This is a genomic window from Xenorhabdus sp. BG5 (assembly GCF_015163665.1).
Taxonomy (GTDB): Bacteria; Pseudomonadota; Gammaproteobacteria; order Enterobacterales; family Enterobacteriaceae; genus Xenorhabdus.
Map to the genome: position 1 here is coordinate 1 of NZ_JADEUG010000021.1, position 57,671 is coordinate 57,671.

The 57,671-nt window shown below is 44.1% G+C and carries 54 protein-coding genes, 1 rRNA gene and 5 pseudogenes (1 of these 60 running past the window's edge); 28 read left to right on the forward strand and 32 right to left on the reverse strand.

Translation table 11 applies throughout. From position 1 onward, the window contains the following. From IQ209_RS11820 to btuB, 3 genes are all read right to left on the reverse strand, one after another. Positions 1 to 89, reverse strand: a 16S ribosomal RNA gene (locus IQ209_RS11820); the annotation flags it as partial. A 368-nt stretch (positions 90 to 457) separates the two neighbouring features. Continuing rightward, positions 458 to 1,321 (reverse strand): glutamate racemase, encoded by an 864-nt coding sequence (murI, locus tag IQ209_RS11825; RefSeq protein WP_193851492.1) that lies wholly within the window; start codon positions 1,319 to 1,321, stop codon positions 458 to 460. Beyond that, positions 1,266 to 3,104, reverse strand: a complete 1,839-nt coding sequence (btuB, locus tag IQ209_RS11830) for a TonB-dependent vitamin B12 receptor BtuB (RefSeq protein ID WP_193851493.1) — start codon at positions 3,102 to 3,104, stop codon at positions 1,266 to 1,268. The genes murI and btuB overlap by 56 nt, the downstream gene beginning before the upstream one ends. 203 nt (positions 3,105 to 3,307) lie before the next feature. Here btuB and trmA point away from each other — a divergent pair, with 203 nt between their 5' ends. Next, entirely contained in the window at positions 3,308 to 4,408 is a 1,101-nt protein-coding gene (gene trmA / locus IQ209_RS11835) for a tRNA (uridine(54)-C5)-methyltransferase TrmA (protein WP_193851494.1), read from the forward strand. Positions 4,409 to 4,482: 74 nt separating this feature from the next. Here trmA and IQ209_RS11840 read toward each other — a convergent pair whose 3' ends face one another. Together IQ209_RS11840 and fabR are read right to left on the reverse strand one after the other, a co-directional pair. Next, positions 4,483 to 4,860, reverse strand: a complete 378-nt coding sequence (locus IQ209_RS11840; protein ID WP_193851495.1) for a YijD family membrane protein — start codon at positions 4,858 to 4,860, stop codon at positions 4,483 to 4,485. A 21-nt stretch (positions 4,861 to 4,881) separates the two neighbouring features. Then, positions 4,882 to 5,544, reverse strand: coding sequence for an HTH-type transcriptional repressor FabR (gene fabR / locus IQ209_RS11845; protein ID WP_193851496.1), 663 nt, complete (start codon positions 5,542 to 5,544; stop codon positions 4,882 to 4,884). Between the two features lie 205 nt (positions 5,545 to 5,749). On the opposite strand from fabR, the gene sthA reads away from it, so the two are divergent. Next, positions 5,750 to 7,147: a Si-specific NAD(P)(+) transhydrogenase gene (gene sthA / locus IQ209_RS11850; protein WP_193851497.1), complete on the forward strand. Its 1,398-nt coding sequence runs from the start codon at positions 5,750 to 5,752 to the stop codon at positions 7,145 to 7,147. Here sthA and oxyR read toward each other — a convergent pair. From oxyR to argC, 5 genes are all read right to left on the reverse strand, one after another. Continuing rightward, positions 7,139 to 8,056: a DNA-binding transcriptional regulator OxyR gene (oxyR, locus tag IQ209_RS11855; protein WP_193851498.1), complete on the reverse strand. Its 918-nt coding sequence runs from the start codon at positions 8,054 to 8,056 to the stop codon at positions 7,139 to 7,141. The two genes, sthA and oxyR, sit on opposite strands and share 9 nt — an antisense overlap. Before the next feature lie 99 nt (positions 8,057 to 8,155). Further along, entirely contained in the window at positions 8,156 to 9,529 is a 1,374-nt protein-coding gene (gene argH / locus IQ209_RS11860) for an argininosuccinate lyase (protein ID WP_193851499.1), read from the reverse strand. A gap of 161 nt (positions 9,530 to 9,690) precedes the next feature. Beyond that, on the reverse strand, positions 9,691 to 10,902 hold the full coding sequence (locus tag IQ209_RS11865; protein WP_193851500.1) for an argininosuccinate synthase: 1,212 nt from the start codon (positions 10,900 to 10,902) through the stop codon (positions 9,691 to 9,693). A 55-nt stretch (positions 10,903 to 10,957) separates the two neighbouring features. Then, complete coding sequence (gene argB / locus IQ209_RS11870; protein WP_193851501.1) at positions 10,958 to 11,731, reverse strand: acetylglutamate kinase; 774 nt, start codon at positions 11,729 to 11,731, stop codon at positions 10,958 to 10,960. A gap of 70 nt (positions 11,732 to 11,801) precedes the next feature. After that, the gene (argC, locus tag IQ209_RS11875; RefSeq protein WP_193851502.1) at positions 11,802 to 12,806 is read right to left on the reverse strand and encodes an N-acetyl-gamma-glutamyl-phosphate reductase; all 1,005 of its coding nucleotides are present in this window, start codon (positions 12,804 to 12,806) and stop codon (positions 11,802 to 11,804) included. Positions 12,807 to 12,922: 116 nt separating this feature from the next. Between argC and argE the strand changes: the two genes are divergently transcribed. Together argE and metF are read left to right on the forward strand one after the other, a co-directional pair. Beyond that, positions 12,923 to 14,080 (forward strand): acetylornithine deacetylase, encoded by a 1,158-nt coding sequence (argE, locus tag IQ209_RS11880; RefSeq protein WP_193851503.1) that lies wholly within the window; start codon positions 12,923 to 12,925, stop codon positions 14,078 to 14,080. A 230-nt stretch (positions 14,081 to 14,310) separates the two neighbouring features. Further along, a complete protein-coding gene (gene metF, locus IQ209_RS11885) occupies positions 14,311 to 15,198 on the forward strand; it encodes a methylenetetrahydrofolate reductase (RefSeq protein ID WP_193851504.1) in 888 nt (295 codons plus the stop codon). A 56-nt stretch (positions 15,199 to 15,254) separates the two neighbouring features. Here metF and ppc read toward each other — a convergent pair whose 3' ends face one another. From ppc to metB, 3 genes are all read right to left on the reverse strand, one after another. Next, complete coding sequence (gene ppc, locus IQ209_RS11890; RefSeq protein WP_193851505.1) at positions 15,255 to 17,891, reverse strand: phosphoenolpyruvate carboxylase; 2,637 nt, start codon at positions 17,889 to 17,891, stop codon at positions 15,255 to 15,257. 201 nt (positions 17,892 to 18,092) lie between these two features. Further along, positions 18,093 to 20,528, reverse strand: coding sequence for a bifunctional aspartate kinase/homoserine dehydrogenase II (locus tag IQ209_RS11895; protein ID WP_193851506.1), 2,436 nt, complete (start codon positions 20,526 to 20,528; stop codon positions 18,093 to 18,095). A 2-nt stretch (positions 20,529 to 20,530) separates the two neighbouring features. Further along, the gene (gene metB, locus IQ209_RS11900; RefSeq protein ID WP_193851507.1) at positions 20,531 to 21,691 is read right to left on the reverse strand and encodes a cystathionine gamma-synthase; all 1,161 of its coding nucleotides are present in this window, start codon (positions 21,689 to 21,691) and stop codon (positions 20,531 to 20,533) included. Positions 21,692 to 21,983: 292 nt separating this feature from the next. Here metB and metJ point away from each other — a divergent pair, with 292 nt between their 5' ends. Further along, a complete protein-coding gene (gene metJ, locus IQ209_RS11905; protein WP_074019093.1) occupies positions 21,984 to 22,301 on the forward strand; it encodes a met regulon transcriptional regulator MetJ in 318 nt (105 codons plus the stop codon). A gap of 82 nt (positions 22,302 to 22,383) precedes the next feature. Here the strand turns inward: metJ and rpmE are convergent, their stop codons facing one another. Further along, positions 22,384 to 22,599 carry a 50S ribosomal protein L31 gene (rpmE, locus tag IQ209_RS11910; protein WP_099131885.1) on the reverse strand — a complete coding sequence of 72 codons (216 nt, stop codon included), beginning with the start codon at positions 22,597 to 22,599 and terminating at the stop codon, positions 22,384 to 22,386. A gap of 232 nt (positions 22,600 to 22,831) precedes the next feature. Here rpmE and priA point away from each other — a divergent pair, with 232 nt between their 5' ends. The 7 genes from priA (at position 22,832) to rraA (ending at position 30,839) form a co-directional block, all read left to right on the forward strand. Next, positions 22,832 to 25,030, forward strand: coding sequence for a primosomal protein N' (gene priA / locus IQ209_RS11915; RefSeq protein WP_193851508.1), 2,199 nt, complete (start codon positions 22,832 to 22,834; stop codon positions 25,028 to 25,030). A 220-nt stretch (positions 25,031 to 25,250) separates the two neighbouring features. After that, the gene (gene cytR / locus IQ209_RS11920; protein WP_193851509.1) at positions 25,251 to 26,276 is read left to right on the forward strand and encodes a DNA-binding transcriptional regulator CytR; all 1,026 of its coding nucleotides are present in this window, start codon (positions 25,251 to 25,253) and stop codon (positions 26,274 to 26,276) included. Between the two features lie 72 nt (positions 26,277 to 26,348). Beyond that, entirely contained in the window at positions 26,349 to 27,176 is an 828-nt protein-coding gene (gene ftsN, locus IQ209_RS11925) for a cell division protein FtsN (protein WP_193851510.1), read from the forward strand. A gap of 137 nt (positions 27,177 to 27,313) precedes the next feature. Next, complete coding sequence (hslV, locus tag IQ209_RS11930) at positions 27,314 to 27,844, forward strand: ATP-dependent protease subunit HslV (protein ID WP_193851511.1); 531 nt, start codon at positions 27,314 to 27,316, stop codon at positions 27,842 to 27,844. 12 nt (positions 27,845 to 27,856) lie between these two features. Further along, positions 27,857 to 29,188, forward strand: a complete 1,332-nt coding sequence (hslU, locus tag IQ209_RS11935; RefSeq protein ID WP_193851512.1) for an HslU--HslV peptidase ATPase subunit — start codon at positions 27,857 to 27,859, stop codon at positions 29,186 to 29,188. 136 nt (positions 29,189 to 29,324) lie between these two features. Next, positions 29,325 to 30,242, forward strand: a complete 918-nt coding sequence (locus IQ209_RS11940) for a 1,4-dihydroxy-2-naphthoate polyprenyltransferase (protein WP_193851513.1) — start codon at positions 29,325 to 29,327, stop codon at positions 30,240 to 30,242. 108 nt (positions 30,243 to 30,350) lie between these two features. Continuing rightward, positions 30,351 to 30,839, forward strand: a complete 489-nt coding sequence (rraA, locus tag IQ209_RS11945) for a ribonuclease E activity regulator RraA (protein WP_193851542.1) — start codon at positions 30,351 to 30,353, stop codon at positions 30,837 to 30,839. 35 nt (positions 30,840 to 30,874) lie between these two features. Here the strand turns inward: rraA and IQ209_RS11950 are convergent. Together IQ209_RS11950 and zapB are read right to left on the reverse strand one after the other, a co-directional pair. Continuing rightward, positions 30,875 to 31,027: pseudogene (locus IQ209_RS11950) on the reverse strand (IS4 family transposase); the annotation flags it as partial. Between the two features lie 145 nt (positions 31,028 to 31,172). Then, on the reverse strand, positions 31,173 to 31,415 hold the full coding sequence (zapB, locus tag IQ209_RS11955) for a cell division protein ZapB (RefSeq protein ID WP_099131891.1): 243 nt from the start codon (positions 31,413 to 31,415) through the stop codon (positions 31,173 to 31,175). Positions 31,416 to 31,743: 328 nt separating this feature from the next. Between zapB and IQ209_RS11960 the strand changes: the two genes are divergently transcribed. Beyond that, positions 31,744 to 32,541 (forward strand): MIP/aquaporin family protein, encoded by a 798-nt coding sequence (locus IQ209_RS11960; protein WP_193851515.1) that lies wholly within the window; start codon positions 31,744 to 31,746, stop codon positions 32,539 to 32,541. Positions 32,542 to 32,565: 24 nt separating this feature from the next. After that, the gene (glpK, locus tag IQ209_RS11965) at positions 32,566 to 34,089 is read left to right on the forward strand and encodes a glycerol kinase GlpK (RefSeq protein WP_193851516.1); all 1,524 of its coding nucleotides are present in this window, start codon (positions 32,566 to 32,568) and stop codon (positions 34,087 to 34,089) included. An 89-nt stretch (positions 34,090 to 34,178) separates the two neighbouring features. On the opposite strand, the gene emrD is transcribed toward glpK, so the two are convergent. Further along, the gene (gene emrD, locus IQ209_RS11970; protein ID WP_193851517.1) at positions 34,179 to 35,366 is read right to left on the reverse strand and encodes a multidrug efflux MFS transporter EmrD; all 1,188 of its coding nucleotides are present in this window, start codon (positions 35,364 to 35,366) and stop codon (positions 34,179 to 34,181) included. A gap of 315 nt (positions 35,367 to 35,681) precedes the next feature. Between emrD and fpr the strand changes: the two genes are divergently transcribed. Then, a complete protein-coding gene (gene fpr, locus IQ209_RS11975) occupies positions 35,682 to 36,428 on the forward strand; it encodes a ferredoxin--NADP(+) reductase (RefSeq protein ID WP_193851518.1) in 747 nt (248 codons plus the stop codon). Here the strand turns inward: fpr and IQ209_RS11980 are convergent, their stop codons facing one another. After that, entirely contained in the window at positions 36,429 to 36,863 is a 435-nt protein-coding gene (locus tag IQ209_RS11980) for a DUF805 domain-containing protein (RefSeq protein ID WP_193851519.1), read from the reverse strand. A 58-nt stretch (positions 36,864 to 36,921) separates the two neighbouring features. On the opposite strand from IQ209_RS11980, the gene IQ209_RS11985 reads away from it, so the two are divergent. Both IQ209_RS11985 and tpiA read left to right on the forward strand, forming a co-directional pair. Continuing rightward, entirely contained in the window at positions 36,922 to 37,542 is a 621-nt protein-coding gene (locus IQ209_RS11985) for a DUF1454 family protein (RefSeq protein ID WP_193851520.1), read from the forward strand. Positions 37,543 to 37,686: 144 nt separating this feature from the next. Then, a complete protein-coding gene (tpiA, locus tag IQ209_RS11990) occupies positions 37,687 to 38,454 on the forward strand; it encodes a triose-phosphate isomerase (protein WP_193851521.1) in 768 nt (255 codons plus the stop codon). Between the two features lie 71 nt (positions 38,455 to 38,525). Here tpiA and IQ209_RS11995 read toward each other — a convergent pair whose 3' ends face one another. The 6 genes from IQ209_RS11995 to IQ209_RS12020 form a co-directional block, all read right to left on the reverse strand. Beyond that, complete coding sequence (locus IQ209_RS11995) at positions 38,526 to 39,527, reverse strand: sulfate ABC transporter substrate-binding protein (protein ID WP_193851522.1); 1,002 nt, start codon at positions 39,525 to 39,527, stop codon at positions 38,526 to 38,528. 211 nt (positions 39,528 to 39,738) lie between these two features. Next, the gene (gene pfkA / locus IQ209_RS12000; protein WP_193851523.1) at positions 39,739 to 40,716 is read right to left on the reverse strand and encodes a 6-phosphofructokinase; all 978 of its coding nucleotides are present in this window, start codon (positions 40,714 to 40,716) and stop codon (positions 39,739 to 39,741) included. A 157-nt stretch (positions 40,717 to 40,873) separates the two neighbouring features. Further along, complete coding sequence (gene fieF / locus IQ209_RS12005; RefSeq protein WP_193851524.1) at positions 40,874 to 41,773, reverse strand: CDF family cation-efflux transporter FieF; 900 nt, start codon at positions 41,771 to 41,773, stop codon at positions 40,874 to 40,876. A 154-nt stretch (positions 41,774 to 41,927) separates the two neighbouring features. Next, on the reverse strand, positions 41,928 to 42,218 hold the full coding sequence (locus IQ209_RS12010; RefSeq protein WP_193851525.1) for a helix-turn-helix transcriptional regulator: 291 nt from the start codon (positions 42,216 to 42,218) through the stop codon (positions 41,928 to 41,930). Positions 42,219 to 42,229: 11 nt separating this feature from the next. Then, positions 42,230 to 42,565: a type II toxin-antitoxin system RelE/ParE family toxin gene (locus tag IQ209_RS12015; protein ID WP_193851526.1), complete on the reverse strand. Its 336-nt coding sequence runs from the start codon at positions 42,563 to 42,565 to the stop codon at positions 42,230 to 42,232. Positions 42,566 to 42,691: 126 nt separating this feature from the next. Continuing rightward, a complete protein-coding gene (locus IQ209_RS12020; protein WP_193851527.1) occupies positions 42,692 to 43,636 on the reverse strand; it encodes a phosphatidate cytidylyltransferase in 945 nt (314 codons plus the stop codon). An 80-nt stretch (positions 43,637 to 43,716) separates the two neighbouring features. Between IQ209_RS12020 and rfaL the strand changes: the two genes are divergently transcribed. Then, positions 43,717 to 44,979 (forward strand): O-antigen ligase RfaL, encoded by a 1,263-nt coding sequence (gene rfaL / locus IQ209_RS12025; RefSeq protein WP_193851528.1) that lies wholly within the window; start codon positions 43,717 to 43,719, stop codon positions 44,977 to 44,979. Positions 44,980 to 45,034: 55 nt separating this feature from the next. Here the strand turns inward: rfaL and IQ209_RS12030 are convergent, their stop codons facing one another. Then, a complete protein-coding gene (locus IQ209_RS12030) occupies positions 45,035 to 46,174 on the reverse strand; it encodes a glycosyltransferase (protein WP_193851529.1) in 1,140 nt (379 codons plus the stop codon). Positions 46,175 to 46,468: 294 nt separating this feature from the next. Here IQ209_RS12030 and IQ209_RS12035 point away from each other — a divergent pair, with 294 nt between their 5' ends. Next, positions 46,469 to 46,777: a hypothetical protein gene (locus IQ209_RS12035; protein ID WP_193851530.1), complete on the forward strand. Its 309-nt coding sequence runs from the start codon at positions 46,469 to 46,471 to the stop codon at positions 46,775 to 46,777. An 80-nt stretch (positions 46,778 to 46,857) separates the two neighbouring features. Here the strand turns inward: IQ209_RS12035 and IQ209_RS12040 are convergent. From IQ209_RS12040 to IQ209_RS12050, 3 genes and pseudogenes are all read right to left on the reverse strand, one after another. Beyond that, positions 46,858 to 47,156: pseudogene (locus IQ209_RS12040) on the reverse strand (helix-turn-helix domain-containing protein). A 52-nt stretch (positions 47,157 to 47,208) separates the two neighbouring features. Further along, the gene (locus IQ209_RS12045; protein ID WP_193851531.1) at positions 47,209 to 47,514 is read right to left on the reverse strand and encodes a type II toxin-antitoxin system RelE/ParE family toxin; all 306 of its coding nucleotides are present in this window, start codon (positions 47,512 to 47,514) and stop codon (positions 47,209 to 47,211) included. A 1-nt stretch (position 47,515) separates the two neighbouring features. Continuing rightward, complete coding sequence (locus IQ209_RS12050; RefSeq protein WP_193851532.1) at positions 47,516 to 47,794, reverse strand: damage-inducible protein J; 279 nt, start codon at positions 47,792 to 47,794, stop codon at positions 47,516 to 47,518. A gap of 537 nt (positions 47,795 to 48,331) precedes the next feature. Between IQ209_RS12050 and IQ209_RS12055 the strand changes: the two are divergent. Both IQ209_RS12055 and IQ209_RS12060 read left to right on the forward strand, forming a co-directional pair. Beyond that, positions 48,332 to 48,670: pseudogene (locus tag IQ209_RS12055) on the forward strand (capsid portal protein); the annotation flags it as partial. Between the two features lie 370 nt (positions 48,671 to 49,040). Further along, positions 49,041 to 49,370, forward strand: coding sequence for a hypothetical protein (locus tag IQ209_RS12060; protein WP_193851534.1), 330 nt, complete (start codon positions 49,041 to 49,043; stop codon positions 49,368 to 49,370). Between the two features lie 77 nt (positions 49,371 to 49,447). Here the strand turns inward: IQ209_RS12060 and IQ209_RS12065 are convergent. The 3 genes and pseudogenes from IQ209_RS12065 to IQ209_RS12075 form a co-directional block, all read right to left on the reverse strand. Further along, positions 49,448 to 49,761: pseudogene (locus IQ209_RS12065) on the reverse strand (hypothetical protein). Next, positions 49,754 to 50,326 (reverse strand): hypothetical protein, encoded by a 573-nt coding sequence (locus IQ209_RS12070; RefSeq protein WP_193851535.1) that lies wholly within the window; start codon positions 50,324 to 50,326, stop codon positions 49,754 to 49,756. The pseudogene IQ209_RS12065 and the gene IQ209_RS12070 overlap by 8 nt, the downstream one beginning before the upstream one ends. Further along, positions 50,296 to 50,481 (reverse strand): hypothetical protein, encoded by a 186-nt coding sequence (locus tag IQ209_RS12075; protein WP_193851536.1) that lies wholly within the window; start codon positions 50,479 to 50,481, stop codon positions 50,296 to 50,298. Before IQ209_RS12075 ends, IQ209_RS12070 begins: the two co-directional genes overlap by 31 nt. A gap of 14 nt (positions 50,482 to 50,495) precedes the next feature. On the opposite strand from IQ209_RS12075, the pseudogene IQ209_RS12080 reads away from it, so the two are divergent. After that, positions 50,496 to 50,699: pseudogene (locus tag IQ209_RS12080) on the forward strand (tyrosine-type recombinase/integrase); the annotation flags it as partial. A 214-nt stretch (positions 50,700 to 50,913) separates the two neighbouring features. Here IQ209_RS12080 and IQ209_RS12085 read toward each other — a convergent pair. Continuing rightward, positions 50,914 to 51,417: a Spy/CpxP family protein refolding chaperone gene (locus IQ209_RS12085; RefSeq protein WP_193851537.1), complete on the reverse strand. Its 504-nt coding sequence runs from the start codon at positions 51,415 to 51,417 to the stop codon at positions 50,914 to 50,916. Positions 51,418 to 51,569: 152 nt separating this feature from the next. On the opposite strand from IQ209_RS12085, the gene cpxR reads away from it, so the two are divergent. From cpxR to IQ209_RS12115, 6 genes are all read left to right on the forward strand, one after another. Continuing rightward, positions 51,570 to 52,262 carry an envelope stress response regulator transcription factor CpxR gene (gene cpxR, locus IQ209_RS12090; protein ID WP_099131905.1) on the forward strand — a complete coding sequence of 231 codons (693 nt, stop codon included), beginning with the start codon at positions 51,570 to 51,572 and terminating at the stop codon, positions 52,260 to 52,262. Beyond that, entirely contained in the window at positions 52,259 to 53,635 is a 1,377-nt protein-coding gene (cpxA, locus tag IQ209_RS12095; protein ID WP_193851538.1) for an envelope stress sensor histidine kinase CpxA, read from the forward strand. Before cpxR ends, cpxA begins: the two co-directional genes overlap by 4 nt. Positions 53,636 to 54,014: 379 nt before the next feature. Beyond that, positions 54,015 to 55,325 (forward strand): nucleotide sugar dehydrogenase, encoded by a 1,311-nt coding sequence (locus IQ209_RS12100; protein ID WP_193851539.1) that lies wholly within the window; start codon positions 54,015 to 54,017, stop codon positions 55,323 to 55,325. A gap of 13 nt (positions 55,326 to 55,338) precedes the next feature. Beyond that, complete coding sequence (locus tag IQ209_RS12105) at positions 55,339 to 56,388, forward strand: Gfo/Idh/MocA family protein (protein WP_193851540.1); 1,050 nt, start codon at positions 55,339 to 55,341, stop codon at positions 56,386 to 56,388. A 15-nt stretch (positions 56,389 to 56,403) separates the two neighbouring features. Beyond that, positions 56,404 to 56,994 (forward strand): acyltransferase, encoded by a 591-nt coding sequence (locus IQ209_RS12110; RefSeq protein WP_228005855.1) that lies wholly within the window; start codon positions 56,404 to 56,406, stop codon positions 56,992 to 56,994. Between the two features lie 17 nt (positions 56,995 to 57,011). Beyond that, a protein-coding gene (locus IQ209_RS12115; RefSeq protein ID WP_228005856.1) for a DegT/DnrJ/EryC1/StrS aminotransferase family protein crosses the window boundary here: on the forward strand, positions 57,012 to 57,671 show its 5' portion. Its footprint extends 420 nt past the window's final position; the window shows 660 of its 1,080 coding nt (coding positions 1-660); the start codon lies at positions 57,012 to 57,014; the stop codon falls past the right edge of the window.

The following is a 57,671-nucleotide window of genomic DNA, read 5'->3' on the forward strand; positions in this document are numbered from 1 at the left end:
AAGCACGCTTTCCCCCGCTGCCGCCCGACTTGCATGTGTTAGGCCTGCCGCCAGCGTTCAATCTGAGCCATGATCAAACTCTTCAATTAAAAGTTTGATGCTCAAAGAATTTCACTGTTAGTTCATAATGAATTAACTGCTTAGTCACTCTTTAAGACTTGAATCTTTTTTGCCTTTCGGCGATTCGATAGTCTCTTGCGAGTGCCCACACAGATTGTCTGATTAACTTGTTAAAGAGCATTGGCAACCGGAAGTCACTTCCGGGTTGCGAGGCTGCGTATCTTACGCTGTTCGCCTTGAGAGTCAAGCAATTATTTTCGCTTTTCGCTCACCGGCCTTCGCGGCCTGTTTCAGCGCAGCGTCGGTCAGTGGGGGCGCATTATAGGGCGTTTTACGGCGCTGGCAATAGTTTTTTTGAAAAAAATCACCAACCGATGATTATTACGCCAAATTGCACTTAAGTTGGTAGTTTTTCCAGCGTTAAGAAACCTAACTTGTGTAAAACAGGGCACAGATCTTCATTTGATGGCTCGATTTTTGTGCAATATGCTAAGTTATCGGCAGTTGTTAAAAACAAATTTTCCCGATTTTTTATCAACCATGCCGTTCTGCGAGCAATTGCCGCTCCCGAATCAATTAATCTTGTTCCATCTGGTAAAACTTGTGCAATTTCTTCTGCTATCAGAGGAAAGTGCGTACAACCCAAAATGACAGTATCCGGTGGCTCTTTCATTCTTAGCCACGGTTTCAGTATTTTCTCTAACTCTTTTAGTGAAACATCCTTGCCATGTAATTTTCGTTCAGCTAACTCGACCAATTCAGCTGAGCCAATTGCATACATCTGGCAATCCGTAGCGAACCTTGCAATTAATTCTTTGGTATAGTCGCGATTCACTGTGGCGCGTGTCGCCAATAATCCCACAACGCGATTACAGGTTAGCTTCGCCGCAGGTTTGATCGCTGGCACAACACCAACAACAGGAAAAGAAAAACGTTCACGCAGGGTGGGTAAGCTGACTGTACTCGCAGTATTGCAAGCGATAACAACAACTGCCAAAGAATGTTTTTTCTGGATTGCATCAACAACCTGAACAACCCTTTCTACAATCACTTCCGCCGTTTTCTCGCCGTAAGGGAATGCTTCATTATCGAAAGCATATATATAGTGGAGATCCGGCAAGAGTTGCCGAATCTCTTGATAGACAGATAAGCCACCCACTCCAGAATCAAAAATCAGAATTGTTGGGCGGGCAGTCTTGTTTAAATTAGAAGTTATAGTTTCCAGTGAGATAGAACTCTCGTCCTGGGGTGTGATAGCCATAGGCTGTCTCATAATTTTTATCAAACAGGTTAGCTATTCTAGCACGGATTGTAAGGTGGTCAGTGATCGGATATGAGGCGCTAATATCCCACAGACTCACACCCGCTAATTTCACTGTCTTCGCAGGATATGTATTATAGTCTTGGTCATATCGCCGACCAATATATTGATAGGTTATTCCCCAATCGACATTAAAGGCTATCCAATCCAATTGATATTTAACTTGCTGTTTAGCCCTGCGAGTTAATTGCTGGTCATTACCATCACGCGGGTCAATGAACTGTAATGTGAGTTGATGTTGGAATAAGCCAGTCTCCATTGTTCCCATCCACTCAACACCCTTTATCTTTGCCCTATCACTGTTTTCAAAACGGTTATTGGCAAAATTTATCAATTGTTCAATATCGTTATGATAAGCAGTTAAACGCCAATTAAGTGGCCCGGTCAAACCTTCAACTCCGATTTCCCATTGCTTACTTTTTTCTGGTTTAAGACTTTCATTTCCCCACTTGCTATAAAGCTGATTCAAAGTCGGCGCTTTAAATGCCGTTCCATACGAAGTGATAAAACGATAACCATCAACAAACTCCCAGCCGATGCCGATTTGCCCCGTCGTATTCCAGTCATATTCAGAATGGTGATCTGAACGCACAGCGCCTTCTAAAATGACATCCCTCACCTTTTGCTGCGCGGTTAAATATAGTCCCGTATTATCAACATGTTTTTGTACAGAGATGTTATTGGAGCCTGCGGCAACCCATTCTCTTTTCCAATCAACCCCACTACTGATTGCACCATGACCAACCTGCCACGTATTTCTCCATTGCACATTGTATTGTTTTGAATCACTCAGACTGGAGTTTGTGCCATAACGCCCATGCTTAGGAACATAATTGTAATCTTTGACATGGCTGTAACTGACAATGAATTGGGAAGAATAACTGCCTTGATTAAATTGAATACCCGCATCATAGGAACGACTGAACAGTTCTCGAGTGTCTGCTTCACCGATGTTCCATGCATCATAAGCCGTCCGATTATTAAATCCATAGGCTCGAGCAAACCCGCTCATTTGCGCATTTATTTTATGATCTATTTCCAACCACAGCATTTTACTCATAAAACCATCGCGATCTGGCTGACGATATCCCCCCATTTTACCATCAACTATCACATCAAACCCTTTGGTATAGGTATACCCTGCGGCTGTGGTTAATAGAGTATTCTCACCGAGTTTTTGCTGTGTTGAACCATTATAGTTCTGGTATCCGTTTGAGCCGATCCCCGCATTCAGTGTTGTGCCGCGTTGTTCCCGTTTTGTGATGATATTGATCACGCCACCAATGGCATCAGAACCGTATACGGCAGAACGCGCACCACGGATATATTCTATTTTTTGCACCATTGAGATTGGGATCTGGCTAAAATCAGCGGCACCGGTAATGCCAGCCTGATTCAAACGAAGCCCATCCACCAGCACCAGTGTATGATTTGAGTTCGCACCACGAACAAATAAAGAAGAGTGCTGTCCAATACCACCATTCTGCGCAATATCAATACTTGGCAAACGGCGCAAAACATCAACTAAGCTACTGGATTGCCAACGATCTATATCTTCACGAGTCACTACCGTCGTTGGCGCCAAAACCGAAGAAATCGGCTGCTTAAAGCGATTGGCTGTAACCACCAACGTATCCTGATTATCTGCCACTGCAAAATGGCTCCAACCAGAAAATACTGCCAAGGATGCAGCAGATAGAAGAATCTGTTTTTTATTTGCCATAAGATTTGTGATGAGAATGAGTGTGGTACCTGGCTATCTATATTTAACTATAAAGCATCATGCTACGATGAAGACTTTAGCGTGTCCAGAATGCCTCTCTATCAAAAAAAGCGCGGATAAACCAGAAAACTGGACATCCTTTACACTTGCCCTACAATGCCGCTCGGAAATTTTTCTTAACGCGACCATACGAGAACCCGATAATGCAGAATGCCTTGCCAACGGAAAATTATGAAAACCAATTGATGGAGAAAGTTCATCGTCTAAAAGGAATGATGCTCCCCTTTAGCGCACCTGAGCCTGAAGTTTTCCGTTCCCCGGCATCACATTACAGAATGCGCGCAGAATTCCGTATCTGGCATGAGGAAGATGATCTCTACCACATTATGTTCGATCAGCAGACGAAAAAGCGTATCCGCATTGATCAATTTCCAGTTGCCAATCAGCTAATCAATAAAATGATGCAGGCCATCATTGCTGGCGTAAAAGACAATTCCGTATTACGCCATAAACTGTTTCAGGTGGATTACCTTTCTACCCGTAGTAACAAAATCATTGTCTCTCTGCTTTACCACAAAAAACTAGGGGATGAATGGCGTGAACATGCAACTGCTCTGCGTACCCAACTCACCACAGCAGGGTTTGATGTGCAACTTATTGGACGCGCAGCAAAAACCAAGATCATGCTTGACCATGACTATATTGATGAAGTGTTGCCTGTTGCAGGCAAGACAATGACTTATCGTCAGGTTGAAAATAGCTTCACACAGCCGAATGCCAATATCAATGTTCATATGTTGGAATGGGCAATTGATATCACCAAAGGCTCGAAAGGTGATTTGCTTGAGCTGTATTGCGGTAATGGTAATTTCTCTCTGGCATTGGCGCAGAATTTTGAACGGGTATTAGCGACAGAAATAGCCAAGCCTTCAGTGGCTGCCGCCCAATTTAATATCGCAGCGAACAAAATTGATAATGTACAGATTATCCGCATGTCAGCGGAAGAATTTACCCAGGCGATGAACGGAGAGCGTGAGTTTAACCGACTGCAAGGAATTGATTTAAGCAGTTATCAATGTGAAACCATTTTTGTTGACCCACCGCGCAGCGGACTGGATAAAGAAACGCTAAAAATGGTTCAAGCGTATCCACGTATTCTTTATATTTCCTGCAATCCAGAAACGCTCTGCCAAAATCTGGAGACGCTAACACAGACCCACGAAATCAGCCAACTGGCGCTCTTTGACCAATTCCCTTATACCCATCATATGGAGTGCGGTGTCCTGCTGGAAAAAAGAACTTAGTCGTCATTAAAAACAAAAACGCCGCAGGGTCAATTTTGTGGCGTTTTTTATTGAACCATTCTCGATAAAAACGATTAGCTTTGGCTTTCTGAAGTAAGCACTGCTTGCTGCTTACGCTTTTTCATCTTTAGGTAGATCCAAAACACCAAGACAGTACCAATAACGACAGGCAAGAAATTAGAGCCAATTGCTGGATATTCCATTCGAATGAATGCGTTATACACAAACATGCCTAAGAAGAAGCATCCCACGGCCAGTTTCGGTAATCCTTCTGCCATTGGATAATTCAAATAACGTTGATGAAGACAATACAAAGAAAGTGCCAGTGCAATAAGAGGGAAAATAGAAAAAGGGACAAATGAATTAAAAAATGTTGAGAAAGTTCCGTGTGTTGCCATTCCAACGATAAGAGCCAGCAACATTGTGCTTTTATCTTGGCGGTATTGTTCCATCGTATTATTCTCCTTTCATTATTATTCAGAGGTTTTAGGGATCGCTTTAGATACGGTGCTTTTTTCTTGCTCACGACGATACCAATAATAAGCGCCTTTGGAAATCATGCGGAGTTGCAAAACCAAACGCTCTTCGAGACGACGTCTTTTTTCTTCATCAATATCCAGCGCTTCTGCACCTGCACTGAACACGATTGTCACCATCGCCTCTGCTTGTATTTCAGTAAAATGGCGTGGCATATGGCTGGCTTGCTCAAGGTAGTCTGCCAATTCGGCAATAAAATGTTGGATTTCCCGTGCTACAGCAGCACGAAATTCAGCCGATGTACCGGAACGTTCACGCAGCAACAGCCGGAACGCATTAGGATTGTTGCCAATAAACTCCATGAAGGTTGAAACCGAAGTACGGATGACACTACCACCTTTGGCAATACGCTGACGGGCCTGACGCATTAACTGACGCAGCATCAAACCACTTTCATCCACCATCGTCAGCCCCAGTTCATCCACATCACGAAAATGTCGATAAAAAGAAGTCGGTGCAATACCCGCCTCGCGAGCCACTTCCCGTAGGCTCAGGCTGGTAAAACTGCGTTCAGCACTGAGTTGGCTGAATGCCGCCTCAATCAGGGAGCGGCGGGTTTTTTCTTTCTGTTTTGCTCTAACGCCGGTTACGTTACTCACAACAATCCTGATCTATCTCGACTCTAATCGGGCAAATATAACAGATTCTGCTAAGTTTGCTGTGATTGTTCTCTTAAAGATATTATTCGATGTTTTCCTGATCTATTTCTAAACAATGAGATAAAAACCTTATGCTCATTGGGTTATTGCATCAAGTAATGTTAAGATAGCGTTGTTATTTTGTGTAAAAACAGGTCTTTCCTCTATGCAACATACTCATTTTGATGCCATTGTGATTGGCTCTGGTCCCGGCGGGGAAGGAGCAGCAATGGGGTTAGTAAAACAAGGCAAAAACGTTGCTGTTATAGAACGTTATAATAATGTCGGTGGTGGATGTACTCATTGGGGTACAATCCCGTCGAAAGCTCTCCGCCATGCTGTTAGTCGTATTATCGAATTTAATCAAAATCCCCTCTACAGTGATAACTCCCGCATTCTTCGTTCCTCGTTTTCAGAAATTCTGCGCCATGCTGAAGTCGTTATTAACCAGCAAACTAAGATGCGTCAAGGGTTTTATGAACGTAACCGTTGTCGAATGTTTGCAGGAGAAGCCACTTTCATTGATGAACATCGGGTAAGTGTGCGTTATGCCGATGATAGTGTTGATATCTTGAGCGCAGACAACATTATCATTGCCACCGGCTCCCGCCCTTACTGTCCTCCTGACGTCGATTTCACCCACTCCCGTATTTATAACAGCGATACCATACTGCAACTGGATCACGAACCTCGCCATGTCATTATTTATGGTGCCGGCGTGATTGGTTGTGAATATGCCTCCATTTTCCGCGGATTGGGTGTTAAGGTGGATTTGATCAATACCCGCGATCATCTTCTGTCGTTTCTTGATCAAGAAATGTCTGATGCCCTTTCCTACCATTTTTGGAATAGTGGCACGGTCATCCGTCATAACGAAGAATATGAAAAAATTGAAGGCGTTGATGATGGTGTTATTGTTCACCTGAAATCCGGCAAGAAAGTCAAAGCGGATTGCCTGTTGTATGCCAATGGCAGAACAGGTAATACAGACAAGCTAGGTTTAGAAAATGTCGGACTGGAAACAGACAGCCGAGGTTTACTGAAAGTCAATCGTGTCTACCAGACCAACAATGAAAACATCTATGCAGTGGGGGATGTTATTGGCTATCCAAGTTTGGCTTCTGCGGCCTATGATCAGGGACGCATCGCTGCAAAAGCGATGACCACAGGCAATGCTAACCTGTATCTGGTGGAAGATATCCCAACCGGGATTTATACCATTCCTGAAATGAGTTCCGTGGGCAAAACCGAGCAGCAATTAACCGCAATGAAAATCCCTTATGAGGTAGGTCGCGCCCAATTCAAACATCTGGCAAGAGCGCAAATTGCCGGTATGAATGTTGGCAGTATCAAAATCCTGTTCCACCGTGAGACAAAACAGATTTTAGGCATCCACTGTTTTGGCGAACGTGCCGCAGAGATCATTCATATTGGTCAGGCCATTATGGAACAGAAAGGTGAAGGCAATAATATCGAATATTTCGTTAATACTACCTTCAATTATCCAACAATGGCGGAAGCCTACCGTGTTGCGGCACTCAATGGGCTAAACCGATTATTTTGATGTTTTTCCTAATATTTCATAATAATTGCCCATTTTAGTCCGAATCGCCTCTGCCAATTGCTCATAGCGACCACGCAGAGGTGAGCCAGGACGATAAACCAATATGACAGATCGCTTAGGTTCCGGTTCATAACACTCCAGATAGCAAACCCCATCCCGACGTCTCTCATTCGGCACTGACAAATCAGGTAATAATGTAATCCCGCTGCCCGCTGCAACCATATTGCGCAGAGTTTCCAGACTGGTCGCCCTAAAATGGGTATCTTCTTTGGCTCCCGCCTGAAAACAAAATCCCATCGCCTGATCACGCAAACAGTGTCCATCTTCCAGCATCAATAACTTCTCACCGGATAGCTCACCCATCTTAATTTTGTCCCGCCCAGCCCATTTATGCTCTTCATATACCGCCAGTTTCATGGGTTCTTCAAACAACGGCACTTCGATAAATGCTTCGGACTCTTTCACCAACGCCAAAATAGCGCAGTCAAGCTTTCCACTATCAAGTTGAGCCAACAAGTTTAGGGTTTGTGCCTCATGCAGGTACATTTCCAATTTGGGGAACAATTGATGCAGTTCAGGAATAATCAGTGGCAGGAGGTAGGGACCGATTGTTGGAATAAGACCGATATGCAACGGCCCCGACATACTTTCACCTTGAAGGGAGGCCATTTCCTGCAAGACCTTCACTTCCCTCAATACCGTTTTGGCCTGTTCCACTAATAACATTCCCTGTTGGGTAAACAATACCTTGCGGCTAGTGCGTTCCAGCAGCATCACGCCAAGCTCATCCTCCAGTTTGCGGATTTGCCCGCTCAGTGTCGGTTGGCTGACATGACAAGCATCAGCGGCTCGACGAAAATGCCGGTATTCAGCAAGTGCTACAAGGTATTCCAGATCGCGGATATTCATTCCCAACCTCAGCATTTGATATCAATGATAGTATTGACCAATAAATCATTATATCCACGAGGTGAAAAAACTATCAACTGCGTGTGATTATTGATGTTTTTAGCTAAATCGCTGCTTGGCCTGAGCAATCACTTGTTTCACTTGTTCTTGCGCTACACCACCTTTTGCCAGCCGCTTGTCTAAACACGATTGCAACGATAAAACGTCATAGACATCCACAGCAATGACATTGCTGAATTTTTGCAATTCAAATAGAGAAAGTTCTTCCAGTGCCTTACCTCGGTCAATTGCCGCAACAACAACTTCACCAACAATGTGATGTGCCTCGCGGAACGGAACACCTTTTGCCACCAGATAATCTGCCAGCTCAGTTGCATTAGCATATCCCTGCTTTGCTGCTTCCTCACAACGGGAGCGTTTTACCTGAATGCCATCCAACACCAGTATCGCCATATGCAAACAATCCAACCAGGTATCCAGTGCATCAAACAAGCCTTCCTTATCTTCCTGCATATCTTTATTGTAGGCGAGAGGAAGCCCTTTTAAGGTCATCATCATCCCCGTCAATGCGCCTTGCACCCGTCCACACTTGCCGCGGATAAGTTCCAACGCATCTGGGTTTTTCTTTTGCGGCATCAAGGAAGAGCCGGAAGTTACCCGATCCGACAATTCAATAAAGCCAGCTTCTCCACTATTAAAGAAAATTAAATCTTCAGCAAAACGCGAAAGATGAATCATACTAATGCTCGCATCCGACAGTAGCTCCAAAACATGATCACGATCCGAAACACTATCCAGACTATTGCGTGTCGCTGAGGCAAAACCCAGCCATGACGCCAGTTGCTCACGATCAATATCATAAGCCGTTCCTGCCAATGCCCCACATCCCAACGGGCTGACATCCAACCGCTTTAATGCATCTTGCAGTCGGCTTTCATCACGATTAAGCATTTCCACATAGGCCAAACACCAATGGGCAAAAGTGACAGGTTGCGCCCGCTGTAAATGGGTATAACCTGGCATGACTGCATCCTGATTATTTTCAGCAGTGAATACCAATGCTTGTTGCAACTCAACTAATGCTGTCAGAATGTGGACAATCTGATCTTTGCACCATAATTTCAGGTCAGTTGCGACCTGATCATTACGGCTACGTCCCGTATGGAGTTTCTTACCCAAATCGCCCACTTTCGTGATAAGTTGCCCTTCAACCCAACTATGAATGTCTTCCGCATCGCTTTGCAAAATGGCCTTGGGGTTGGTTCGCACTTCATCCAGTAACTCATTTAAGGCTAGTTCCAACTTTTGCTGCTCTTCGGCAGTGAACACGCCTACCGTAACCAACGCTTTTGACCACGCAACCGAGCCCATAATATCCTGCTCAGCCAAACGATAATCAAAACGCAGTGAATCATTAAATTGCTTGAAGCGCTGATCGGCTTCCTGACTGAAACGCCCACCCCAAAGTGCCATAATATCGTTCCTGTTTTTCTAACCGTTATTCATTACTATACCAATCTCACTTCAAGATACGTGTGATATCTCCCCGCTTCGCGGGGGAGATATCAGGTTTCATAGCGTGTTGTAAATTGCAACTTGAAGTTTAATACGTACAAAAGTTGAACACCCCAAAATTACTTTTTGCTATTCAGTGCACGAATGCGTGAAGAAAGCGAATAGAGGCGAATAAACCCTTCTGCGTGGCTGTGATCGTAAACTTCATCCTCGCCAAAAGTGGCAAATTCTTCAGAATAGAGGCTATTGGCTGATTTTTTCTGCACTGCCGTTACCTGCCCTTTATAAAGTTTCAGGACAACTTCACCGCTGACACTGGCCGCTAACATTTCTGCTGCCGCTTGAATTGATTGACGCAATGGCGCAAACCAACGGCCGTCATAAACCACATAAGACATCTCCAGCCCCAGTTGTTGACGCCATTTGAAACTATCACGATCTAAAACCAGTTGTTCGATACCGCGCAGTGCTTCCATCATGATGGTTCCCCCCGGAGTTTCATAACAACCGCGGGATTTCATGCCTACTAAACGGTTTTCCACGATATCGATCCGGCCAATGCTGTGCCTGGCTCCTAACTTATTTAACTCATCAAGGCATTGATAAGGTGAAAGCGCCTGACCATTCACGCCAACCACGTCACCTCTTTCAACCGTCACCGTGATATATTCCGGTTCATTGGGCGCCTCTTCTGGCTCCACTGTCCACACCCAACAATCTTTATTGGCAGCATTCCACGTGCTTTCCAAAACCCCACCTTCGGTCGAAATGTGCCACGCATTTTCGTCACGGCTATAGATTTTCTCCAGCGTTGCAGTTGTCGGGATATCACGAACTTTTAAATAATCCAGCAGCGCCTCACGGGAACGCAGATCCCATTCCCGCCACGGAGCCACAACTTTCAGATGGGGTGCCAACGCGGTATAAGTGCTTTCAAACCGAACCTGATCATTACCTTTACCTGTTGCGCCATGAGCGACGGCATCCGCTCCTACTTTCAGAGCCAGCTCAACTTGTGCCTTGGCAATAATTGGACGGGCCATTGAAGTACCAAGCAAATAACTTCCCTCATACAGGGCGCCGGTTTTTAACACAGGATAAACATACTCTTTGATAAACTCTTCGCGCAGATCAATGACATGGCATTCGGAAGCACCGGAACGTAATGCTTTCTGTTCCACACCCTCCAGATCTTCACGACTTTGGCCGACATCAGCGACAAACGCAATCACGTCACAATTGCCATAATGTTCTTTCAACCACGGAATAATGGCAGATGTATCCAAACCACCTGAATATGCCAAAACGATTTTCTTAATGCTTTTAGTCATAGGGGTAACCTTTTTAATTTTAGTAAAAACATCAGTTCGGTAAATACACGTTCAATTACGCCAAAATTCGTGTGCCAATAGGTATGCCATTAAATAACGCAATCAATTGATCTGCATGACGCCAACTCGCAATATCTACGGGTTGTCCGAGTGTTTTTGCCGCCTCTAACGCCGCATTCACTTTCACTATCATGCCGTCGGTGATGATGCCTTGATCGATAAGCTGCGCGATCTGCTCTGCCGTGGCTTCCGGGATTTTTTTTCCTTTCCCATCCAGAATACCGCTGACATCGGACAACAAGATCAAATCTGCATTCAGCACTTGTGCAATAGCCGTCGCCGCTTGATCCGCATTCACATTCATCAATTCACCCTGCTCAGTAATACCAATCGAACTGATAATCGGCATATAGCCTACATCCAGCAAAATTTGCAGGAGATCAGGTATTCCTGGCTGAGCTTTTCCAGTGTGACCAAGCTCTTCATCAAGCTGAGAAACTTTAACCATCCCCCCATCACCCAGACATAACCCGATGGCAGGCAAACGATACTTTGTTGCCCACGCCAGCAATTTCTTGTTGGCAGTTCCGGCTAGCGTCCCCGTAATGATGTCAATTTGATCCTCAGGGGTAACCCGCAGGCCTTGCTTCTTCAAAATAGGCATCTGCAATCGTTGCATCAGCTCATCAACCAAGCAGCCACCACCGTGTACAATAACCAACGGACGTTTATGTGTTTTTCGGTATAACTGTAATGTGGTAAATAACCGTTCCAGCGCTTCTTCACTGTCTAATAACACACCACCCAACTTGATAACTAACGGCTCCATCGGATTTATCCTCTGTCGGTATTACTCTCTGTAGGAATTTTAATTTTTCGGCATTCAGTTATTTTAGAAGTTAAAGTAATGCCTGAGTTTCTTCATACCCAAAACGAATATTCATGCACTGTACTGCTTGTGCCGCTGCCCCTTTCAACAAATTATCCTCAGCTCCTACGATGATCAGATGTTGCCCCTGAACAGCAAAACCAATATCGCAGAATGGCGAACCAACAACAGCTTTCAACGCGGGAACGCCTTTGCTATATAACCGTACCAACGGCTTATCATGATATGCCTGTTGATAAGCTTCCCTAATTTGTGCTTCTGTCACACCAGATTTCAACTTACAGGTAATTGTGGCAAGAATACCGCGTGAGAAATTGCCCAAATGAGGGGTGAAAATCACCTCTGTACCTAAATGTGTGGTGATTTCAGGTTGATGACGATGGTTAAAAACACCATACGGTTGCAAACTCACTTCACAGAAGCTATTGGCAATCGATGCTTTTCGGCCAGCGCCACTGACACCACTGACAGCGTTGATAACAGGCCAATGTTCTGTATCTAATAAATCTTGTTCAAGCAACGGTTTCAAGGAAAGTTGGGAAACCGTAGGGTAACAGCCGGGAACGGCAATCAATTGTGCTTGCTTGATTTTCTCGGCTTGCCATTCTGCCAACCCATATGCGGCTTGCTCCAACCACTGCGTATTTTTATGTTCAAATCCGTAGTATTTTTTATAGAACTGTGTATTTTGTACGCGGTAGGCACCAGATAAATCAAACACGATACAACCTGCTGCCAGAAATATCGGGGCAATATCATGGCTAACTTCATGGGCTGTGGCGAGAAAGACCACATCAATCCCTTTTGCCGCCTCAATCACATCAGTCAGCGGTTGTAAGGGCAAATCCACAATACCCTGATATTGTGGATGAAGTTCTGAAAAACATTTCCCTGCATCTAAACTTTGAGAAGAAACCATCAAGCCGGAGAGATGGACATGGGGATGACGTTGCAGATATGCTGCTAACTCAGCTCCGGTATAACCACTGGCACCAACTATCAGCGTATTCAACATGGGATTTATTCACCTTATAGTATTAACCCAATAATATTAATCCAATGACTTTGTTGCATTTATATGCAATTAATTTGCATGAATATTGATACTATTATGAGTAAGGGCTGTCAACAGTGAATATTAAATTACCGTCTTTTATTAAATTATATCATCAGCTCATTGCGGCTCCTTCTATCAGCGCAACCGATGCTGAACGCGATCAAAGCAATGAAGTTGTTATCAATCTGCTGGCGGAATGGCTAAAAGAGATCGGGTTTGCCATTGAAATTCAAAGCGTCCCTGAAACCAGAGGTAAATTCAATCTGCTGGCAACATTGGGCAGTGGTTCGGGTGGCTTGCTGCTATGTGGCCATACAGATACCGTTCCTTTTGATGAGGGGCGCTGGACACAAGATCCCTTCACACTGACTGAGCGCGATGGCAAATTATATGGGCTTGGGACGGCTGACATGAAAGGCTTCTTTGCCTTTATCGTTGATGCGTTACGGGATATCGATGTCAGCAAGCTATCGCATCCCCTTTATATTCTGGCCACCGCTGACGAAGAGACATCAATGGCAGGTGCACGTTACTTTGCTGCCAATACCCATATTCGGCCTGATTTTGCCATCATTGGCGAACCCACATCATTACAGCCAATCCGCGCCCATAAAGGGCATATCGCCCAGGCTATCCGCATTGAAGGAAAATCCGGGCATTCCAGCGATCCGGCACGGGGCGTCAATGCCATTGATCTGATGCACGAATCCATTACCCAGCTCATAAAACTACGCCACACCTTACAAGAGCGCTATCACAATCCGGCATTCGTCATCCCTTACCCAACCATGAATTTCGGCCATATTCATGGCGGTGATGCTGCAAATCGTATTTGTGCCTGCTGCGAGCTGCATATGGATATCCGACCGCTGCCCGGATTGACCTTGCAGGATTTAAATGGATTGCTGCATGACGCACTAGAACCCGTCAAACAGCGCTGGCCTGGTCGCCTGAACGTAACAGAACTTCATCCCCCTATTCCGGGCTATGAATGTCCGACAGACCACAAACTGGTCGGCGTGATTGAAAAACTGTTGGGAACCAAAGCAGATACCGTTAATTACTGTACGGAAGCACCTTTTATACAGGCGTTGTGTCCGACCTTGGTCTTAGGACCGGGATCAATTGAACAAGCGCACCAGCCCGATGAATTTTTAGATATGGCATTTATTGAGCCAACAAGGACGCTACTTTCACAGCTTGTGGAGAATTTTTGTTTGAAAGCGGGTTAAAATACGCACTACTATCCCAGCCAACTCCATAACCTCGGTGGATACATCGGGGTTTTTTGCTCATTCCTCAACATGAATTTCTTTCCTGATCACTTTGAATATTCCTCATTGGGAATAAGCCATTTCTCGATTGACTAAAAACTCTGCTTCGCCCATTCTATTTGGACATCTAAACGGATAGACATTTAAACACTTAAACATCTAAAAACATGTTCATGAGGGCACAGGGTATGAGTTTTTTTCACGCGAATCAGCGAGAAGCGCTGAACCAGAATCTGGCTGAACTTGAAGGTCAAATTCGTGTTTCCTTTGAATTCTTTCCACCCAGAACGGCTGAGATGGAACAAACCCTGTGGAAATCCATTGATCGCTTGAGCAAACTGAAACCTAAATTTGTTTCTGTTACCTATGGTGCCAACTCTGGCGAACGTGATCGCACCCATAGCATTATCAAGGGTATTAAAGAAAAAACCGGCCTTGATGCAGCCCCACACCTAACTTGTATTGATGCCAACCGTGAAGAACTGAGCAGCATTGCTCATGATTATTGGCAAAACGGTATTCGCCATATTGTGGCATTACGTGGTGATTTACCGACTAACGGTTGCAAGCCAGAAATGTATGGTGCTGATTTAGTTGAGCTATTAAAAAAAGAAGCGGATTTTGATATCTCCGTTGCCGCTTATCCAGAAGTGCATCCAGAAGCGAAAAGTGCACAGGCAGACCTGATCAATTTAAAACGTAAAATTGATGCCGGAGCCAATCGCGCCATTACCCAATTCTTTTTTGATGTGGAAAGTTATCTGCGTTTTCGTGATCGTTGCGTCGCAACTGGGATTGATGTGGAAATTGTACCGGGGATCTTACCGGTCTCGAATTTCCGTCAATTGCAACGATTTGCCACAATGACTAATGTTCGTATCCCAAGCTGGATGACCAGAATGTTTGAAGGGTTAGATGATGATCCGGAAAGTCGCAACTTAGTTGGCGCCTCTATCGCAATGGACATGGTGAAAATTCTCAGTCGTGAAGGCGTGAAAGATTTTCATTTTTATACCCTGAATCGGGCAGAATTGAGTTATGCCATCTGCCATACATTGGGAGTACGCCCTTGTTAACACCAAAAAAGCCGAACAATTTCCTATTCGGCTTCTATGATTAAAAAATAGTTAAACTATCCTGTATTACGCATTCCTGCCGCAACGCCAGCAATCGTCACCATCAGCGCTTGTTCAAGATGCGGATCAGGATTTTCCTGCTGACGAGAGCGCTGTAATAATTCGGCCTGTAGTACGTTCAACGGATCGGTATACACGTTACGTAAAGCGATAGATTCAGCGATCCACGGCAAATCTGCCATTAGTTGTTCATCCTGCGAAATAGTCAATACCGTTTCGATATCCTCTGCAAGTTGATTACGCAATTTGACGCCTAATGGCCACAACTTAGGTTCGACCAAACGCTGATCGTAATATTCTGCTAACCACAGATCTGCTTTAGCAAACACCATCTCCAACATGGCAATACGCGTATTGAAGAAGGGCCAATCACGACACATATCCGTTAAAACTGACAAGTTACCGGCATCGATCACCCGTTGCAGCGCCGCACCAGCGCCTAACCATGCCGGCAACATCAACCGGTTTTGCGTCCAGGCAAATATCCACGGGATCGCTCGCAAGCTTTCAACGCCTCCGGTCGGACGCCGTTTAGCTGGCCGTGAACCTAAAGGCAGTTTTGCCAACTCTTGTTCCGGTGTTGCTGCCCGAAAATAAGGCACAAATTCCGGTTGCTCACGGACATAATCACGATACATGTCACAGGAAACATCAGAGAGTGTATCCATAATCTGCTGCCATTCCGGTTTCGGCTCTGGTGGTGGCAATAAGTTTGCTTCCAGGATCGCACTGGCGTACAAGGCCAGACTGCTGATCGTGACCTGCGGCAAACCAAATTTAAAACGGATCATTTCCCCCTGTTCCGTTACCCGAAACCCGCCTTTCAGGCTGCCCGGCGGTTGGGAGAGCAAAGCCGAATGGGCTGGAGCACCACCACGGCCAATCGTGCCACCACGTCCGTGAAACAGAGTGAGTGTCACGCCTTCTTTTTCACACACCTTGATTAATGCATCCTGTGCCCGATATTGTGCCCACGACGCCGCCATCACGCCTGCATCTTTGGCTGAATCGGAGTAACCAATCATCACCATCTGCTTATCCTTAATCAGATCGCGATACCACTTAACCCCTAATAGTTGCCGAATCACATCTTCTGCATTGTTCAAATCATCAAGGGTTTCAAATAACGGCGCAACAGGCAATGACAATGGGCATCCCGCTTCTTTCAGCAATAATTTCACTGCCAAAACATCAGAAGGCACTTTCGCCATGGAAATAACATAAGCTGCAATCGAATCTTGTGAGGATTCAGCAATAATCTTGCAGGTATCGAAAACTTCTTGAGTTTCTGCGCTTGGTCGCCAATCACGCGGGGTCAGGGGACGTTTTGATTGCAACTCTCTCAGCAAAAACACCTGTTTTTCGGCTTCAGGCCAGCTCGCATAATCCCCCATTCCCAGATCTTGCGTCAGTTCAGCAATCGCATCACGATGGCGGGTACTTTCTTGACGGATATCAATACGCACTAAAGACAAACCAAAGCAACGGATGCGACGCAAAGTATCCAGCAATTGCCCGTTTGCGATAATTTCCATACCGCAATTTTTCAGGGATTGATAACAAGCATATAGCGGTTGCCATAATTGTTCGTTATGCAGGAGTAGATCCGCGGGTGGCAGGGCTTGCTCGCCTTTAAGACATTTTTCCAGATAAGCCAGCGTGTTACTTAATTGCGTGCGCAATTGTTTGGCAATTTCACGGTAAGGCTCTAAAACATGCTCACCTCCCGCCATTTGACGAAGTTCAGACGTACATTCTGACATGGAGAGTTCAGAAACTAAAACCTGAATGTCTTTCAGGAACAGATCAGCAGCCTTCCAACGGCTTAGTAATAAGACATGACGGGTAATTTCGGCGGTAACGTTAGGATTACCATCACGATCGCCCCCCATCCAAGAGATGAAACGTACTGGCACGGCTTCCACCGGCAAGCTATGACCAATGGATTCTTCCAGTTGTTCATTGAATTCACGCAGGAATGCTGGCACACCTTCCCACAAGCTGTTTTCAACCACAGCAAAACCCCATTTTGCTTCATCAATTGGGGTGGGACGGTTCTTACGGATCTCATCAGTATGCCATGATTGGGCAATCAACTGACGCAATCGGCGCATGATGTTATTGCGTTCATAATCGGCCAAATCATCATGATCAAGCTGTGCCAGACAGCCATTAACTTCAACCAACTTATGAATCAGGGTACGGCGGGCAATTTCTGTCGGATGAGCGGTCAGAACTAATTCAATCGCCAACTCATTGACCGCCTTGATCAAATCATCATTACTGAATTGTTTGTCTTTGAGCCGGTTGAACAGTGCTGCCAGCGCGACCGGGTTACTTGCCGCTTCGCCGTGCGGAGAAATGCTGTGATATTGTTCGGCAACGTTAGTCAGATTTAAAAACTGGTTAAACGCACGGGCCACAGGTAATAATTCATCATTGGATAAATTTTCCAGCGTCGATAAAAGCTGCTGACGGTGAACCTCATTACCTGCACGGGATGATTTAGATAACTTCCTGATCGTTTCAACTTTATCAAGAATATTGTCTCCCAAAGCTTCCTTAATTGTATCGCCCAGCAACTTACCGAGCATACTGACATTACTTCGCATTGCGGAATATTGTTGATTCATGTGGTTCCTGGCCTTGTGTTGCTGTATGTCACCTATTTCACCAATGGATTGGCTTACCCTATTTTTTGTCTAACTATTTCATGTTTTGCTGTAGAGCGTATTCTTCTGTTTATCTCTAACGTTCTATTCATATCAGAAAACAAACAACTTAGGTGAATTTTAACGCCTGATTGCTCAATATCTCTCCTACAGAGATATAGGCTACAGAAGTTGCGACAGACGATTTAAATCCGATTGGATTGCCCCCGCGGTGACATCTCGCCCCGCACCTGGCCCACGGATGACTAACGGATTATCACGATACCAGCGACTTTCTATCGCAAAAACATTATCCGCCGGCAGTAGTGAAGCCAATGGATGATCGCTACGCACCGCTTCCACACCCACTTTTGCCTTGCCACTGGCATCAAAACGAGCGACATATCGTAGTACCATGCCCATTTCCTGTGCCGCTTCCAACCGTTGCCGCATTTGCTCATTAATGGCGGCACTGTTTTCAAAGAACTCTTCGATAGAACCGCACCGAGCCTCTGTCGGCACCAAAGATTCAACCCGCACATGATCAGGTTCTATCTCATAACCCGCTTCGCGCGCCAGAATAACCAATTTACGCATCACATCCTGACCAGAAAGGTCAATACGCGGATCAGGTTCCGTCAACCCTTGTTGCCATGCTTGTTCTACTAATTCACTGAAAGGTACAGAACCATCAAACTGCAAAAACAGCCAGGATAATGTGCCGGAAAAAACGCCACTGATGGACAGAATGGTATCACCGCTCTCCCGCAGATCCCTGACGGAATAATTAATAGGCAGCCCTGCACCCACTGTGGCGTTGTATAACCAATGACGCCCCGTTTTTGCAAAGGCATCGCGGATCATACGATAGGTATTACTGTCGGAAGAACCGGCAACTTTGTTGGCACTGATAACGTGGAATCCATAACTGGCAAAGTAAATATACTCTTTGGCCAATTCTTCACTTGCCGTAACATCCAGTACAACTAAATCATCATAAGGATGTGCCCGCATCCATAAAAACAGCGCATCTTCTTCATGTTCAGTCGCTTCATCATCAAAGAAGGCCAATGCCCGACTGGCATCAATGCCCTGATAATTCAGTAAACTCCGGCGACTATCGACGACACCCGCCAGAATAAATTCAAAATCGCTGCGAGCGGAAATGTTCTTCTGTTCACGGGTAAATAACTCTAGCCATCGGGAACCAATATTTCCTTTGCCAAACAGCACTAAACCGATGCGTTTTTCTGCCCTAAACAGGCTTTGGTGCAATCCCTGAATCAAATGCGATGTCTGATTCAAACGCAGTACAGCAACCAGACTAATGTCATCTTCTGCATGCCAGATAAATTCAACCGGCTGATCTTTTAATTGTTGATAAAAACGATGACTATGTAGCGGATTCTTGCATACACCTGCCCCCACTAACGCCACCAACGCTAAACCTTCACGCAAAGAAATTTTGCCGGGTAAGGGAGCATCCTGCAAAACATCCAGGGCGCTATTCACAATCTCAGAGGTATAGCAAAGTTGGAGCAGGTTGCAATCTGCGTGCAGCCCTGTTGCCAATGGCCGGATTTGGGCGCGTTTCAATAAAGAATCAATGTCCTTATGGACTTGCTTGAAATCGTGGGCTGGAGAAACATGCAATTCAATCAGACAAACATCATCATGGCTGGTGACAATTTTTGCCCCTGTTCCCGTTGCCAGCACCCGTTCAATCCGGGTGGAACCCTGTTCAGGCTGGTAACTGCAACGCAATTGCAGATCAATATCGCTGAGAGAAACCGGCTGCAATGTTCGGGTATGGAGAACAGGCGCGGCCAAACGTGCCAATTCGCTGGCTTCATCCAAACGCAGCAACGGCAACAAACAGGCATCTTTAACTTTACGCGGATCGGCACTGTAAACCCCCGCAACATCACTCCAAATTGTGACTTTTTTAGCTCCCGCCAAAGCCCCAACTTGGGTAGCAGAATAGTCGCTGCCATTGCGCCCCAACAATACCGTTTCTCCCTTCTGATTACTGGAAATAAAACCGGTAACCACTAAACACTTATTGGGGTTTTGGATCAGTAATTGGCTAAGCAGAGGTTGAGATAAACTGACATCAACTTGTGGCTGAGCAATGCGCTCTGCCCGCAGGAATTGACGCGCATCCAGCCATGCGCTGGGGATACCCTGATTTTCCAGCACCGCCGCCATTAAACGGGCAGACCAGATTTCCCCATGACCGACAACTTCGGCGTATGTAATATCGGTGACAGGCTTATCCAACAATACGCTCAATCTTTCCAGATCAGCGATAAACATGGCGTTCAGTTCTTCTGCAACTGTTTCGGGCAACAAACCACGGATCAATTCTTGCTGGTAACGCCGTAAAGACTGCTGTATTTGATGTGCTGATATCCGGTCACTCTGACTCAATTTAAGCCAATCAATCAACTGGTTGGTTGTACTCCCCGCGGCCGATACCACCATCAAATCACCCGGCAGGCTGTAGTTCGCCATAATTTCAGCAACCCGCTGATAACATTTCACATCAGCCAGGCTGCTACCACCAAATTTATGTAACTGACGGCCAGATTCCGTCCCCGCTGTTACCCGTGTACTCATGATTACCTCGTTGCTGCTGCCTGAAACGCATTATCCAGATCAGCAATTAAATCCTGACTATCTTCAATTCCTACAGAGACACGAAGAAGCAAATTCGTAATCCCTGCCTGAGCCCTTGCTTCTGCCGACATTCCCGCGTGCGTCATGGTTGCAGTATGAGAAATCAACGATTCCACACCACCGAGAGATTCAGCCAAGGTAAATAATTTTAACGTAGATAAGAAACGACGCATGGCCTGTTCATCACCATCCAGTTCAAAACTGAGCATCGCCCCAAAACCTTGTTGTTGCTTAACCGCAATTTCATGCCCCGGATGGTTTTCCAACGCAGGATAGAAGAGCCTTTTCACTTGGGATTGCTGTTGCAGATAATCCACAATGGCAACAGCATTGTTTTGTTGGAGCAGTACGCGGGCAGATAATGTACGAATGCCACGCAGTAGCAGATAACTGTCAAAGGCCGCAGCCGTCACGCCAATATTGTTCGCCCACCAAGCCAACTCTTCCGCGATGGATGGCTCCTTAGCGATAATAGCGCCCGCAATCAGATCAGAGTGCCCATTCAAATATTTCGTGCAAGAATGCACCACTAAATCTGCCCCCAACTCCAATGGCTTTTGCAATACAGGACTTAAGAAAGTGTTATCGACCACAGCCAATGCCCCAATTTCATGGGCCAATTCACAAATGTATTGAATATCAACAATCCGCAACAGAGGATTACTCGGTGTTTCAATTAGCACCAGTTTGGGCTTTTTGACCAACGCCTGTTTCAACGCTTGTTCATCTGACTGATCCACAAAAATCACCTTGTATGCACCACGCTTGCTTAGACTGTCAAACAGGCGGTAACTACCGCCATAACAATCATGAGGAGCTACCAATAAATCCCCTGGTTTCAGAAATACGGTACAGAGCAGATGAATCGCTGACATGCCACTGCTGGTCATGACTGCGCCCGTGCCCCCTTCCAGCTCGGCCAAAACCTGTTGGACAACATCACGGCCAGGGTTGCCACGGCGTGAGTAGTCATGAACCCTGGGTTCATTGAAACCGGTAAAGTTATATGTACTGGAAAGATAGATAGGCGGAACAACACAACCATATTGTTCATCAACATTTGAACCACTGTGAACCGCAATTGTCGCTTGCTTACATCCCATAACCTTTCCCCATCATCGTTATTATTAGCGTCACGCAAGAATAACGACTGGAAAGATAGACGTCAATACATCTAGACATCCAAATTATTTTACGGTTTAATATCACAATTCCATGACTGTCATTACACTTTATATGTCTTCTGGTTATTTTTTATAAATTAGTACGGGTGGGGCAATATAGTCGACAGGCTAATTATGTTAGACTACTTCATTATCGACATGAAAACAGATCAGAAATTCCTTCCAATTTCTAATCTCAATTACTTGATTCAAAAATTATTTAAGGTATCTCATGGCTGAGTGGAATGGTGAGTATGTCAGCCCTTATGCTGAACATGGCAAAAAAAGTGAACAGGTCAAAAAAATTACAGTTTCAATCCCGCTAAAGGTATTGAAAATCCTGACTGATGAGCGCACTCGTCGTCAGGTGAACAATCTGCGTCATGCAACAAACAGTGAATTGCTGTGTGAAGCTTTTCTGCATGCGTTCACTGGACAACCTCTGCCTAATGATAATGATTTGCGTAAAGAACGCCATGATGAAATCCCGGAAGCAGCAAAAATCATGATGCGTGAGCGAGGCATTGATCCTGATACATGGGAATATTAATAACAAAAACGCCCGATGTTTCGCATCGGGCGTTTTTGTTTTAACTATCCGGCCTGTATAGATGACAGACAGGAAAAAGTCATTACTTCTTAGTACCTGGAACGCTGAAACGTTTGTTAAAGCGATCAACACGACCACCAGTCGCAACATCACGCTGCTTACCGGTGTAGAACGGGTGGCATGCACCACAGACGTCCAGGTTCAGATCGTGACCTACAGTAGAGTTGATTTTGATTACATTACCGCAAGAGCAATTTGCAGTAATTGCTTCGTATTTAGGATGGATACCTTGTTTCATGGGAAACCTCTGTTCAGGCCGTGTCGCTATCCAGCCTTATTTTGCTGCCAGACACCACACGTCGTGTTGATAAAAAAATATGTATCGGTAATTTCTATACCAAAGGCGGCGGATCATACAGAATATCTGTTTATTGCGCAATGAAATCTGCCGATTTGCTATGATACCCTTATCGCTATATGTTCTTTTATACGTTCCTTCATCTGGTCATTAATTATCCGGAAATCGCCTTATGACAGTTGTCCAGGTTGCATTGCCTGTTCCCCTAACCCGCACATTTGATTATCTACTGCCTACAGGGTTACCTTTACCCGCTATAGGTGTTCGAGTACTCGTGCCTTTTGGTAAGCGTAATGCGATAGGTATCGTCACTGGTATCGCAGACAGCAGCGAACTTCCTCCTGAACAACTCAAATCCATTACCAGCATTCTTGATGTCCATCCCCTTTTTCCTAACGATCTCTGGCAATTACTTCAGTGGGCCGTCAGCTATTATCACTATCCGCTGGGCGAAGTTTTGTTCCATGCCTTGCCTGTCTTGCTACGGCAGGGAAAACCGGCAGAATTTTCCCCACTCTGGCAATGGCAAGTCACTGAGGCAGGCCGTGAACTCCCGCTTACACAACTCAAGCGATCCGCCAAACAACAAAAGGCGTTGGCCGCTTTGCGCCAACGCCCCGTTTACCGTCACCAAGTCTCTGAATTGGAATTAAGTGAAAGCGCACTGCAATCACTGAAAAAGAAATCACTGATTGCCTTGCATCCCATCCAACCAGAAGCGGAAAATTGGCGTGAGCATTTTAAAACTATCGGCGAACGGTTAAAGATCAATACAGAACAAGCTACTGCGGTAGGCGCCATCCGTGCAGAAGATCAAACCTTTTCTCCGTGGCTACTGGCGGGAATCACGGGATCGGGTAAAACAGAAGTGTATCTCAGTGTACTGGAGAACATTCTTGCACAAGGTAAACAGGCCCTCATTTTAGTGCCAGAAATTGGCTTAACTCCACAGACTATCCGCCGATTCCGGGAACGTTTCAACGCTCCCATTGATGTTCTGCACTCAGCCTTGAATGACAGCGAACGGCTGACAGTTTGGCTGAGGGCGAAAAGAGGGGAAAATGCTATCGTTATCGGTACACGATCGGCTTTGTTTACCCCTTTTGCTCATCTGGGTGTCATTATTATCGATGAAGAACATGACAGCTCTTACAAACAGCAAGAAGGCTGGCGCTATCATGCCCGTGATCTGGCGGTGTTCCGGGCGAAAAAAGAAGGCATTCCGATTATTATGGGTTCAGCCACCCCCGCGCTGGAAACACTATATAATGTACAACAGGGGAAATATCGCCAACTCACCTTAACTCAACGGGCAGGCCACGCCCAAGTAGCCACTCAGCATTTATTAGATCTGAAAGGCTTGCCATTGACGGTTGGATTATCCCAGCCACTCATCAATCGCATGGGTGAACACCTCAAAGCTGACAATCAGGTCATTCTATTTCTGAATCGCCGTGGTTATTCTCCTGCCCTGCTCTGTCACGAGTGCGGCTGGATAGCAGAATGCCAACGCTGTGATCACTATTACACCCTACACCAAAATCATCACCACCTGCGTTGCCATCACTGTGACAGCCAGCGCCCCATCCCACGGCAATGCCCGCAATGTGGCACCACTAACTTAATTCCCGTTGGCTTAGGCACTGAGCAGCTTGAAGATGGCATTACAAAATTGTTTCCCAATACTCCGATTACCCGTATCGACCGTGACACCACTAGCCGCAAAGGAGCACTGGAACAGCAACTGGCCGAAGTCCACCAAGGTGGCGCCCGCATTTTGATTGGTACGCAAATGTTGGCGAAAGGCCACCATTTCCCCGATGTTACGTTGGTCGCCTTACTGGATGTCGATGGTGCCTTGTTTTCTGCTGATTTTCGGGCCGCCGAACGTTTTGCCCAACTCTATACCCAAGTTTCCGGTCGGGCAGGACGAGCCGGAAAGCGGGGAGAAGTTGTCCTGCAAACCCACCATCCTGAGCATCCACTTTTGCAAATATTGTTGGAGAAAGGCTACGATGCTTTTGCCCAGCAAGCGATGGAAGAGCGTCAGCAAGTTCACCTGCCACCTTTTGTGAGCCATATCCTGCTCCGCGCAGAAGATCACGACAATCAGCAAGCCCCCGCATTTTTGCAACAAATGCGTCAACTGTTTGAATATCATGCACAATCTGATAATCATTTATGGATCATGGGGCCAGTACCCGCATTGCAGGCTAAACGTGGCGGTCGTTATCGTTGGCAGTTGATGATTCAACACCCTTCCCGCATTTTTCTCCAGAAAATGATGGCCGGAATCTATCCTCAAATCACTACACTGCCACAAGCACGTAAAGTGAAATGGAATATTGATGTTGATCCCAGCGAAAGTTGATAATTATTTCTTTAATTTGCGAAGTACCTCTAAAAAATGATTCATATCACACTTTTTATGTAAACAAAGTAACAGATGGATCGGTTAATCAGCTTAAAATGAACTTATTAATATAACTGTAGAAAACAATCCGCCAGCACGTCCTTCTCAGGCAAGACTGGCGTTTTTTAGCAGCCGGATAGCAATCGTTTCGCTGCCTATGGAGAGTGAGGAGTGAACTATGGAAAAAAAGAAGTGCGCGCTGGTAACCATGAAAGATGTTGCCAAAGTAGCGGGTGTTTCTACCGCAACTGTATCAAGAACATTAATGAATCCTGACAAGGTTTCTACCCGTACACGCCAGAAGGTCGAGAATGCGGTGTTGGAAGTAGGTTATTATCCCCACAATCTGGCCAAAAATTTACGGCGTAATGTATCCAGAACCATCTTGGTTCTTGTGCCCAATATCAGTGATCCTTTCTTTACTGAGGTTATTCGGGGTATTGAAGAAACCGCCACTGAACATGGTTACCTGGTTCTGATTGGTGATTGCAAGCATCAACAGCAACAAGAACATGCGTTTATCAATCTTCTGATCACCAAACGCATTGATGGCATGGTGCTACTGGGTTCCAACATTCCTTTCGATGTTTCCAAAGAAGAACAGAAAAACCTGCCTCCCATGGTGATGGCCAATGAATTCACCCCACAACTGGAACTACCCACTGTCCATATTGACAACCTGACAGCCGCCTTTAATGCCACTCATCATTTGCAAAAACTGGGACACAAACGCATTGCCTGCATTACCGGACCGGAAACCATGCCACTGTGCCATTATCGCTTGCAAGGTTATATCCAGGCATTGCGACGCACAGGGGGAAAAATTCGCGAAGAATATATTATCCGCGGTGATTTCACCCATGAAAGCGGAGCGACATTAGCAGAAACCCTGCTTACCCTGCCAGAGCCTCCAAGCGCTATTTTCTGCCATAGTGATGTCATGGCAATGGGTGCAATGTGGCAAGCTAAAAAAATGGGATTAAAATTACCAGAAGATCTCTCTGTTGTTGGTTTCGATAATTTAAATCTGGCGCAATACTGCGAACCAGCCCTGACCACGGTGGAACACCCCCGTTATGAGATTGGATATCATTCTATTCTGTTATTGCTGGAACAACTTCAAGGCCGTTTGGTTTCTAAAGGTTCAAGATTATTGGAGGCAGAATTGATCATTCGAGCGAGTACTTGTTCGCCTAAAAGCTAGGCAAATAACAACAGCTTAAGTAACATTAGTTACCTATCCTTTAATTTTTTAAATAACTCAGTGAATTAAACAGTGGCACAACGAGATTATGTGAGTCGCGGGCGTAACAATCCCCGTCGGAAAAGTACTGGTAAGAAAAAAAATCAGGCTCAAGGATTACCCAAAACTACATTAGCCGTTGCTGTAGCCTTGGTGGTCATATTTATTGGTGGACTTTATTTCATCGTAGTACACAATAAACAGGAAAAAAATAAGCAGGAAGAAAGTGGACAAAATGCCTCACAGTCTCATCATCAAACCAAGGGGCACGGCCTGCCACCAAAACCAGAAGAACGCTGGAGTTATATCAAAGAATTGGAAAATCGCCCTGTTAATGAATCTTCCATCCAAGAAGGCAATGCAACAATAAATCAACCGCCAAACCAACATCCTCAATTAACGTCTGAGCAGAAACAGTTACTCGAACAAATACAAGCAGATATGCGCCAACCACCTATTTCATTGAAAGAAGTGCCTTATAACAGTGAACCGATCCCACGTTCACGTGTGTTGATCAACCCTCCTGCGCAGCAACAACATACTGAACAACATTCGCCAGAACAAAAGTCAGCCGCCGTGCCGGAAAAAAGGCCTTCAACGTCTTCCCAAGCCAATACAAAGTCTGAGGTAAATGAGACGAAATTGATGCTACAATGCGGTTCTTTCCGCACAATGGAGCAAGCGGAATCCGTCCGTGCCAGCCTTGCATTCGCAGGCATTGAAAGTCAGATTACCACGAAAGACAATTGGAACCGTGTTGTACTTGGCCCTTATAAAAATAAAGCCAGCGCTGAGAAAATGCGCGAACGTGTCGCAGGTGCCGGTGTACCTGGCTGTATTCTCCGCCCTACCGGGGGTTGAAAAAGCGGAAAGCTCCCCCATCTTAATCTCTAATAATATACACATGGTGCTTTTATCAGCAGCACGCAATCAATTGTGGGATAACAAATTAATGCTCCGTGTGTATCATCTTCTATTTTGTAACCAGGGGCTAACTCGTGACTACAATCGTAAGTGTTCGCCGTAATGGCAAAGTTGTCATCGGTGGTGATGGACAAGCAACAATGGGTCATACCGTTATGAAAGGCAATGTCCGCAAAGTACGCCGCCTTTACCACGACAAAGTCATCGCGGGTTTTGCCGGCGGTACTGCTGATGCTTTCACGCTGTTCGAGCTGTTTGAACGGAAACTCGAAATGCATCAAGGGCACCTGACCAAAGCAGCCGTTGAACTAGCCAAAGATTGGCGAACGGACCGCATGCTGCGCAAGCTGGAAGCCCTGCTTGCTGTCGCAGATGAGAATTCTTCTCTGATCATTACAGGCAATGGTGATGTGATTCAGCCAGAAAATGACCTTATCGCCATTGGTTCCGGTGGGTCATACGCACAGGCGGCTGCCCGCGCTATGCTGGAAACAACCGAACTCGGAGCCAGAGAAATCGCAGAACGCGCTTTAACTATCGCTGGCGATATCTGCATCTACACCAACCATAATCACAACTTCGAAGAACTGCCTTCGAAAGAGTAAAGGATAGATAGTATGTCTGAAATGACTCCTCGCGAAATTGTCAGCGAACTAAACAATCATATTATCGGTCAGGACAAAGCAAAACGTGCCGTTGCTATTGCCCTACGTAACCGCTGGCGTCGCATGCAGTTAGATGAATCACTGCGTTATGAAGTCACGCCAAAAAATATTTTGATGATAGGCCCAACCGGTGTCGGTAAAACCGAGATTGCCCGTCGTCTGGCAAAACTGGCCAATGCTCCTTTTATCAAAGTTGAAGCCACTAAGTTCACCGAAGTGGGTTATGTCGGTAAAGAAGTCGATTCCATTATTCGTGATCTCACTGACGTAGCAGTAAAGATAGTGCGTCTGCAATCCATTGAGAAGAACCGCTATCGTGCAGAAGAGTTAGCAGAAGAACGTATTTTGGATGTCCTGCTGCCACCAGCAAAAAATAACTGGGGACAAACTGAAACTCAAGCTGAACCGTCTTCAACCCGTCAGGCATTCCGCAAGAAATTGCGTGAAGGCCAGTTAGACGATAAAGAAATTGAAATTGAAGTTTCAGCCGCCCCAGTTGGTGTTGAAATCATGGCACCTCCGGGCATGGAAGAGATGACGAATCAGTTACAATCCATGTTCCAAAACCTGGCAGGCCAGCGTCAAAAAAATCGTAAGATGAAAATCAAAGACGCATTCAAGTTGCTGGTCGAAGAAGAAGCGGCAAAACTGGTCAATCCTGAAGAACTGAAACAGCAGGCAATTGATGCTGTTGAACAACACGGCATCGTTTTCATTGATGAGATCGATAAGATTTGTAAACGCGGTCAAACTTCCGGTCCAGATGTTTCCCGTGAAGGTGTTCAGCGCGATCTGCTGCCACTTGTCGAAGGTTGCACCGTTTCCACTAAACACGGCATGGTCAAAACTGATCACATCCTGTTTATCGCCTCTGGTGCATTCCAGGTTGCCAGCCCTTCTGATCTGATCCCAGAACTTCAAGGCCGCTTGCCAATCCGCGTTGAATTGCAAGCCCTGACTACCGAAGACTTTGAACGTATCCTGACCGAACCAAATGCTTCACTGACTGAACAGTACAAAGCTCTGATGGCAACGGAAGGCATGGGCATTGAATTCACGGCTGACGGTATCCGTAAAATCGCGGAAGCAGCATGGCAAGTCAATGAAACTACTGAAAACATCGGTGCCCGTCGTTTGCACACCGTGCTTGAACGTATGATGGAAGACATCTCTTTCGACGCCAGCGAACGTCAAGGACAAACTGTCGAAATCAATGCCGCTTACGTCAAAGAGCACTTGGACGAACTGGTTGCAGATGAAGATTTGAGTCGGTTTATTTTATAATCAGTCATATTATTGGTTTGATTAGAGCCAATAATTCGCCGGACTTAGGCAAAATGGGGGGCTTTTAGCCTCCCGTTTTGCTATTTTCGATGGTATAAAATTTATTACATCAATCATAATGACAAACAGTGACAATATGAGCTCAACAACGTCTATCAGTCAGATGCAGGCATGGCTGGAAAGTTTACGCCCCAAAACGCTCCCACTGGCCGTTGCTGCCGTCATAACGGGCTCAGCACTTGCGTCATGGACCGGACATTTCAAATGGCCTGTCGCGTTACTGGCTTTATTAACTGCGGCCCTGCTGCAAATTCTTTCTAACCTCGCCAACGATTATGGTGATGTCACCAAAGGCAGTGACACAGAAAAGCGCATTGGTCCAAATCGTGGTATGCAAAAAGGCCTGATTACTGCAAAGCAGATGAAAAATGCCTTGAAGCTCACTGTATTATTCTCTTGCTTATCAGGAAGTTCCCTAATTGCTGTAGCTTGCAATAACCCCAACGATATTATCGGTTTTTTGATCCTAGGGTTACTGGCGATTGTCGCCGCTATCACTTATACAGTGGGTACGCGTCCTTATGGCTATCTGGGGTTGGGAGACATTTCTGTCCTGATTTTCTTTGGCTATTTGAGCGTTCTTGGAACCTACTATCTGCAAGCTGGTACTTTTTCCATAAGCACCGTTTTGCCCGCAACTGCCAGTGGCTTACTTTCCGTGGCAGTCTTGAACATTAATAACTTACGCGATATCGAAAGTGATCGCCAAAACGGCAAAAATACGCTGGCTGTCCGGTTAGGAGGAAAAAAGGCTCGCTATTACCATGCCGTCGTTCTGCTAACGGCCATGCTCTGCTTCGTCACCTTCACGCTCCTATACCTGAATAATTGGTTTAGTTGGTTGTTCCTGCTCGCTTTTCCTCTACTGTTAAAACAGATGATACAAGTGTTACGTGATCCAACCGCTGAAGGTATGCGCCCCAAATTGGTACAAATGGTTAAAGCAGCATTATTGACTAATATTCTGTTTTCCATAGGATTGGTATTCAATTAAGCAAATAGGCATCAATTTTACATATAGGTTTCAAGATTGATGGTTTTGCCAACACTGGCTTTAAAAGGATATACTGTCCGTTCCTTGCATAAACCAGACGTAAATCCCATGAAATATGATACTTCCGAACTTTGTGATATCTATCAAGAAGATATAAATGTGGTAGAACCAATCTTCACCAATTTTGGTGGGCGTACTTCATTTGGTGGTCAGATCATCACAGTGAAATGTTTTGAGGACAATGGCCTCCTTTATGATTTACTTGAAGAAAACGGACAGGGTCGCATTTTGCTCGTTGATGGTGGTGGATCAGTACGCAAGGCACTCGTTGATGCCGAACTGGCTCAACTCGCTGTCAATAATGAGTGGGAAGGCATTGTCGTCTATGGCGCAGTGCGTCAAGTCGATTATCTCGCAGAGCTTGATATTGGTATTCAAGCAATGGCTGCTATTCCTGCTGGCTCCAATAGCGAAGGGGTGGGAGAAAGTGATATCAGAGTGAATTTTGGTGGCGTCACATTCTTCTCCGGTGACTATCTCTACGCAGATAATACTGGCATTGTTTTATCTGATTTCCCTCTGGAGATTGAGGAATAGCTAAGTTAAAGGGGAGATAAAAAAGGGCGCAATTATTGTTGATTTTGCCCATAAGCCTGAAGGTCTCTCGTCCAACGAGCTTGTTCAATGAGCCCAATAACCTGCTGCTTATCAGGCGCAAAGAGCAAAACGGAATGCGCATGCATACCTCTGGAACGTTTATTGGATGTGGTGTGCCCCATCTCATCTCGCCGTAGGGTGGGTAAATTCCAGCGAGATCCTTATACCACTACAGGCAGAAAAAGGGTCAAAAATATCCCTCGATTCAATCGAGGGATTTGTGTAGAAGAGACAGGCAATTATCGCCCTTTTTCAGCTAAGCTATTGGATACTTTATTGTACATCTTCCATCTTACCCAACAGAGTGCGTAAGCGTTCTTGCCATGCCGATTGTTCTTGTTTGAGCTGCTCATTTTCACGTACCAGAGAATCACGGCTATCTGCCATATTCTGGACATCCTGAGATAAGACGGCATTCTTTTCTTTTAATTCTTCAATTTCCATTTGCAGCAAAGTGATGGTATCAATCGCCTGCTGAACTTTAGATTCTAGCTTCTCAAAAACTTCAAATGACATTCTGGGGCCCCTCTTGTAAGCAATGTTATTGATTGTATTTAGCCTATTAACATCTGTCTAGTTTCATCCTTGCAATGTGCGGCATAACGCGAAATATAATGACCAAACCCAAATGTCTGTAAGATCACATTTCCAAGCTCAATAAAACTGCAAATAAATGCGAATTCGCTCATTTTGTTGACGCAACACGCAGATTTCAATTTCGCTATTTCTCGTTTACGCGCATTAACGATAAATTCACAGGCACCTTTCTCTTAGTACATAAGAAAGGACTAATAATTAATCTCTCTCCTCCCTTGTACTTTGTTATTGGATATAGGATATAGAAATGAGCCAGACCACAACTCCAACCTTATCAGGTCAATGCATTTCCGAATTTCTGGGTACTGCGTTGCTCGTTTTTTTTGGCTTAGGCTGCGTTGCTGCTGCCCGGATCGCCGGAGCACAACTGGGTTTATGGGAAATCAGTATTATCTGGGGCTTTGGCGTCGCCCTGGCAGTTTATCTCACTGCCGGAATTTCAGGCGCACATCTTAACCCCGCAGTGACCATTGCATTATGCCTATTTGCCAATTTCGACAGCAGAAAAGTGCTGCCTTATATCATTGCCCAAATGCTCGGTGGCTTTGTCGCAGCACTCATCATCTATATGATGTATTACAACCTGTTCCTCGATTATGAGCAAGTTCACAACATCGTTCGCGGCTCGCAGGAAAGTCTTTTTACTGCGGGGGTTTTCTCCACTTACCCCGCTGCCCAGATCTCCGTATTTCATGCGTTTATCGTTGAAGTTATTATCGCGGCCGTTCTGTTATGCCTGATCCTGTCCCTGACAGATGATGGCAATGGCATTCCACGAGGACCTTTGGCACCTTTGTTAATCGGGATTCTTATTGCAGTTATCGGTGGCTCGTTTGGCCCACTGACCGGATTTGCCTTGAATCCAGCTCGTGACTTCGGCCCCAAATTAGTTGCTTACTTGACTGGCTGGGGAGACATTGCCCTAACCGGAGGCAGAGATATTCCTTATTGCCTTGTTCCGTTGGTAGCTCCTATCGTTGGCGCGATTTTAGGTGCTTTTGGCTACCGCAAGCTGATTACTCGCCATTTACCGCGCGAGATTTAAAATACATAAAACCAGGTTATAGTTATGACAACAGAAAATACTACAGAAAAAAAATATATTGTTGCTCTGGATCAAGGCACGACCAGTTCACGCGCCGTTGTACTTGATCACGATGCCAATATTGTCTGCATCTCACAGCGTGAATTCCCACAAATCTATCCCAAGCCAGGCTGGGTAGAACACGATCCAATGGAAATCTGGGCAAGCCAAAGCTCTACCTTAGTTGAAGTACTGGCAAAAGCCGATATTCGCTCTGATGAAATTGCCAGCATTGGTATTACAAACCAACGAGAAACAACCATTGTCTGGGAAAAAGAAACCGGTAAACCGATTTATAACGCCATTGTATGGCAATGCCGCCGGACAGCAGATATTTGTACCAAACTGAAACAGAAAGAAGGCCTGGAAGAATACATCCGCCACAATACCGGTTTGGTGCTTGATCCTTACTTTTCCGGTACAAAAATAAAATGGATTTTGGATAACATCGAAGGCGCCCGTCAACGCGCTGAAAATGGTGAACTTTTATTCGGCACAGTCGATACATGGCTGGTCTGGAAAATGACTCAGGGACGCGTACATGTGACCGATTACACTAATGCCTCCCGCACCATGCTGTTTAATATCCATAATCTGGAATGGGATCAAAAAATCCTTGAAGAGTTGGGAATACCTCGCGTGATGCTGCCTAAAGTTTCCGCATCCTCAGAGATCTATGGCCAAACCAATATCGGCGGTAAAGGTGGCACTCGTATTCCTATTGCAGGTATCGCAGGCGACCAACAAGCCGCTTTGTACGGGCAACTGTGTGTACACCCCGGAATGGCAAAAAATACTTACGGCACTGGCTGCTTCCTGCTCATGAACACAGGCAAAGACGCAGTTCGTTCCAATCATGGCCTGTTAACAACTGTTTGTTGTGGCCCACGCGGTGAAGTTAATTATGCACTGGAAGGCGCAGTCTTTGTTGGCGGGGCATCCATTCAATGGTTACGTGATGAACTGAAACTCATCGCGGATGCCACAGATTCAGAATATTTTGCGACCAAAGTCAAAGACAGCAATGGTGTTTATGTTGTTCCTGCCTTTACTGGCCTTGGCGCACCGTATTGGGACCCTTACGCCCGTGGCGCTATTTTTGGCCTGACCCGCGGTGCCAATAGCAACCATATTATTCGTGCCACATTGGAATCCATCGCTTACCAAACCCGCGATGTATTGGACGCTATGCAGGCTGACGCGGGTACTCGCCTGCAAGCCCTTCGCGTAGATGGCGGGGCTGTCGCCAACAACTTCCTGATGCAGTTCCAGTCCGATATTCTTGGTACTCGTGTAGAGCGCCCTGAAGTACGTGAGAGCACAGCTTTAGGTGCGGCTTTCCTGGCAGGTTTAGCCGTCGGCTTCTGGCGAGATCTGGATGAAGTGAAAAGTAAGGCGGTAGTCGAAAAAGAATTCCGTCCAAGTATCGAAACGACTGAACGCAACCATAAATACAATGGCTGGAAAAAAGCCGTTGCCCGTGCCCAAGAGTGGGAAGATCGCGCTTAACCACGAAATATTGAGCAAATGAGATAAAGGCTTTGGCATCTGAGATTGTTTATACACTCTGCCAGAGCCTTTTTTAAACCCTATCGTTTCTATAAAGCCGTATGTTCCTGACGCTGGAACCGCTGGGAAATAGGCAACCAACAAAATAGAATCAGCAATGACATGGAAAACATCAACATCCCAACACTAAATTGGCTATTTTGCGGTAGCATCGCCGACAGCCCTGTTGCCACACCTGAACCGACATTCTGCAATCCCCCGACCAAAGCACCTGCTGCTCCTGCCAGATAAGGGAAAGGTTCCATCGCTCCCGTCGTCGCAAGTGGGAACAACATACCAGCGCCAAAAAAGAATAATGCGGCCGGTATCAACAAAGTCCAGATATTCATGATGCCAAACCAGCCGGGTAACCACATCAAGATACCCGCCAGCAAGCAACAGATCACAGAGCGCCACATGAGGCGATAAAATGTTTTCCCTTCACGCCCCGCATACCATGCCCCAAAAAACGCCGCCGGAATTGGCAAAATAAAAAAGATACTGACAGTCAGGCTATCCAATCCTAAAACAGCGCCCATCAACACACCGCTACTGGCTTCAAAAACGGCAATCCCAGCCAAACCACCCACCAACATGATCAGGTAAGAGACAAAAGCACCCTGCGAGAGTAATTGGTGGAAAGAAACCAGCATCGTACTATGTGCAATCCCTGTGGGACGGGTCTCCGGTAAATGCCGAGCCAGGAAGAAAGCAACGACAGCCCCTAGCATCAATAAGAATAAGTAGCAGGAGCGCCAACCAAAATAGTGAGCAACCATTCCACCAATCATGGGAGCAGCCAGCGGGCTAACCAATATAGCCATATTCAGCAAGCTATTGGCATAACGCAACGTCATCCCAGTATATAAATCTCGTGGCATGGTACGCACCATCACACCTGCAACACCAGTGCCCAATCCCTGTAATGCACTCGTCATCACCAGTACCAGCAAGTTTGGAGCAAACAGAGCACATATTGTCGCCACCAAATAAATCGACATGCCGGCCAAAATCACAGGACGGCGCCCCACCTTGTCAGATAGCGGTCCATAAAAAAGTTGTGAAAACCCGTAAGAAAACAGATATGCCGCCATTACCCGCTGAACTTCTCCCGCGGGCTTATTAAGATCACTTGCCATATCAGCAATAACTGGCACATAGATTGTTTGCGTCATCTGCCCTACAGCGGTCAAGGCAATTAACATCAACAATAAATTAAAGTGTTCTATTTTTCTCATCGCACTTTATTCAACCACTCATTACAAACAGCCATAGTGAACCCCTCAAGCCCTTAATAAAGAACCTGATGAATTAACTTCACTAGATAGATCCATTTGGTAAATCTATATTTTTTCTTTGCAGTATACAATTTTATATGAAGAAAAAATTACAGATATATTACCCATATATGTCAATAAAAATGTACATATCAGACCATGATATTGGCAAAATCCAGTTAATCGAACTGTAACACGTAATCGATAATGCTATCTCAAGTAATCACGTAGAATCGTTACAAAAAATCATCAATTTGTGTAGAGAGGTTAATCGTAATGGCAAATTGGGTTACAGGAAAAGTTACCGACATAACCAACTGGACTGATTCGCTTTTCAGCATCAAAGTTCATGCACCAATAGAAAAATTCACCGCCGGACAATTTGCAAAACTTGCCCTGAAAATTGCGGAGGAACGCATCCAACGGGCTTACTCTTACGTCAACGCTCCCGATGACAATAATCTGGAATTTTATTTGGTTACCGTTCCTGAAGGAAAACTCAGTCCTCGATTGGCTGCACTAAAAATCGGTGATGAATTGCTGGTAACAGAGCAAGCTGCTGGGTTTTTCGTTCTTGATGAAATCCCTGACTGCCAAACACTCTGGATGCTTTCCACTGGCACTGCTATTGGGCCTTATCTTTCTATTCTCCAGCAAGGAACCGATCTGGATCGATTCAAAAATATCGTTTTGGTTCACGCGGTTAGATGGGGAACAGATTTAAGTTATTTACCTATGATGCAAGAATTAGAGAAAAAATTTCAGGGTAAACTGAGAATACAGACCATCGTCAGCCGAGAAAAATGGCCAAATTCACTCATGGGCAGAATTCCAGCATTAATTGAAAATGGCGAATTGGAATCGGCTGTCGGCTTACCCATTCAGGCAGAAAACAGCCATGTCATGCTGTGCGGGAATCCCCAAATGGTCAGGGATACCCAGCAACTATTAAAAGAGCAGCGTAATATGGCAAAACATCTGCGTCGTAAACCAGGCCATATTACCAGCGAGCAGTACTGGTAATCAGTTTTCCTTGGCAGAAATATAATCAACTGTTTCTGCCATCTCACCAAAACGATTGGCGCCTTCTGTACCACGGAATACACCACAATCTAACATCATCATGACAACAATTAGTGTCGGGACAAAACGCCCAATTCCCCACTGCCATATTGGTGCCATTGCGCTCCAATCAAGGGACAATAATATCCAGGCCAACACACATAGTAACATCCAGCCGCCACGTTTATTCCGGTCATGCAGGCGCTTAGAAAAAATTGCCGCTGTTGGATACAATAGCAAAGCAACACCGACCGCCGCATAATTCATGGGGAGGACATTCATTCCATGCAATGTCAGAAGTATAAAGATCAAGGCGAAACAGATAGTTATGCCGATCCAAAACTCTCGCCTTCCAATTCGGCCTTTGAATGAAAATCCCCATTGTTGTAATGTCATGTACTCTTTTCCAATTGTGGATGCTGTTTTTCCAGGATTTAACTCAGTGAGTAATAAGATGAAAACAGGCATAAATAAACTTCTGGTGACAATTTTAATCGCTTTTGGCATCGTTTTACCATTCTCAGCCTCTGCCGATGAGCTTTCAGGCACACCAGAAATAAACTCACCGTTAATGTACCTGTTGCCGGATTCCCCCACTTTCGAAGACACCATTCCTGTCTTTCGGGAGAAATTCAACAAAAAACACCCGGATACTCCCCTGTACGAATATCGGGTGATTGCAAGTACAGATATTTCTCAACCTTTCATCCGCGCCGCCAGTAAAATCAATGACAAAATTTATTCTTCAGCGGTACTGGAACGAGGCAGCGAAAAAATTAAAAGTCTGCAAATTACCTTGCTGCCATCACAAAATAAACGAGAAGATGAACAAAACCGTATATTGGCAAAGCAATATATCACAGCCCTGATTAGCCAATTTGAACCGACCTTTTCTCCTGAACAAGCCAACATTCAATTGGAAAGGCTTTTGCAGACAGCAGAAAACCGAACTGCTTTCAGTCAAAAAATGGGAGCAATGCGCTATATCATCGTAAGCAGCAGCGAAAATATAATGACCTTCGCAATTGAACCGATTAAGCTATCGTTATCTGACACAGCAGCAAATGAAAATTAGTGACACAACGCAGAGCTATTCGCGTTGATGATCTTTATACTGTCGGGATTCCACTTACAGGGAATGACACCACCATAATGTCATTCAAAGAAAGAATATTCATTCAGTTCGCAATTTGATTATTTTCTGGTTGGAGGGAAAAATATGCGACATCCATTAGTTATGGGTAACTGGAAATTAAATGGCAGTACCCACATGGTTAACGACCTGATTGCAGGCCTGCGTAAAGAACTGAGCAACATTGACGGCTGTGACGTCGCTATCGCACCACCAACAGTTTATGTTTCTCTGGCAAAAAATGCCCTGGCTGGTAGCCGTATCGCTCTGGGTGCACAAGATACTGGCGTCAATCTTTCTGGTGCCTTTACGGGCGAAACCTCCGCAGAAATGCTGAAAGACGTCGGGGCAAAATATATCATTATCGGCCACTCTGAACGCCGCACTTACCACAAAGAGAGCGACGAATTCATCGCGAAGAAATTCGCAATCCTGAAAGAGCAAGGTTTGATCCCTGTCCTGTGCATTGGCGAAACTGAGCAAGAAAATGAAGCCGGTCAGACTGAAGCTGTTTGCGCACGACAAATCGATGCCGTTCTGAACACGCTGGGCGCGGAAGCATTCAAAGATACGGTTATTGCTTATGAGCCAGTTTGGGCAATCGGCACCGGCAAATCTGCCACACCTGCTCAGGCTCAGGCCATCCATAAATTTATCCGTGATCATATCGCCAAACAGGATGCAGCTATCGCTGAACAGGTCATTATTCAATATGGCGGTTCAGTTAACGCCAGCAATGCAGCAGAGTTATTCACCCAACCGGATATCGACGGTGCTCTGGTCGGTGGCGCATCACTGAAAGCTGATGCCTTTGCTGTTATCGTAAAAGCCGCAGCAGAAGCGAAAAAAGCGTAAGCTTTTGATCAAGACAGAACCGCCACGCAGTATCACTTGTGGCGGTTTTCTATCCAAAATTAGTTTAATGATTAACGCCGGATAATGTCGTCAAATGTTCCGCCTGTGGCAAAATGTTTTTTCTGAGCGTTCTCCCAACCACCAAAAACCTCATCAATTGTAAAAAGCTTCAAATCAGGAAAAACCGCGCGGTATTTTTCTGCAATTGCTTTATCACGAGGACGATAATAGTTTCTGGCGGCAATCTCCTGCCCAACCGGAGAATAAAGATATTTCAGATATGCTGTTGCCAGCTCACGCGTTCCTCGCTTATCAACCACCTTATCGACAACAGAAACCGTTGGCTCTGCCAGAATAGAAATGCTCGGCGTCACAATTTCAAACTTGCCCTTGTCCAACGCATTAATTGCCAGTAACGCTTCGTTTTCCCAGGCAATCAATACATCACCAATTCCGCGCTCCACAAACGTATTCGTTGCACCACGTGCGCCGGAATCCAGCACTTCAACATTTTTATAAAGTGCTTTCACGAATTCTTTGGCTTTAGTCTGATCTTGATTGTTATGCGCCAGACCATATCCCCAGGCAGCCAGATAATTCCAACGTGCTCCACCGGAGGTTTTCGGATTCGGCGTAACCACCGCAACATCTGGACGAATTAAATCCGACCAATCCTTTATCTGTTTAGGGTTTCCTTTTCTCACTAAAAAGACAATGGTTGATGTATAAGGCGCTGAATTATCTGGTAAACGCTGAATCCAATTTTTATCAATGCGTCCACGCTCTGCAATGGCATTCACATCATAAGCTAAGGCCAGCGTCACAACATCCGCCTGAAGACCATTAATAACGGAAGTTGCCTGCTTGCCTGAACCGCCATGTGATTGACGGATCTTTACATCATCGCCTGTTTTGTTATGCCAGTATTCGCGGAATGCCTCATCATACTGCTGGTAAAATTCACGCGTCGGATCATAGGAGACATTCAATAATTGCCGCTCTTTTGCCCATGCACTGTTAGTCATCGCCAACGCCGCCAAAAATAACGCCGATACCACATACCCTTTTGTCATTGCCCATTTTGAGCCCCTATTTATACCCCTTGCATGCATAATCACGATGACATTTCCCCAAGCTATTATGATTTCTCTATAAAAACTGACAGAAAGCGTTATGACGCAGAAATAATTTTAAATTTCTGCTTATGCTCAAGAAGAATATGAGGAACGAGACAGCCAAAGCATATGGCTGTCTCCAAAAGAGGATCTGACAGGTAAGAAAGGATTAGTAGAGTTTTTTCGCGGTTTCCAGCCACTCTTTCTTAAAGACACGCTGCATATTTTGCACCGCATCAATGATATCGTGATGAACAAGTTTCTCGTTCTGGATACCAACGCAACGACCGCCGTGTCCTTCCAGCAGTAGTTGAACAGAATACGCCCCCATACGGGAAGCAAGAATACGATCATAAGCAACAGGTGCACCGCCACGCTGGATATGCCCTAATACCGTCGCGCGGGTTTCATGGTGGGTTTTTGTCTCAATATATCTCGCCAGCTCAGCAACATCACAAACGTGCTCAGTTATAGCTACAATCGCGTGACGCTTACCTTTTTCAATCCCAGCCTGAATTTCAGCCAGCAATTCCTCACGATCGAATGAAACTTCATTTTCAGGCAGCACAATAAATTCGCATCCACCCGCAATTGCCGCTGATAAAGTTAAATCACCACAATAACGTCCCATCACCTCAACAATCGAAATTCGTTTGTGGGAAGTTGACGTATCGCGCAAACGGTCAATCGCTTCAACCACCGTTTCCAGCGCGGTGAAATAACCAATGGTGTAATCTGTGCCCGCAACGTCGTTATCAATCGTTCCAGGCAAACCAATACAAGGGAAACCCGCTTCGGTCAGCTTTTTCGCGCCCAAATAAGATCCATCCCCGCCAATTACCACCAACGCATCAATCCCATTTTTGCGCATGTTTTCAATAGCAATTTCCCGAACCTTATCATCCCTGAACTCTGGGAAGCGGGCTGACCCCAAGAACGTACCACCGCGGTTAATCATGTCGGAAACACTAAAGCGATCAAGCTTCTTCATGCGGTTTTCATACAACCCCAGATAGCCATCATAAATGCCATAGACTTCCAACCCTTCGGTTAAAGCGGCACGAACAACACCACGAATAGCGGCGTTCATGCCAGGCGCATCACCGCCACTCGTTAAGACTCCGATTCTTTTAATCTTGTTGATCATGATGACCTCTGACTTGTAGATATAATATTTGAGAAACCTGATTGTCACTGCATTAGCTGAATTGATTCAACTCTAACTATAATACGGAAAAACACCCAGTCTGCATCAAGATTATGTCTGTTTTTTGATGTTCTTTTGATTATGAATAAATTCCCCTTCAATCCCAGCGGTTTTTATGCTCTTCAGACACGACAGAGCAAGGATCTTGGTGAATAATAATATCGGCACCTGGAAATCTACTCCGCAATTTATTTTCAATTCCTTCGGCCAAAGCATGTGCTTGCACTAATGGCAAATTATCATCTATCTCCAGATGAAACTGGATAAAACGAGTCGGGCCTGATTGACGGGTTCGTAGATCATGTCCACCTGCTATGCCCGGATAATTTTGGATGATATCAATAATCTCCTGTCGCTCTTCATCTGGCAAGGCGCGATCAAGCAAAGACTGTACGGCATCATAGCCCATCCGTAACGCACTATAGAGAATAGTGACTCCAATTCCTAAGGCAAAGAGTGCATCCGCACGTTTAAAACCATACAGACTCAATAGCAATGCCAGCAAAATCGCCCCATTCATCAATAGGTCGGATTTATAATGCAGCATATCCGCACGGATCGCCTGACTTTGCGTTTTACTGATCACCCATTTCTGGAACGTGACTAAACATAACGTGGAAACCAAAGCAATGACGATTACCCATACGCCTATCGCCGCGTGTTCCAGTGGCTTGGGAGAATACAGATGCTGGAATCCGGTCAAAAACAGGAAAATTGCCGAACCGGAAATAAACATACTTTGCGCCAACGCCGCCAGCGATTCAGCCTTACCGTGTCCAAAAGTATGTTCTTCATCAGCAGGTTGAAGTGAATAGCGCACAACAAAAAAATTCGTCAAGGAAGCAGCCAAATCGACCAACGAATCCACCAGCGCCGCCAATAAGCTCACCGATCCCGTCAACCACCAGGCAAAAATTTTCACGATCAACAGCACACTCGCCAATACCGTTGCCGCCAACGCAGCGGAACTGACCCATCGCCTATAATTTATATCCATTGACGACCGCCTTTTGGTTACTCTGTCTCAGGTATAAAAATAGCGCGTTATTCACAATCCAGTGAATCTGAACGGTATTTAAGGGGGCTAACATGAAAACGCGGTTTGATGAACTTGACGCCCTCTAAGCTAAAAACTCACCGCTAACCGGCGGTTATAAGGATATCTTTATATCGTTAACACCACAGGCACGCGCATAACGACTGAGTGTATCGATGGATGCCTTAACGATATTTCTTTCTATTTTTGATACTGTTGGGGGTTTGATACCCATTTTTTCAGCGACCTGAGCACTTGTCAGCCCTGCATTTCTACGCCATTCAGCCAGCATATTCTGCATCTCTATCATTAACTCAAGTTCTTTCTCTTCTTCCGCTAACGCGGCTTTAAATTGGGAATTTTCTTTGGTTCTTTCTTCAATGTAGAGGTCTAAATCATCACGCATCATATTTCCTCTTAATCTCTTGATGACTCTGTCAGCTCATTTCTTCGTGCAACTGCTATCTTGATTTCATTCAAAGGAATGGCATTAGTTTTTTTCACAAAGCATCGTAACAAATAAATTTTCTTCCCTGCTGCATAACAAAAAAAACTTCTGGCTATGCCATCTTTGGCTTTTGCTCTCAGTTCAAACAGTCCCTTGTATCCCTCTATCGGTTTTGAATGCGGCTCTCTCAGGCTGGTCGGGTTTTCCCTCAAACGCTTAATTAACGCGACGATGCGCAGTTCCAGTGAGTCGGGCAGTGATCTTAGTTCTTCCTTAAAAGCATCATGAAACTTAATTTCAAACATTCAGCAATCCCCTCTTAATGCTCAAATAATAGCCCACAGCCTAAATTAGCTCAAGAGCTAATAAATATCACATCGGCACATCGCAATAACCCGCCTTGAAAGCTAACACCATTCAATTACTCTGTCTCAGGTATAAAAATAGCGCGTTAGATGGAAAAATATAGGGGCGGCAAAGCAAAGTGAGTCGATTCTATCCAACATCCCACCATGACCTGCAATTATTCCGCCAAAGTCCTTTACTCCACGGTCTCGTTTAATCGCTGACATGCATAATCCACCAATAAATCCCATTAGGGTGATTGTCAACGACATCAATCCCGCCTCCCACGGGGAGAAAGGGGTTACCCAGAATAACGACATGCCCAACAGTACGGACACCAAAATTCCACCAGCAAATCCCTCAACCGTTTTATTGGGACTGAGCTTCGGTACAATCGGGCGTTTACCCAATAACTTCCCGAATACGTACTGCAAAACATCGGACATTTGCACCACGATAATCAGGAACAACAATAACTTGATATTTTGATTCTCGTATTCTGGGATATCCAGCATCAACAACGCTGGCGCATGGCTGATGGCAAATACCGTCACCAACATCCCCCACTGGATTTTGGCGGTTCGCTCCAGAAAATGGGTGGTATCTCCCACCAAAGCGGTCCGGGCAGGTAAGAACAGGAAGACATAAACGGGAATGAAAACTAAAAATAGCCCATACCATTGCATACCAACCGAGACATACTGCACAGGTATAAAAACAAAGAAACACCAGAACAGCGCTTCATGATCACTGCGGCGAATCGGCGTTAGGGTAATAAATTCACGCAAGGCAAAAAATGACATCACCGCAAACAAAATAACCGAACCTATTGGCCCAATGACAATAGCCAGGACACAGATGATACATATCATCCACCAGCCACGGATCCGGGCATTCAAATTATCGATAGTGGCATTGCTCCTTTCCCCCGAATACCAAAAAGCCAAAATACCACCAATCACACTGGCGATAACTAATATCCCGAATATCCCTCCCAGCAACAGCATCAAATCATGATCGATATTTGTCATAGCACTAACTCCTCTAATATCCATGTTGGGTATTTTGATCCCTGATAACATCGTATTTTATCCGTGCCTGATCGGTGAAAATGGTACAAAATACCAGCCAGAAATCCATTTTCCATTCTGGTAAGGTCATGTTTAAAGAAACCGTTAAAAACCACTTATCTTGGGGTACTTTTTTCGTCGGTGGTTACATCGCGCTTGTCTATGTAACTGGCATCACGCGTTATAAAAACTTATTTTTTGCATTGATAGCGTTAACCGCACTCTACTTTCTTATTAAAAACCCCAAAGGATGCTTCTCTGCGTTGAAGAACAATATCGTACTGGCTCTGGGCATATTCACTTTGGCCTATCTCTATTCGATTGTTATTTCACCTGACCCAAAACTCAGTTTCAGTGAAATAAAAACACCTTTTTTCAGAGATGTCGTTCTCTCCAGTATCATCATCACATTAGCATTAAGTCATACGGATACACTTAAAATCCAGAAAATGATTATTGGTTCATTTCTGCTCGGATTGTTATTCATTACACTGAAAGAAATCTACCTGTTTTATCTGGACTATCAGAACAATATCATGCCATTCAACAACTATAACCACCGCAGTGTGTCAGATGGCATTGTTTTCTTCTTTCCCGCATTAGTGGCCCTTTGGCATTTTCAAAAACCCCAAAATTATGTTCGTTTGGCTCTGACAATTTTACTTATCTTATCCGTACTTTTTGTATTGCTAGGAACACTTTCCAGAGGGGCTTGGCTTGCCGTTTTTGTGATGTTTTTCATGATGATAATCATGAACAAAAACTGGAAAACTTTCATTGTCAGTATCGTTTTTATCTGCGCTGCCATATTTGCTATTAAATCTGGCTACTTTATTAAGGGTTCTGCTTTGACTTATAAGTTGGAGCAAACTGATAGTAGTCACCGATACAGCAATGGAACGCAAGGTTCAGCACTTACCTTAATTCTAGAACATCCTCTTAAAGGCTATGGTGCTGGTAACAAGATTTATGACCAAATTTATAACGATAACGTTAAAAATTACCCTGATTGGACATCCAAAACCTCCATTGGCCCCCATAATATTTTCCTGACAATTTGGTTTTCTGCTGGAATATTGGGGATAGGAGCCTTTTTATTTTTAATCTTCTCTTATCTGAAACAATCAGCTCAGGAGTTGAATACAAATATCGGCTGCAATAAGCAAGCTGCATTAATCTTACTTATCTCTTTCTTTGGGTATTTTATTGTCAGAGGGAACTTTGAAAGTGTTCATTTGAACATTTTAGGTATCTACCTTGGCTTACTGGCTGCATTGTGCCAGCAAAGATGGAATGAAGCTTAACTACGCTAAGGGCTATTCAATCTTTTTGAATAGCCCAAGATGGTTTTAATAATCATTAAAACCATTCAGCTAACGCTTGTGACAAAGACACACTGACATTACTCCAATCGTATTGGTTTATTGCCATTTCTTTAGCATGTTCAGCAACAATGTTTAAATTATCTATCAACAGAGTATCCGAAATATCTTTGGCAATACTTTCTGGAGACAAGGGTTCTTGCAGTAAAAATCCCGTACTTTCGGGGATCACAAACTCTTTTATTCCTCCTCTGGGGCTGACCAAAACAGGTACACCAGATGCCATTGATTCCAGAGCGACCATACAAAAAGCTTCCTCTCCTAATGAGGGGACAACCGTTAAATCAGCAAGTGGATAGACTTGGTGCATATCTGCTGGTGATATACTCCCTGCAAGAATGCAGCTATCAGCCATTTTTGCGGCTTTACCCAACACTTTTTTCCGATAAACTTCGCGTTCGCCTTTTTTAACCGTTGCGTGATCTCCAACCAAAAGCAGCTTGATATTTTGGTCTTTTTTGTGCAGCAAATTGACTGCATCCATGAGTTCAATAACACCTTTGCCCTTATCTAATCGGCCAGCATACAAGATGACAGTTTCGTCATTTCTTAGGCCAAAATGTTCTCTTTTCCAGCTAACTGCCTGCTTATACAAATCTTTATTAATACCATTCGGTACTACTTTAATATTCTCAATCTTTGCTTCAGAGTGAAAAAAATCAGCTAAAAAATGACCGGGAGTAATGAGCTTGGTTTCAGGCCCTAAATCAACCACTTTATGTTTATTATGCAGATGAAGTACCATCAGTTTTTCTGGATAAAACTGCTTCACAGAGTGATAAAGTGAAATAGAATTCTGAATGATCAAAATCGGCTTCTCATCATCCGAACTTTGATAACGCATAACAATATCTATCACCCTTTTGGCATAAGGGTAAGGATCTAAGCGAGACCATTTCCTAAAAAAACGTTTATATATTGCACTGGTATGTATTCTATGAATGGTGGCATATTCACTGATTATTTCTACAGTTTTCTCTGTTCTTTCCCCTTTGCAAATAATTAAATTATTAGCCTGACTGCTTTTGGCTACGTTATAGATCCACCATTCTACTGCTGCTGCATAGTTTGGAGGAATAGAATGAAATTCAGGAGCAACAAAAACAAATTTTTTCATGAGAAAACAATCAGTAGAAATCATTCATCGGATTAGATAAAAAAAGGCCAGTTTATGCAAGTAAACTAATCGACAAAAAAAAGCCCCTCAAGGGGGCTGAAAGACAGGGATGGTGTCGCCCTACAATACTTAACATATTGAAATAAAATATTTTCTTTCGATTACCGTCCATTCACCGTCCACATTGATAAAAAAGCGCCTGCCCAGGGGCTTTTTGATGCAAATCACAAAACAGAAAGTCTTAATAAAAAATGAACTATCATCAAGATAAAATATTTGGATGATTAAAAATCAATGCAAATGTGGCAACCACTTTCTATTAATGACAATGGGAATATTGTTACGCTCACGATGAATGAAGACAGAATAACCGATACGATTTATCATTCTGTTATTAGGTATGGTGTATACAGCCCACTTTGGCTTGATGATAAAAATTCATACCTAAAAAATACAAAAGAAGTCCGTGTGCTTAACAGACATAATCATTCTGGCTATGTTTTTGAGAATCCGCGTGCATCATGTGATGAAGTTGGTAAGGCTACAAATGATAAAATTGGTCTTATTATTTCATCTCACACTCACGGTCATACGAATAGTTGATCTTGCACCTATAACGCAAAGCCTCTCATTTTTGAAGTGCTTCTATAATTCACGTCACATTTCCTTTTTGATCTACTGAATCATAGATGAAATGCCACACGCTTACCGGTTGGAAGTGTCACATCAATACTTAATTCCCCCCCAAAGCCGCTACATATCGCTTGAGCGTTGAAAGACGCAGATCACGGTCGGTATTTTCCAGTCGAGCGATAAAAGGCTGTTGAACATCCATAGAAGCTACAAGCTCCGCCTGTGACATATCTAATTCATCACGTAACTGACTAAGAACCAATTTGAGGCTGGCCTGCTCAACTCACTTTTCAACACGAGCCTTCATTTCCATACTTTCTTTTGCTAACAATTCTCTGTAATTAGACATAATTATTTATCCAAGTAACGGCGGTACTCAAAATCAGAAATAAATTTTTTACTTAAAACAGTCCGGCGATTCTTCTGGCGGTATGCAATATCCTGAGGATCTTTATATTTTCTCTATCCTCATCGTAACGGTAGAGCATGATGAAGGGAAAATGCGGGACAACGAGTTTTCTATAACGCTCATCGGGGTTGTTACGAGCCTTCATACCGGCATACGGCGTGACTTTCAGCAGTCCAGTCATTTCCACGAACTTTGCGTCAATTTCATCAGCCAATAACAGCCCAGCCTGTTCAAAGAAGTAAAGATAAATTTGCTCCCGGTAATTTTGCGCGGTTTCTTCCCATGAAATAGTGATCACGTTATCCTTTGCTCAGTTTATTGCGCAGTAAAGCCATCCGGCACTGACTTTCATCATCATCAATAAACTGAGCCGAACCGTTTTCACATCGGTCAATGGCTTTCTCAATTTCCGTTTCTAACCAGTGAGCATGAGTATTTTTTTGATACTCACGCTCTTCATTCGCCAGCTCTTCGGCTTTTTGTCTCATTAACTTAGTTAAGTCTGTCTGATGGCGTTTAGCAGCCTGCATCGCTAGGCGTTTGGTTTCTTCATCAATACGAAAATGAATTATCTCCATTCATTCCCCCTTAGTTCGCTATCACTTCAAAAGCATGTTGTCATTTGTGTTGTCATATTAGCATAGCAAACTAAAGCAACAATGCTGTTTTAAAAAAGAACAATGTTAATGGCTGAGTAAAATTCGGAGGCAGTTGTTTGAATTAATGGAAGGGGGCATTCAAGAATTCCCTATACTGCGTGGGACTATTTAAGATGTTATCTGTTTATTATAAAAGGATTTTATGATACCTCATCCACTTTATAACTGGAACCTTTAGCAAAAGCCCTTCGATTTTTGAAGGGCTTTCTATAATTATCAGGAACTTTTATCTCATGAAAAATTTTACATTTGAATGTGTTTTATCTTTCTTGTTTTTATCTGGGACAGCTCAAGCTGATTCCTTGAATGTGAAAGAGCTATACAAGAAAACACTCTATAACATCGTGGATAATACTCAATGCAGTGAACAGGAGTTCACTTTAGAAATACCACGCCGTAATAGTGATACTGAGGATGAGATACAACTTTACGCTACGAGATGCGCTGGTTAATACCAAAGGTCAGGGCAACTTCCGCAACCTGTTTCTGTATGCGCCGGGTGGTAAGAAAGACGGCATTCAGACTATTCCGTTATCCAAAGCGGCGGCCAAAGATGAGTTTCTGAATATCAAGAACGCCAGCCGCGATGACATACTGGCAGCACACCGTGTGCCACCGCCGCTGATGGGGATTATTCCGCAGAATACCGGCGGTTTTGGGGATGTGGAGAAAGCGGCGAAAGTGTTTGTGCGCAATGAACTGCTGCCACTGCAAAGCAAGATGCAACAGCTCAATGACTGGCTCGGGGAAGAGGTGAGCCGGTTTGAGCGGTATTCGCTGCAAAAAGACAACTAACTGATACCTTAAGGCTATCAGATGACCGTCTGTGAAGGCGGTCATTTTTTTACCTAAAAAAGATGATTTCAAACAGAAATAATGCCATTGTGAAATTGGCATCCGGTATAACCAATAAACCCCGCCGCGCCTGCCCACTAAATGTGTCGCTTTTTATGCACCTGCAAGGGATCGTTCCAGAGGCGCCCGTACTGGCGCTTGGTGGGGTATAAGACCTTGTTTGATCTTGCGGATTGGTGCGCAATCATGGTCGTTTTATGCATGATTAAAATATCAACTAAAATAGCTGCAATTAGCTTTGAACTATGATAGTTTCATTTTGTGATTATTTACGGGTATCTATGATATCCATATGGCTAAGGAGAGTTTTATGGCTGGCCCACTCACAGCACCTGTCCGTATTAATAGCTTTCTTGAACGAGAAAGGCGCTCTGGAAGACATTGGAGACAATACCAAGCCGTAACTGAGTATTATTACGCTGGCCCTGTGCCTGTCGTTGGTGATCCACGCAGGCACTATCCACTTTTACATTTAGCTTTTACTTTAGACGGCATTCCAAATAGTTTAATTTACTTTATTAACCAAAACACACATTTGATATTATTTCTCTCACCCAATTTTGATCAAAACAATATCAACCAACTTACCAGAAGAGATATGCAGGACGCCGTTCGGGGTTTTAGGCAATTTTGGTTTTGAGTAGGGCATTAATATTTATAGTGTTAACTTTTATTGATATTTAATCCCTTCCGTTAAAGGTGTGACATGTCACACTCTCACAACTTTACTTCATGCCAGCCTGACGTCACCCAACAAGCGGAATCACCGAAAAAGCAGCATTCCTCCACCGGAAGCGCATCACCGCATTTGCCACACCGCTTCGCAGCGCTTCCAGTTTCTGCTGCAACTCAGCAGCATCTTTGCAAATAAGCAGGGTGAGATATTCCACCGCGTCATAAGGCTCGCGCCCCGGCCGTCTCAGGGCACAATTGCGCTTCAACATCGCTAACTCCTGATTATCGAGCAGCAATTCTATCTTAGTGACGCCAGCTTCCTGCTGGCGTTGACGTTGGGCGGGGGATCTAGCCATTGTGTCTTCTCCCTGATGACCAGCGCGGATGCGGCAAGCGGCACAAAAACAGCTCTTCAAATTCTTGTTGTGTCCGATTCTGACGAAGCTGTTCTTCACCCCAACGACTTTCAACAAAATCAAATAGCGTCACTGTATCGAAAAAAGCCGGCGCGCGTCCGATACGATTTCCAGTAAAAAACCGTTTATATGCCGCCTCACCGTTATCCCCTGAACATCGGGAGGAATAAAACGTTCTATGCCATTTTTTATTTATTGATAAACTCAACGCCAATTGTATCAACTGAACGGGATTATCCGACCAAGCCCACTCTGACACATACACATCACCAGACAAGACAGCAACATGGCTGTTTTCATGTGCAAAACGAATTTCAGCGCCATTACTAAGCCTTACCCCATAAATGTCTTCGGCATTTTCGGTTAAATAGGCTTGTTGCTTTGGGAAATACTGCGCAAGGTAACAAACAAAAATCGGCAACATTTCTTTATTTGACAGAAAAAATTTATTCCGACCTGTCCGGCAGGCATCACTTAACGCTTCCAGTACGAAATAATAATGCACAGCTCACAATACTGTTCAAACAACGTAAAGAAGCCAGAAGCAATTTGGGTTGCCAGTGTCTTGAGCTGTTTATTATGGAGATCGGGCAGACAGTTAAACTGGCTGATTTCGGTCGAAATACGGGCCGTTGCCAGCAACGTAGTGTGCGTATCCATTTCAAAACGGCAGGTTACCCAAAGGGCAAACGACCCATGTACTAAGGCATACTTTCGCTAGTCATTTCATGATGAACGGAGGGAATATAATTGCGTTGCAACAGATACTCGGTCACGCCAGCATAACCCAGACAATGGCCTATGCTCACCTTGCTCCAGACTATCTGCAACATGCAATTACATTAAATCCTTTTAAGGGTGGAATTAAAGTAGCGTAAGTAAAAGAGTGTGGAGATCGTCCACCGACCGTCCTCACTCAAAAACTTTCACATACTTTCTAACTCTTCTGTACTTTTTTATGTTGTTGTTTTTACAGGGATGTTTGTTATAAGTCATTGAAAAAAAAAGCCCCTCAAGGGGGCTGAAAGACAGGGATGGTGTCTATGGCAAGGAAAATCGTTGTTGATGCTACTGTGTCACAAAAAAATCAATTTACTTTTCGAGCTTCGCATTCGTTTGTTCTAGACGATTCTTTAATAACGCTTTCTGCTCTGGTGTTAACAGTTGATAAACCTGATTATTAATGCGCGCAATTTCTACACCTACGTCAACATTCTTTTCGGCTATCTTTTCAAGCTGCGAACGAACTTCAGCTTCATCAAAATCTTCTGCTGTCAAAAGCGCATTCAGCTTTCGATGTTCAACCTGCACATCAACCAACGGCTGCTCATAGTGATGCTGCTTTTTGACTAAATTCCACATCTGCTCACGTTGCTGTTCAGTTAACGCTATTCCACCGAAGATATAACTATAGTTATATCGACTGTCTCGATGATGATTAAAATCCCTCTTATAACCATATGGTGGCATACAATATGGATATTCGGCGGAAGAACTAACCTCAGGAATATGATCCGTATCAGCAGTTTTAGCTAAAGCTTCCGTTGTTCCAAGAACAACCATTGACGCTAAAGCCAATATTGCTATGTTACGCATTAAATTTCCTCGCTTTCTCGAACAGCAGCATTCGATTCAGTGCGGATAACTATAACCCTGCGGCTGCAAACTAGCGTCAGAGCATGTAAAAGAACGTAAAGTCATGGAATAGCGAAGTTTGTTATCGTATTTTGCTCTTGGAGGAAGAATTAATGCATAAAATCTTATTAGTTGATGATGACCGCGAGCTGACATCGCTATTAAAAGAATTGCTCGAGATGGAAGGTTTCAATGTTGTCATCGCCTACGATGGTGAACAGGCTTTACAATATATCGATTCTTCAATTGACCTATTATTGCTGGACATCATGATGCCGCGCAAGAACGGCATTGAAACACTAAAAGAGCTACGGCAATACCACCAGACCCCTGTTATCATGTTAACGGCTCGTGGTAGCGATTTAGACCGTGTTTTGGGATTAGAGCTGGGAGCGGATGACTATCTCCCCAAACCGTTTAACGATCGCGAACTGGTCGCCCGCATACGTGCCATCTTGCGCCGTTCCAACTGGAGTGAACAACAAGCTGATATTGGGACACCTATACTGGAGATTGATAAGTTACAACTCAATCCAGGCCGCCAGGAAGCCAGTTTTGATGGTACGATTTTAGATCTCACTGGTACTGAGTTCACCTTGCTTTATTTATTAGCGCAACATTTGGGGCAAGTCGTTTCTCGTGAACATTTAAGTCAGGAAGTATTGGGAAAACGTTTAACGCCTTTTGATCGGGCTATTGATATGCATATTTCGAATCTACGCCGTAAATTACCCAACAGAACGGATGAACTGCCATGGTTTAAGACATTACGCGGCCGTGGATACTTAATGGTTTCCGCAAAATGATCAACAGTTTGACAGCCCGTATATTCGCAATTTTTTGGTTCACGCTGGCACTCGTCCTGATGATAGCCTTAATGGCGCCCAAACTGGACTCACGGCAGTTAACACCTCTTTTAGATAGCGAATATCAGTTAGGGGAAAAACTGGCAAAACAAGTAGAAGAAGAACTAATGCACGACTCTGGGAATGACTTATTCTGGTGGTTGCGTCTGGATCGTGCTATTGCTTTATGGACTCCCCCTGGCCAACGCCTGCTCCTCGTCTCCAGCGAGGGGCTGATTAGTGACATTAATACCCCGCCCCATCAACAACAAGTTATCCGTAATTTTATCGGCCAATCCGATAACGCCGATCACCCCAAAAAGAAAAAATATGGCCGTTCGGAAATACTCGGCCCTTTTTCTGTCCGCGATAGAGAAGATCATTACCATCTCTACATCATTAGGCCAGCGGGCAGTCCACAATCAGATTTTATTAATTTGATGTTTGACCGACCATTTTTACTGCCCGCAGCTACGATGTTAATCAGCGCTCCATTACTTTTGTGGCTGTCATGGAGCCTGGCAAAACCCGCTCGTAAACTCAAAAACGCAGCCGATGACGTCGCGAAAGGAAACTTACGGCAACATCCTGAGCTGGAATCTGGTCCCCAAGAGTTTTTAGCGACCGGCAGTAGTTTTAACCAGATGATTAGTGCGCTAGAGAGGATGGTGACTGCTCAACAGCGGCTAATTTCCGATATCTCCCATGAACTGCGCACACCACTTACCCGCTTACAACTGGCGACCGCTTTACTACGCCGCCGTCACGGTGAAAGCAAAGAATTGGCACGTATAGAAACAGAGACTCAACGTTTGGATGGCATGATTAATGACCTGCTAGTACTTTCCCGCAATCAACATAAGAACGAGTTACTACGCGAGAATATCAAAGCCCACGATATATGGTCTGACATTCTGGAAAATGCAAAATTCGAAGCTGAACATATGAGCAAAACACTGGATATCGTCTCGCCTCCCGGAAATTGGGTGATTTACTGCAACCCAACCGCACTCGGCAGCGCACTGGAAAACATCGTCCGCAATGCACTGCGTTACTCCAGCAACCATATCGCCGTTGCATTTAAGGCAGATAACCAAGGCGTGACAATTAGCGTTGATGATGATGGCCCAGGCGTCAGCCCAGAAGACCGTGAACATATCTTCCGCCCATTTTATCGGACGGATGAGGCACGGGATAGGGAGTCCGGTGGAACTGGATTAGGATTGGCGATCGTTGAAACGGCGGTAAGTCAGCATCGAGGTTGGGTGAAAGCAGAAGATAGCCCGTTAGGTGGGTTACGGTTGGTGATTTGGCTACCATTACATGGAAGATAGACTGCTTTCGTCTTGAAATTTAGCTAGTTACAAAATGTAACAATTAAAGAAAAAAAAGCTATTATACTTGACCTCAATGCGTCGAGGGACTAATCTCGTCGCTGCTTAACACAAATCGTTGATATGTTAATTTTTGTTAAGTAGAAAATTCCTTTTATATTAATTGGATAAGTAAAATTGACACACACAACAGGCACTCTGGGAGCCGCAACCTAGTGCGGTAGCTTTGATGCAGTTTTAATCTTGTTCAAAAATTCAATCATCACTCCACTTTCCTGTTATCTCTTTCAAATTAATGCTCATATGAACTAAAAAAATGCTCTTAATCTAAGAACATTTTTTTAGCTTAATTTTATATGGTATATCAAAGGCCTATAACATGTCATTTCTGAATCAATTAATTAACAAGTTTAATAATAAAAATGCAAATATAGCTATTGTTGGGTTAGGGTATGTTGGGCTACCTTTAATGCTGCGATACAATGATATTGGTTTCAAAGTTATCGGTTTTGATATAGATAAAAACAAAACAGATAAATTAAGCCAAGGACTAAGCTATATTGAGCATATTTCTTCCTCTAAAATTCAAAAGGCCATTGAAACCGGTTTTGAAGCAACAACCGATTTTTCAAGAATTTCCGAATGTGATGCAATTATTCTCTGTGTACCGACACCATTAAATAAATACAGAGAGCCTGATATGAGTTTCGTTATAAATACAACGGATATGGTGAAACCATTCTTAAGGCAAGGTCAAGTAGTTTCCCTAGAAAGTACAACTTATCCGGGAACAACTGAAGAAGAACTATTACCACGAGTAGAAGAGAATGGTTTAAAAGTTGGTGAAGATGTATTCCTTATCTATTCACCAGAACGTGAAGATCCGGGTAATCCAGATTTTGAAACTAGAACAATCCCAAAAGTCATTGGTGGACATACAGAAAACTGCCTAAGAGCAGGTATTGCCGTCTATCAACCTGCTATTGACCGAGTCGTTCCCGTTAGCTCCACAAAAGCGGCTGAAATGACTAAGCTACTTGAGAATATACATAGAGCCGTTAATATAGGTTTAGTCAATGAAATGAAACTCGTTGCAGACAAAATGGGCATTGATATACACGAAGTCATCAGAGCAGCTGCAACAAAACCATTTGGCTTTGTACCTTATTATCCAGGGCCAGGGTTAGGTGGTCATTGTATCCCTATCGATCCCTTCTATTTAACATGGAAAGCCAGAGAATACGGTATCAATACTCGTTTTATTGAGCTTTCTGGTGAAGTTAATTCATCAATGCCAGATTATGTTGTCACTAAAACAGTCTTAGCCCTAAATAAAGCTAACAAATCCATTAATGGAAGCCGTGTACTTGTATTAGGGATTGCATATAAGAAAAACGTTGATGATATGAGGGAAAGTCCATCAGTCCATATAATGGAAAAATTAAGAGACTTAGGTGCATTAGTAGAGTATTCAGACCCACACGTTCCTGTCTTTCCTAAAATGCGTGAACATCACTTTGATTTAACAAGTCAGACTATAACTAAAAATAATTTAAAAGAATTCGATTGTATTATTTTAGCAACAGACCATGATAAGTTTGACTATAACCTAATAATTAACAATGCAAAAATAATTGTTGATACTCGTGGGAAATATTCTCCTGAACATAATAATGTAATAAAAGCTTAATTTGGGATTAAATATGTTTGATACTATTACAGATAGAAAAATAAAATTTGCATTAGTTGGATGTGGAAGAATCTCTAAAAATCATTTTAACTCTTTAGAAGTACATAAAAATAATGCTGAATTAGTTGCTGTTTGTGATACAGATCCTGTTGCTCTTAATGCAGCCACAGAAAAAATGGGTGCTAAAGGATTTGATAATCTACATAATATGCTAGATAACATTTCAGCTGATATCATCATCCTAACAACACCTTCGGGACTCCATCCTGAACAAGCCATTGCTTGCCTAGAAAAAGGTTTCCATGTGATTACTGAAAAACCCATGGCAACTCGTTTTTCTGATGGAGAGGAAATGGTTAAAGCTGCCGATAAAGCTGGCAAGCGCTTGTTTGTAGTCAAACAAAATCGCTTAAATGCAACTCTCCAATTGCTAAAACGTGCGGTAGAAGAAAAGCGTTTTGGTCAAATCAATATGGTTCACCTCAATGTATTTTGGACACGCCCTCAAGATTACTACGATCAAGCCGCATGGCGTGGTACATGGGAATTTGATGGTGGTGCGTTCATGAACCAGGCTAGTCATTATATTGATCTATTAGAATGGCTCATTGGTCCAGTCAGAGATATTCAAGCAATGATGTCTACACACTTAGATATTGAAGCTGAAGATACAGGTGTACTAAATATTAGGTGGCGAAATGGTGCATTAGGCTCAGTGGCTGTTACTATGTGTACTTATCCTAAAAACCTAGAAGGCTCTATAACTATATTAGGGGAAAAAGGAAGTGTTAGAGTTGGAGGTTTAGCCGTTAACGAAATTCAAGAGTGGAATTTTGCTGACGAAAAAGATTACGACCAACAAATAAAAAATGCCAATTACGAAACAACTTCAGTATACGGTTTTGGACATCCACTATATTATAAAAATGTTATCGATGTAATGAGAGGAGAAGCAGAACCAATAACTGACGGGCGGGAAGGGTTAAAATCTCTTGAATTACTAATCGCTGCGTATCTTGCTGCCAGAGATAACAAAACAGTATCTTTGCCTCTAATGTACTAATTAAGACAATTTATTATGTCAACTATAGAAAATGTCATGATCCATTCAAGTGCAATTGTTGATAATGGTGCCAAAATTGGCAAAAACAGCCGTATCTGGCATTTTACTCATGTTTGTTCTGGAGCTGAAATTGGAGAAAGTTGCTCTTTGGGACAAAATGTATTTATCGGAAACAAAGTAATTATTGGTAAGCACTGCAAAATACAAAACAATGTATCCATCTATGATAACGTTTATTTAGAAGATGGTGTTTTTTGTGGACCAAGTATGGTTTTTACTAATGTCTACAATCCCCGTTCTTTCATCGAAAGAAAAAATGAGTATAAAAATACTTTAGTAAAAAAAGGAGCAACTTTAGGAGCCAACTGTACGATAGTTTGTGGAACAACTATTGGTTCTTATGCTTTTATTGGTGCAGGTGCTGTTGTCAATAAAGATGTTCCTAATTATGCACTGATGGTTGGGGTACCAGCAAAACAAATAGGTTGGATGAGTGAATTTGGTGAACAGTTAGATCTACCATTGCATGGAAAAGCCATTACAACATGCCCTTATACAGGGCATATCTATCAATTAGATGATAACAGTGTAAAAAGAATCAAATAATACAGGAAGAATATATAATGCAGTTCACAGATCTAGCAGCACAACAACTGAGAATTAAAGATAAAATAGATGAAAATATCCAAAAAGTATTAGCGCATGGAAAGTATATTCTAGGACCAGAAGTCTCAGAATTAGAAGAAAAACTCGTTGAATATACTGGATCAAAATATTGCATCACATGTGCAAATGGAACCGATGCATTGCAAATCGCCTTAATGGCTATTGGTATCAAACCTGGTGATGAAGTAATCACTCCTGGGTTTACTTACATTGCTACAGCTGAAACAGTTGCTCTTTTAGGTGGTATTCCTGTATATGTTGATGTAAAACCAACAACTTATAATTTAGATCCTGCACTATTAGAAGCAGCCATAACTCCAAGAACTAAAGCAATTATTCCTGTTTCTTTATATGGTCAATGTGCTGATTTTGACGAAATCAATGCAATAGCAGAAAAACATAATATTATCGTTATAGAAGATGCAGCCCAAAGTTTTGGAGCAACATATAAAGGCAAGCGTTCTTGTAATTTAACAACCATTGCATGCACAAGCTTCTTCCCAAGTAAACCACTAGGATGCTACGGTGATGGCGGTGCCATTTTTACAAGCGATGAAGAATTAGCAAAAATTATTCGTCAAATTGCTCGTCATGGACAAGACAGAAGATATCATCAT

Bases quoted from the DNA above. Each gene is read 5' to 3' on its own strand.
- murI (WP_193851492.1), bottom strand. From the start codon at position 1,321: ATGGCTATCACACCCCAGGACGAGAGTTCTATCTCACTGGAAACTATA.
- btuB (WP_193851493.1), bottom strand. From the start codon at position 3,104: ATGGCAAATAAAAAACAGATTCTTCTATCTGCTGCATCCTTGGCAGTA.
- trmA (WP_193851494.1), top strand. From the start codon at position 3,308: ATGCAGAATGCCTTGCCAACGGAAAATTATGAAAACCAATTGATGGAG.
- IQ209_RS11840 (WP_193851495.1), bottom strand. From the start codon at position 4,860: ATGGAACAATACCGCCAAGATAAAAGCACAATGTTGCTGGCTCTTATC.
- sthA (WP_193851497.1), top strand. From the start codon at position 5,750: ATGCAACATACTCATTTTGATGCCATTGTGATTGGCTCTGGTCCCGGC.
- oxyR (WP_193851498.1), bottom strand. From the start codon at position 8,056: ATGAATATCCGCGATCTGGAATACCTTGTAGCACTTGCTGAATACCGG.
- argH (WP_193851499.1), bottom strand. From the start codon at position 9,529: ATGGCACTTTGGGGTGGGCGTTTCAGTCAGGAAGCCGATCAGCGCTTC.
- IQ209_RS11865 (WP_193851500.1), bottom strand. From the start codon at position 10,902: ATGACTAAAAGCATTAAGAAAATCGTTTTGGCATATTCAGGTGGTTTG.
- argB (WP_193851501.1), bottom strand. From the start codon at position 11,731: ATGGAGCCGTTAGTTATCAAGTTGGGTGGTGTGTTATTAGACAGTGAA.
- argC (WP_193851502.1), bottom strand. From the start codon at position 12,806: ATGTTGAATACGCTGATAGTTGGTGCCAGTGGTTATACCGGAGCTGAG.
- metF (WP_193851504.1), top strand. From the start codon at position 14,311: ATGAGTTTTTTTCACGCGAATCAGCGAGAAGCGCTGAACCAGAATCTG.
- ppc (WP_193851505.1), bottom strand. From the start codon at position 17,891: ATGAATCAACAATATTCCGCAATGCGAAGTAATGTCAGTATGCTCGGT.
- IQ209_RS11895 (WP_193851506.1), bottom strand. From the start codon at position 20,528: ATGAGTACACGGGTAACAGCGGGGACGGAATCTGGCCGTCAGTTACAT.
- metB (WP_193851507.1), bottom strand. From the start codon at position 21,691: ATGGGATGTAAGCAAGCGACAATTGCGGTTCACAGTGGTTCAAATGTT.
- metJ (WP_074019093.1), top strand. From the start codon at position 21,984: ATGGCTGAGTGGAATGGTGAGTATGTCAGCCCTTATGCTGAACATGGC.
- rpmE (WP_099131885.1), bottom strand. From the start codon at position 22,599: ATGAAACAAGGTATCCATCCTAAATACGAAGCAATTACTGCAAATTGC.
- priA (WP_193851508.1), top strand. From the start codon at position 22,832: ATGACAGTTGTCCAGGTTGCATTGCCTGTTCCCCTAACCCGCACATTT.
- cytR (WP_193851509.1), top strand. From the start codon at position 25,251: ATGGAAAAAAAGAAGTGCGCGCTGGTAACCATGAAAGATGTTGCCAAA.
- hslU (WP_193851512.1), top strand. From the start codon at position 27,857: ATGTCTGAAATGACTCCTCGCGAAATTGTCAGCGAACTAAACAATCAT.
- IQ209_RS11940 (WP_193851513.1), top strand. From the start codon at position 29,325: ATGAGCTCAACAACGTCTATCAGTCAGATGCAGGCATGGCTGGAAAGT.
- rraA (WP_193851542.1), top strand. From the start codon at position 30,351: ATGAAATATGATACTTCCGAACTTTGTGATATCTATCAAGAAGATATA.
- zapB (WP_099131891.1), bottom strand. From the start codon at position 31,415: ATGTCATTTGAAGTTTTTGAGAAGCTAGAATCTAAAGTTCAGCAGGCG.
- IQ209_RS11960 (WP_193851515.1), top strand. From the start codon at position 31,744: ATGAGCCAGACCACAACTCCAACCTTATCAGGTCAATGCATTTCCGAA.
- glpK (WP_193851516.1), top strand. From the start codon at position 32,566: ATGACAACAGAAAATACTACAGAAAAAAAATATATTGTTGCTCTGGAT.
- emrD (WP_193851517.1), bottom strand. From the start codon at position 35,366: ATGAGAAAAATAGAACACTTTAATTTATTGTTGATGTTAATTGCCTTG.
- fpr (WP_193851518.1), top strand. From the start codon at position 35,682: ATGGCAAATTGGGTTACAGGAAAAGTTACCGACATAACCAACTGGACT.
- IQ209_RS11980 (WP_193851519.1), bottom strand. From the start codon at position 36,863: ATGACATTACAACAATGGGGATTTTCATTCAAAGGCCGAATTGGAAGG.
- IQ209_RS11985 (WP_193851520.1), top strand. From the start codon at position 36,922: ATGAAAACAGGCATAAATAAACTTCTGGTGACAATTTTAATCGCTTTT.
- tpiA (WP_193851521.1), top strand. From the start codon at position 37,687: ATGCGACATCCATTAGTTATGGGTAACTGGAAATTAAATGGCAGTACC.
- IQ209_RS11995 (WP_193851522.1), bottom strand. From the start codon at position 39,527: ATGACAAAAGGGTATGTGGTATCGGCGTTATTTTTGGCGGCGTTGGCG.
- pfkA (WP_193851523.1), bottom strand. From the start codon at position 40,716: ATGATCAACAAGATTAAAAGAATCGGAGTCTTAACGAGTGGCGGTGAT.
- fieF (WP_193851524.1), bottom strand. From the start codon at position 41,773: ATGGATATAAATTATAGGCGATGGGTCAGTTCCGCTGCGTTGGCGGCA.
- IQ209_RS12010 (WP_193851525.1), bottom strand. From the start codon at position 42,218: ATGCGTGATGATTTAGACCTCTACATTGAAGAAAGAACCAAAGAAAAT.
- IQ209_RS12015 (WP_193851526.1), bottom strand. From the start codon at position 42,565: ATGTTTGAAATTAAGTTTCATGATGCTTTTAAGGAAGAACTAAGATCA.
- IQ209_RS12020 (WP_193851527.1), bottom strand. From the start codon at position 43,636: ATGACAAATATCGATCATGATTTGATGCTGTTGCTGGGAGGGATATTC.
- rfaL (WP_193851528.1), top strand. From the start codon at position 43,717: ATGGTACAAAATACCAGCCAGAAATCCATTTTCCATTCTGGTAAGGTC.
- IQ209_RS12030 (WP_193851529.1), bottom strand. From the start codon at position 46,174: ATGAAAAAATTTGTTTTTGTTGCTCCTGAATTTCATTCTATTCCTCCA.
- IQ209_RS12035 (WP_193851530.1), top strand. From the start codon at position 46,469: ATGCAAATGTGGCAACCACTTTCTATTAATGACAATGGGAATATTGTT.
- IQ209_RS12050 (WP_193851532.1), bottom strand. From the start codon at position 47,794: ATGGAGATAATTCATTTTCGTATTGATGAAGAAACCAAACGCCTAGCG.
- IQ209_RS12060 (WP_193851534.1), top strand. From the start codon at position 49,041: ATGGCTGGCCCACTCACAGCACCTGTCCGTATTAATAGCTTTCTTGAA.
- IQ209_RS12075 (WP_193851536.1), bottom strand. From the start codon at position 50,481: ATGGATACGCACACTACGTTGCTGGCAACGGCCCGTATTTCGACCGAA.
- IQ209_RS12085 (WP_193851537.1), bottom strand. From the start codon at position 51,417: ATGCGTAACATAGCAATATTGGCTTTAGCGTCAATGGTTGTTCTTGGA.
- cpxR (WP_099131905.1), top strand. From the start codon at position 51,570: ATGCATAAAATCTTATTAGTTGATGATGACCGCGAGCTGACATCGCTA.
- cpxA (WP_193851538.1), top strand. From the start codon at position 52,259: ATGATCAACAGTTTGACAGCCCGTATATTCGCAATTTTTTGGTTCACG.
- IQ209_RS12100 (WP_193851539.1), top strand. From the start codon at position 54,015: ATGTCATTTCTGAATCAATTAATTAACAAGTTTAATAATAAAAATGCA.
- IQ209_RS12105 (WP_193851540.1), top strand. From the start codon at position 55,339: ATGTTTGATACTATTACAGATAGAAAAATAAAATTTGCATTAGTTGGA.
- IQ209_RS12110 (WP_228005855.1), top strand. From the start codon at position 56,404: ATGTCAACTATAGAAAATGTCATGATCCATTCAAGTGCAATTGTTGAT.